General features: G+C 47.3%; 58 protein-coding genes, 2 CRISPR repeat arrays and 2 riboswitches (2 of these 62 cut by a window edge). Of the genes, 47 read left to right on the forward strand and 11 right to left on the reverse strand.

Annotation, left to right across the window (positions count from 1 at the left end):
* A CRISPR array of direct repeats spans nt 1–1,634; the repeat unit is 30 nt; unit sequence GGGCAACGAACACATTAGATGTATTGAAAT (it extends 290 nt beyond the left edge of the window).
* A gap of 256 nt (nt 1,635–1,890) precedes the next feature.
* The 9 genes from GT1_RS03895 (at nt 1,891) to thiC (ending at nt 13,352) form a co-directional block, all read left to right on the forward strand.
* Nucleotides 1,891–2,568, forward strand: a complete 678-nt coding sequence (locus GT1_RS03895) for a CRISPR-associated protein Cas6 (protein ID WP_188397613.1) — start codon at nt 1,891–1,893, stop codon at nt 2,566–2,568.
* 14 nt (nt 2,569–2,582) lie between these two features.
* Entirely contained in the window at nt 2,583–4,319 is a 1,737-nt protein-coding gene (locus tag GT1_RS03900; RefSeq protein WP_188397614.1) for a hypothetical protein, read from the forward strand.
* A 3-nt stretch (nt 4,320–4,322) separates the two neighbouring features.
* Nucleotides 4,323–5,291, forward strand: coding sequence for a type I CRISPR-associated protein Cas7 (locus GT1_RS03905; protein ID WP_188397615.1), 969 nt, complete (start codon nt 4,323–4,325; stop codon nt 5,289–5,291).
* Between the two features lie 17 nt (nt 5,292–5,308).
* On the forward strand, nt 5,309–6,067 hold the full coding sequence (cas5b, locus tag GT1_RS03910; protein ID WP_223226040.1) for a type I-B CRISPR-associated protein Cas5b: 759 nt from the start codon (nt 5,309–5,311) through the stop codon (nt 6,065–6,067).
* A gap of 84 nt (nt 6,068–6,151) precedes the next feature.
* Nucleotides 6,152–8,578, forward strand: coding sequence for a CRISPR-associated helicase Cas3' (cas3, locus tag GT1_RS03915; protein WP_188397616.1), 2,427 nt, complete (start codon nt 6,152–6,154; stop codon nt 8,576–8,578).
* Entirely contained in the window at nt 8,578–9,063 is a 486-nt protein-coding gene (locus tag GT1_RS03920; protein WP_223226070.1) for a CRISPR-associated protein Cas4, read from the forward strand. Before cas3 ends, GT1_RS03920 begins: the two co-directional genes overlap by 1 nt.
* A gap of 19 nt (nt 9,064–9,082) precedes the next feature.
* The gene (gene cas1b, locus GT1_RS03925; protein ID WP_188397618.1) at nt 9,083–10,090 is read left to right on the forward strand and encodes a type I-B CRISPR-associated endonuclease Cas1b; all 1,008 of its coding nucleotides are present in this window, start codon (nt 9,083–9,085) and stop codon (nt 10,088–10,090) included.
* Nucleotides 10,087–10,371 carry a CRISPR-associated endonuclease Cas2 gene (gene cas2, locus GT1_RS03930; protein ID WP_188397619.1) on the forward strand — a complete coding sequence of 95 codons (285 nt, stop codon included), beginning with the start codon at nt 10,087–10,089 and terminating at the stop codon, nt 10,369–10,371. The genes cas1b and cas2 overlap by 4 nt, the downstream gene beginning before the upstream one ends.
* A 178-nt stretch (nt 10,372–10,549) precedes the next feature.
* A CRISPR array of direct repeats spans nt 10,550–11,752; the repeat unit is 30 nt; unit sequence GGGCAACGAACACATTAGATGTATTGAAAT.
* A 137-nt stretch (nt 11,753–11,889) separates the two neighbouring features.
* A riboswitch (TPP riboswitch) is annotated at nt 11,890–11,987 on the forward strand.
* Between the two features lie 66 nt (nt 11,988–12,053).
* Nucleotides 12,054–13,352, forward strand: coding sequence for a phosphomethylpyrimidine synthase ThiC (gene thiC, locus GT1_RS03935; protein WP_188397620.1), 1,299 nt, complete (start codon nt 12,054–12,056; stop codon nt 13,350–13,352).
* A gap of 90 nt (nt 13,353–13,442) precedes the next feature.
* On the opposite strand, the gene pdxT is transcribed toward thiC, so the two are convergent.
* Entirely contained in the window at nt 13,443–14,024 is a 582-nt protein-coding gene (gene pdxT / locus GT1_RS03940) for a pyridoxal 5'-phosphate synthase glutaminase subunit PdxT (RefSeq protein ID WP_188397621.1), read from the reverse strand.
* Between the two features lie 2 nt (nt 14,025–14,026).
* Nucleotides 14,027–14,908 (reverse strand): pyridoxal 5'-phosphate synthase lyase subunit PdxS, encoded by an 882-nt coding sequence (pdxS, locus tag GT1_RS03945; RefSeq protein WP_304626361.1) that lies wholly within the window; start codon nt 14,906–14,908, stop codon nt 14,027–14,029.
* Between the two features lie 117 nt (nt 14,909–15,025).
* Between pdxS and GT1_RS03950 the strand changes: the two genes are divergently transcribed.
* From GT1_RS03950 to GT1_RS03980, 7 genes are all read left to right on the forward strand, one after another.
* The gene (locus tag GT1_RS03950; RefSeq protein WP_188397623.1) at nt 15,026–16,480 is read left to right on the forward strand and encodes a PLP-dependent aminotransferase family protein; all 1,455 of its coding nucleotides are present in this window, start codon (nt 15,026–15,028) and stop codon (nt 16,478–16,480) included.
* A gap of 17 nt (nt 16,481–16,497) precedes the next feature.
* The gene (locus GT1_RS03955) at nt 16,498–17,775 is read left to right on the forward strand and encodes a metallophosphoesterase family protein (protein ID WP_188397624.1); all 1,278 of its coding nucleotides are present in this window, start codon (nt 16,498–16,500) and stop codon (nt 17,773–17,775) included.
* A gap of 44 nt (nt 17,776–17,819) precedes the next feature.
* Entirely contained in the window at nt 17,820–18,725 is a 906-nt protein-coding gene (locus tag GT1_RS03960) for a phosphate ABC transporter substrate-binding protein (RefSeq protein WP_188397625.1), read from the forward strand.
* Nucleotides 18,726–18,952: 227 nt separating this feature from the next.
* A complete protein-coding gene (gene pstC, locus GT1_RS03965) occupies nt 18,953–19,819 on the forward strand; it encodes a phosphate ABC transporter permease subunit PstC (RefSeq protein WP_188397626.1) in 867 nt (288 codons plus the stop codon).
* Complete coding sequence (gene pstA, locus GT1_RS03970; protein ID WP_188397627.1) at nt 19,819–20,643, forward strand: phosphate ABC transporter permease PstA; 825 nt, start codon at nt 19,819–19,821, stop codon at nt 20,641–20,643. The genes pstC and pstA overlap by 1 nt, the downstream gene beginning before the upstream one ends.
* Nucleotides 20,636–21,370 (forward strand): phosphate ABC transporter ATP-binding protein, encoded by a 735-nt coding sequence (locus GT1_RS03975; RefSeq protein ID WP_188397628.1) that lies wholly within the window; start codon nt 20,636–20,638, stop codon nt 21,368–21,370. The genes pstA and GT1_RS03975 overlap by 8 nt, the downstream gene beginning before the upstream one ends.
* Before the next feature lie 20 nt (nt 21,371–21,390).
* The gene (locus GT1_RS03980; RefSeq protein ID WP_188397629.1) at nt 21,391–21,864 is read left to right on the forward strand and encodes an HAD family hydrolase; all 474 of its coding nucleotides are present in this window, start codon (nt 21,391–21,393) and stop codon (nt 21,862–21,864) included.
* Nucleotides 21,865–21,920: 56 nt separating this feature from the next.
* On the opposite strand, the gene GT1_RS03985 is transcribed toward GT1_RS03980, so the two are convergent.
* Nucleotides 21,921–22,406, reverse strand: coding sequence for a CarD family transcriptional regulator (locus GT1_RS03985; RefSeq protein WP_075757904.1), 486 nt, complete (start codon nt 22,404–22,406; stop codon nt 21,921–21,923).
* A gap of 331 nt (nt 22,407–22,737) precedes the next feature.
* Between GT1_RS03985 and GT1_RS03990 the strand changes: the two genes are divergently transcribed.
* On the forward strand, nt 22,738–22,968 hold the full coding sequence (locus GT1_RS03990) for a hypothetical protein (RefSeq protein WP_188397630.1): 231 nt from the start codon (nt 22,738–22,740) through the stop codon (nt 22,966–22,968).
* A gap of 215 nt (nt 22,969–23,183) precedes the next feature.
* Nucleotides 23,184–24,095: a uroporphyrinogen decarboxylase family protein gene (locus GT1_RS03995; protein WP_188397631.1), complete on the forward strand. Its 912-nt coding sequence runs from the start codon at nt 23,184–23,186 to the stop codon at nt 24,093–24,095.
* A gap of 58 nt (nt 24,096–24,153) precedes the next feature.
* Here GT1_RS03995 and GT1_RS04000 read toward each other — a convergent pair whose 3' ends face one another.
* Genes GT1_RS04000 through GT1_RS04010 form a run of 3 tightly spaced genes read right to left on the reverse strand, consistent with a single transcriptional unit; the run spans nt 24,154 to nt 27,685 of the window.
* Complete coding sequence (locus GT1_RS04000) at nt 24,154–25,029, reverse strand: CoB--CoM heterodisulfide reductase iron-sulfur subunit B family protein (protein WP_188397632.1); 876 nt, start codon at nt 25,027–25,029, stop codon at nt 24,154–24,156.
* Nucleotides 25,029–25,976 carry a succinate dehydrogenase/fumarate reductase iron-sulfur subunit gene (locus GT1_RS04005; protein WP_188397633.1) on the reverse strand — a complete coding sequence of 316 codons (948 nt, stop codon included), beginning with the start codon at nt 25,974–25,976 and terminating at the stop codon, nt 25,029–25,031. The genes GT1_RS04000 and GT1_RS04005 overlap by 1 nt, the downstream gene beginning before the upstream one ends.
* Nucleotides 25,976–27,685 carry an FAD-binding protein gene (locus GT1_RS04010; protein WP_188397634.1) on the reverse strand — a complete coding sequence of 570 codons (1,710 nt, stop codon included), beginning with the start codon at nt 27,683–27,685 and terminating at the stop codon, nt 25,976–25,978. Before GT1_RS04010 ends, GT1_RS04005 begins: the two co-directional genes overlap by 1 nt.
* Before the next feature lie 292 nt (nt 27,686–27,977).
* Between GT1_RS04010 and GT1_RS04015 the strand changes: the two genes are divergently transcribed.
* Nucleotides 27,978–28,781: a DUF3794 domain-containing protein gene (locus GT1_RS04015; RefSeq protein WP_188397635.1), complete on the forward strand. Its 804-nt coding sequence runs from the start codon at nt 27,978–27,980 to the stop codon at nt 28,779–28,781.
* A gap of 100 nt (nt 28,782–28,881) precedes the next feature.
* Here the strand turns inward: GT1_RS04015 and GT1_RS04020 are convergent, their stop codons facing one another.
* Nucleotides 28,882–29,169 (reverse strand): hypothetical protein, encoded by a 288-nt coding sequence (locus GT1_RS04020; protein WP_188397636.1) that lies wholly within the window; start codon nt 29,167–29,169, stop codon nt 28,882–28,884.
* A 139-nt stretch (nt 29,170–29,308) separates the two neighbouring features.
* Here GT1_RS04020 and GT1_RS04025 point away from each other — a divergent pair, with 139 nt between their 5' ends.
* The 21 genes from GT1_RS04025 (at nt 29,309) to GT1_RS04125 (ending at nt 48,080) form a co-directional block, all read left to right on the forward strand.
* Nucleotides 29,309–30,385 carry an MBL fold metallo-hydrolase gene (locus GT1_RS04025; RefSeq protein ID WP_188397637.1) on the forward strand — a complete coding sequence of 359 codons (1,077 nt, stop codon included), beginning with the start codon at nt 29,309–29,311 and terminating at the stop codon, nt 30,383–30,385.
* A 459-nt stretch (nt 30,386–30,844) separates the two neighbouring features.
* Complete coding sequence (locus tag GT1_RS04030) at nt 30,845–32,227, forward strand: SLC13 family permease (protein ID WP_188397638.1); 1,383 nt, start codon at nt 30,845–30,847, stop codon at nt 32,225–32,227.
* 182 nt (nt 32,228–32,409) lie between these two features.
* Nucleotides 32,410–32,593, forward strand: a riboswitch (cobalamin riboswitch).
* A 340-nt stretch (nt 32,594–32,933) separates the two neighbouring features.
* Complete coding sequence (locus GT1_RS04035; RefSeq protein WP_188397639.1) at nt 32,934–33,323, forward strand: hypothetical protein; 390 nt, start codon at nt 32,934–32,936, stop codon at nt 33,321–33,323.
* Nucleotide 33,324: 1 nt separating this feature from the next.
* Nucleotides 33,325–33,513 (forward strand): hypothetical protein, encoded by a 189-nt coding sequence (locus tag GT1_RS04040; protein ID WP_188397640.1) that lies wholly within the window; start codon nt 33,325–33,327, stop codon nt 33,511–33,513.
* Between the two features lie 343 nt (nt 33,514–33,856).
* Nucleotides 33,857–34,381: a phage holin family protein gene (locus tag GT1_RS04045; protein ID WP_188397641.1), complete on the forward strand. Its 525-nt coding sequence runs from the start codon at nt 33,857–33,859 to the stop codon at nt 34,379–34,381.
* On the forward strand, nt 34,381–34,821 hold the full coding sequence (locus GT1_RS04050) for a glycoside hydrolase family 73 protein (protein WP_188397642.1): 441 nt from the start codon (nt 34,381–34,383) through the stop codon (nt 34,819–34,821). The genes GT1_RS04045 and GT1_RS04050 overlap by 1 nt, the downstream gene beginning before the upstream one ends.
* Entirely contained in the window at nt 34,811–35,377 is a 567-nt protein-coding gene (locus GT1_RS04055; RefSeq protein WP_188397643.1) for a hypothetical protein, read from the forward strand. Before GT1_RS04050 ends, GT1_RS04055 begins: the two co-directional genes overlap by 11 nt.
* A 64-nt stretch (nt 35,378–35,441) precedes the next feature.
* Nucleotides 35,442–35,603: a hypothetical protein gene (locus GT1_RS04060; protein WP_188397644.1), complete on the forward strand. Its 162-nt coding sequence runs from the start codon at nt 35,442–35,444 to the stop codon at nt 35,601–35,603.
* Between the two features lie 27 nt (nt 35,604–35,630).
* A complete protein-coding gene (locus GT1_RS04065) occupies nt 35,631–36,107 on the forward strand; it encodes a hypothetical protein (RefSeq protein WP_188397645.1) in 477 nt (158 codons plus the stop codon).
* Between the two features lie 14 nt (nt 36,108–36,121).
* On the forward strand, nt 36,122–37,075 hold the full coding sequence (locus GT1_RS04070; RefSeq protein ID WP_188397646.1) for a phage tail tube protein: 954 nt from the start codon (nt 36,122–36,124) through the stop codon (nt 37,073–37,075).
* A 127-nt stretch (nt 37,076–37,202) separates the two neighbouring features.
* Nucleotides 37,203–38,345, forward strand: coding sequence for a hypothetical protein (locus GT1_RS04075; RefSeq protein WP_188397647.1), 1,143 nt, complete (start codon nt 37,203–37,205; stop codon nt 38,343–38,345).
* A gap of 46 nt (nt 38,346–38,391) precedes the next feature.
* Nucleotides 38,392–38,778 carry a hypothetical protein gene (locus GT1_RS04080; RefSeq protein ID WP_188397648.1) on the forward strand — a complete coding sequence of 129 codons (387 nt, stop codon included), beginning with the start codon at nt 38,392–38,394 and terminating at the stop codon, nt 38,776–38,778.
* A 73-nt stretch (nt 38,779–38,851) separates the two neighbouring features.
* Entirely contained in the window at nt 38,852–39,235 is a 384-nt protein-coding gene (locus tag GT1_RS04085) for a hypothetical protein (protein WP_075757884.1), read from the forward strand.
* Between the two features lie 238 nt (nt 39,236–39,473).
* The gene (locus tag GT1_RS04090) at nt 39,474–39,836 is read left to right on the forward strand and encodes a hypothetical protein (RefSeq protein ID WP_188397649.1); all 363 of its coding nucleotides are present in this window, start codon (nt 39,474–39,476) and stop codon (nt 39,834–39,836) included.
* 1 nt (nt 39,837) lies between these two features.
* Complete coding sequence (locus GT1_RS04095; protein WP_075757882.1) at nt 39,838–40,455, forward strand: hypothetical protein; 618 nt, start codon at nt 39,838–39,840, stop codon at nt 40,453–40,455.
* 80 nt (nt 40,456–40,535) lie between these two features.
* On the forward strand, nt 40,536–40,931 hold the full coding sequence (locus tag GT1_RS04100; protein ID WP_188397650.1) for a C40 family peptidase: 396 nt from the start codon (nt 40,536–40,538) through the stop codon (nt 40,929–40,931).
* The gene (locus GT1_RS04105; protein WP_188397651.1) at nt 40,928–44,785 is read left to right on the forward strand and encodes a host specificity factor TipJ family phage tail protein; all 3,858 of its coding nucleotides are present in this window, start codon (nt 40,928–40,930) and stop codon (nt 44,783–44,785) included. Before GT1_RS04100 ends, GT1_RS04105 begins: the two co-directional genes overlap by 4 nt.
* Nucleotides 44,786–44,791: 6 nt before the next feature.
* Complete coding sequence (locus GT1_RS04110) at nt 44,792–45,247, forward strand: hypothetical protein (protein ID WP_188397652.1); 456 nt, start codon at nt 44,792–44,794, stop codon at nt 45,245–45,247.
* Nucleotides 45,248–45,464: 217 nt separating this feature from the next.
* The gene (locus GT1_RS04115) at nt 45,465–46,064 is read left to right on the forward strand and encodes a hypothetical protein (RefSeq protein ID WP_223226042.1); all 600 of its coding nucleotides are present in this window, start codon (nt 45,465–45,467) and stop codon (nt 46,062–46,064) included.
* Between the two features lie 554 nt (nt 46,065–46,618).
* A complete protein-coding gene (locus GT1_RS04120) occupies nt 46,619–47,392 on the forward strand; it encodes a hypothetical protein (protein WP_223226043.1) in 774 nt (257 codons plus the stop codon).
* 70 nt (nt 47,393–47,462) lie between these two features.
* Complete coding sequence (locus GT1_RS04125; RefSeq protein ID WP_223226044.1) at nt 47,463–48,080, forward strand: hypothetical protein; 618 nt, start codon at nt 47,463–47,465, stop codon at nt 48,078–48,080.
* A 512-nt stretch (nt 48,081–48,592) separates the two neighbouring features.
* On the opposite strand, the gene GT1_RS04130 is transcribed toward GT1_RS04125, so the two are convergent.
* Nucleotides 48,593–48,988, reverse strand: coding sequence for a putative toxin-antitoxin system toxin component, PIN family (locus GT1_RS04130; RefSeq protein WP_188397656.1), 396 nt, complete (start codon nt 48,986–48,988; stop codon nt 48,593–48,595).
* On the reverse strand, nt 48,972–49,247 hold the full coding sequence (locus tag GT1_RS04135) for an AbrB/MazE/SpoVT family DNA-binding domain-containing protein (RefSeq protein WP_188397657.1): 276 nt from the start codon (nt 49,245–49,247) through the stop codon (nt 48,972–48,974). The genes GT1_RS04130 and GT1_RS04135 overlap by 17 nt, the downstream gene beginning before the upstream one ends.
* Before the next feature lie 382 nt (nt 49,248–49,629).
* Here GT1_RS04135 and GT1_RS04140 point away from each other — a divergent pair, with 382 nt between their 5' ends.
* Both GT1_RS04140 and GT1_RS04145 read left to right on the forward strand, forming a co-directional pair.
* A complete protein-coding gene (locus tag GT1_RS04140) occupies nt 49,630–50,163 on the forward strand; it encodes a nitroreductase family protein (protein WP_188397658.1) in 534 nt (177 codons plus the stop codon).
* Nucleotides 50,164–50,231: 68 nt separating this feature from the next.
* Nucleotides 50,232–50,999 carry an AAA family ATPase gene (locus GT1_RS04145; RefSeq protein ID WP_223226045.1) on the forward strand — a complete coding sequence of 256 codons (768 nt, stop codon included), beginning with the start codon at nt 50,232–50,234 and terminating at the stop codon, nt 50,997–50,999.
* Between the two features lie 98 nt (nt 51,000–51,097).
* On the opposite strand, the gene GT1_RS04150 is transcribed toward GT1_RS04145, so the two are convergent.
* A complete protein-coding gene (locus GT1_RS04150) occupies nt 51,098–52,318 on the reverse strand; it encodes a DUF401 family protein (RefSeq protein ID WP_188397660.1) in 1,221 nt (406 codons plus the stop codon).
* 269 nt (nt 52,319–52,587) lie between these two features.
* The gene (locus GT1_RS04155) at nt 52,588–52,974 is read right to left on the reverse strand and encodes a helix-turn-helix domain-containing protein (protein WP_188397661.1); all 387 of its coding nucleotides are present in this window, start codon (nt 52,972–52,974) and stop codon (nt 52,588–52,590) included.
* A 159-nt stretch (nt 52,975–53,133) separates the two neighbouring features.
* On the opposite strand from GT1_RS04155, the gene GT1_RS04160 reads away from it, so the two are divergent.
* The 5 genes from GT1_RS04160 to GT1_RS04180 all read left to right on the forward strand — a co-directional run.
* Entirely contained in the window at nt 53,134–53,838 is a 705-nt protein-coding gene (locus tag GT1_RS04160; protein WP_188397662.1) for a nitrogen regulation protein NR(II), read from the forward strand.
* 88 nt (nt 53,839–53,926) lie between these two features.
* Nucleotides 53,927–54,664, forward strand: a complete 738-nt coding sequence (locus tag GT1_RS04165; RefSeq protein WP_188397663.1) for an MBL fold metallo-hydrolase — start codon at nt 53,927–53,929, stop codon at nt 54,662–54,664.
* Nucleotides 54,665–54,678: 14 nt separating this feature from the next.
* A complete protein-coding gene (locus tag GT1_RS04170; protein WP_188397664.1) occupies nt 54,679–55,044 on the forward strand; it encodes a VOC family protein in 366 nt (121 codons plus the stop codon).
* 265 nt (nt 55,045–55,309) lie between these two features.
* Entirely contained in the window at nt 55,310–55,606 is a 297-nt protein-coding gene (locus GT1_RS04175; protein WP_223226071.1) for a metalloregulator ArsR/SmtB family transcription factor, read from the forward strand.
* 4 nt (nt 55,607–55,610) lie between these two features.
* A protein-coding gene (locus GT1_RS04180) for a heavy metal translocating P-type ATPase (RefSeq protein ID WP_223226046.1) crosses the window boundary here: on the forward strand, nt 55,611–57,671 show its 5' portion. 375 nt of this gene lie beyond the right edge of the window; only the first 2,061 of its 2,436 coding nucleotides appear in the window; the start codon lies at nt 55,611–55,613; the stop codon falls past the right edge of the window.

The raw sequence follows: 57,671 nt of genomic DNA on the forward strand, positions 1-57,671 counted from the left end.
AAGACCTCTGAACAATATCTTCTGCCCGGTAGGGGGCAACGAACACATTAGATGTATTGAAATACATTCCGGTAATCTGCACGGTAATCCCGGTAGGCGGGCAACGAACACATTAGATGTATTGAAATAAGAGAGACTGCGCAAGGGACAGTTGACGAATAAAGGGCAACGAACACATTAGATGTATTGAAATCAAAGCCGGAGAATACGTGTATTTGCTGCAATGCTGGGCAACGAACACATTAGATGTATTGAAATTTGAACAACCACTCTGCGATAGCTACCGAATCCAGGGCAACGAACACATTAGATGTATTGAAATTAGCATTTGCGCAAAGGGAAGTTCTAAAACGAGTAGAGGGCAACGAACACATTAGATGTATTGAAATCCGCCAGCAGCACGGAGATAGTCTGCGGTCATTGCAGGGGCAACGAACACATTAGATGTATTGAAATTCAAGATAGACAACACCTTCACCGCTGTCCTTATCGGGGCAACGAACACATTAGATGTATTGAAATTTGTTTACGACTATTGTATATGTGCCTCTATCTTGGGCAACGAACACATTAGATGTATTGAAATTCAGATTCTCCCTTGAATTCGGTTTTTTCCAAGGTGGGCAACGAACACATTAGATGTATTGAAATCCACCTTTATTATATCGTTACCACTTAACGATATGTGGGCAACGAACACATTAGATGTATTGAAATCTGCCTTACTGTACCTTGAACGTTACTGTCATGCCCGGGCAACGAACACATTAGATGTATTGAAATATTTCCTGGAATATACTACCAACAATATTCCCCGCTGGGCAACGAACACATTAGATGTATTGAAATCGCTGACGTTGGGTAATATCCGGCATGGCAGCCAGGGGCAACGAACACATTAGATGTATTGAAATCGAATTATGCGAAATAGATTTACCACATGCCCGTCGGGCAACGAACACATTAGATGTATTGAAATTGAATGGTGGAATGGCAAAGGCTACCCCATGCAGGGGCAACGAACACATTAGATGTATTGAAATCTTCTGCAGTGGTACTGACATCAAATAGTGCCGACGGGCAACGAACACATTAGATGTATTGAAATTCGTCCAACCGCCCCATCTCTTGAATAATGCTGGCGGGCAACGAACACATTAGATGTATTGAAATAAACAAATCAGTTCAACATATGCAGGATTAAGAGGGGCAACGAACACATTAGATGTATTGAAATATGGTCATGTCCTGGTTATCCTGGATGATGATAGGCGGGCAACGAACACATTAGATGTATTGAAATTCCGTCAATTCCAGTACCGGAGTTAGTTTTATAATTAGGGCAACGAACACATGTAGATGTATTGAAATGGCTACAACCAAATTGTATATGACACATTTTCTACTGGGCAACGAACACATTAGATGTATTGAAATAAAACCTATGGCTATGACAATCAATTCTATTTTAAGGGCAACGAACACATTAGATGTATTGAAATAGGCCGAACCAGATTTCCCGCATGGTGGCCGTTTCAGGGCAACGAACACATTAGATGTATTGAAATAAGATTTCCTCAACGGTTTTCCAATCGAATCTACAGGGGCAACGAACACATTAGATGATTGAAATGAAAGTTTTGGGATAATTTCCGTAATTGGACAACCTTATTTGAAGAGTAAGAGTAGAACCGGATAGGGCTTAACTCTGGGGGAGTTAAGTCTCTTTTATTTGCTAAAAATTCCCAACAAGCTCGAAGAATTTCCAAGTAAAAATCCAATATCTATTAGCAATTTGCAGGATTTCCCTAATCCTTCTGGAATATATTGTATATATTGTTGAAATGTAATACTTTTAGCGAGTTTTCGACAAAGAGAAGAGGTGATAAATTGCTTTACCATGAGTTGATCGTCACAATGCTCCTGCAAACCGACTTGCCTGCGACTAAAGGTTATGAATACTTATCTAAGGTAATATCCAGCGCCATGCTGAATGATGCCGAACTTAAGGAACTGCACGGCCAGCGGGTATTAAAAGGTTACTCGTTCTGCAATTTGTATCCCCGTGAGCCCGATAAGGTGTATAAGCAGGGGCGGGTCTATATTTTTCATATTCGCTCCTTTGAGTTGGACTTGCTATTAAAATTAAAATATCTCTTGCCGCAGCTTAAAGCAGGTATTATTGCCACAGAAATCAGGAACTTTGCGTATCGTCCGATTGTGCGGCTGAAAAGTCTTACCCCGGCAGTGGCAACCGTTGATAACCGCTCCTGGACCCGGGATAATGGGCTGAAGCTGTTAATGGAGCGAATCCATGTTAATGCTCTTAAAAAATACCGGGCGTTTATTGCGGAAATGGACGAGCCGCCGGAGAATTTTATTGAGAGTATTCAGCTTATCAATGACAAACCGATCAAAATACCCTATAAAGCCAATTCATTCCTGGGGAATAAGCTCATTATCGGAGTGAAAAGTGACCCGGTGTCGCAGCAATTGGCTTTTGCGGCCATCGGGACCGGGTTGTTGGAGAAGAATGCCATTGGACTAGGATATTGCGTGTATGAATAGAAGGCGGTGAGGGTATGATTCTTGATTTACTGGCGGTTTATCGCAACAATACGGACGGTGACAGGCTGGCTATAGACAATTATCAGCTTAAAGAGGGGTTGTACTTTAAGCTGTATGGCAGCCAGCAGGAGCCTGAAGTATTAAAAATCGAGAAAAAAACGGCTTACAGTGGCGAACTGTGGGAGTTCATCAGATCGGCTGACTTTTACAGTCAACTGGTGGATATGCAGAAGCCGGTTGACCCCAAAAAGCAGATTCACAGCAACAATATGTATGCCGTGGCGTTCAAAGCGGCGGCTTTGACGGGAGGCGCGAACTCCGTCGCAAATTTCCGTGACAGTGTTGTCCGGTATTACCAGACTTTGCGTTCGCCGAAGAAAGCGGATGTTGCGATGCTAAGCGAGTACCATTTGCCGCCGCCGGATGTACAGGTGATTGAGACTAATCAGGACTATGTGCTCAGCCTGATTGAGTATATACAGCAACAGATTGCTGAACATAACATCAAGGACACGATATATGTTAAATTATATTTCGCCGCCCCTTTGCCGGACTATATCCGGGAAAGCAAGCGGTATCTGATTCCGAAGGTTTTTAATAAGAATGATTATAATGTGACGGTGGAAAGAACCACTTACGGCCTGTCCAACAGCAACATGAACATGAATGCCGACAAGCCGTTCCTGGAGCATAGAACAACGGTTTTCAAAGTGCCTTTCCGGATCAGTGTGGATGACGCACTGGCAACTAGGAATATGTTTATCTGGCTGGACGGACAGCAGGATGAGGCCGGCAAACCAATAACTGACGGCTATCTGCCTATTGGCTCGTCCAGGGTATTTGCGCTGGTTAAGACCGGTGAAAAACGGCAGGATGCCCATTACCTACATTTGGAAAAGGGTAAGCAGCCGGTGATTGATGAGTACGATTTTTTGCCAGGTTTGACTAAGGAGATAATGCCGGTATTTAACCTGGAAAATTTTTTGCAACTGGAGAATTTTGAGTCGGCCAATATTCATAATCGGGCGCAGTTGGAAGTCTTGGTAGATGACTTGCTTTTTAACAAAAATTTAATCAGGAATTATTTCAACCCTTCCCCTAAGCCCAGTGACTGGCTGTCGGCTTTTCAGGTAAACCTGCTGCTGCGCTACCGGGAAGCGTTGCGCAACTATTTTCGCAAGGGTGAGCAAAAGGATTTTGCCGATTGCATTGACCCGTTATCGCAAAGCATGCTGAAAGAAATGCTGCACCGGGAGTCCTATTCCCGGCTGAAGGATACCAAGGTTGCCAAAGGTCTGAATTTGCGGTTATCATTATTGAAATATTTTAACATAAAGGAGAAGGCAGATATGGGTGACCGATTGAGGAGTTTAGCGGAGGGTCTCAAAGCAAAACTGATTATCGATAAGACGGATGAGATCGTGACTTGTGAAAACGATCAGGAATTTTATTATTATGCCGGACAATTGGTTCGTTATCTGGTGTCACAAAGTCAAACGCAGAATCCGACCTATGCCATGATTGATCATATCACAGATGCCCGGGATGTTAACAAATTCAAACAGGAGATACTGCGGCTGGAGAAAAAATATACACATGCCTTACAAATGAGAAATACCCGCTACAACAAGCTGCTGGCGGCGGTTATGGGGTATGGCTGCGCAACCGACAAAGTGACAGGGTTTGATCTTTTCCTAGCCGGTGTTGCTTCGAAAAATATAATTTATTTTACGGAAAAAGAGGAGGGGTAAGTAATGAACATGACTAACCGCGTCTATGGTGTTGTAGCCATCCGCAGCATTATGGCTAACTGGAATGCCGACTTCAGCGCCAGGCCGAAAACTATTTCCAATGGCACTATTTTTGGCAGTGACAAGGCCTTTAAATACCCGATTAAAAGAATGTGGCAGGCTGCCGGGGAAAAGGTTCTGGTCATCAAGTCGTACAAAATTGAAGCAAAAAACAATGACGAAGAAGCGGGTAAGCTGCAGCCGCGGGATTTGCAGGAGCGTTATGAGCAAATCTTTAATACGGTTATCAATGAGAAGACCCCTTCCCGCGAGGTATTGAAAAATCTGTTTTCCGCCATTGATGTTATGAATTTCGGCGTTACTTTTGCCGAGAAAAAACAGAATATCAGCATTACCGGAGCGGTACAAATCGGACAGGGTTTTAACAAATATGAAGACACGCAGATCGAAAGCCAGGATATCCTCTCGCCATACCGCAATCCTAGCGAAAAGAAAGAGGCGGCTACGGCTTCAAGCTTAGGCAGCAAAATTGTAACCGATGAGGCCCATTATTTTTATGCATTTGCCGTAAATCCGGGTAACTATCTGGAATATCTGGATTTGGGCATTGAAGGGTTTGCCGGTTATACCAGGGAGGCGTTTGACAAATTTAAAAAAGGCTGCCTGATGGCAGCGACAGCTTTTCATACCAATAGTAAGAGCGGCAGTGAAAATGAGTTTGCCTTGTTTGTGCATTGTACAGAAACCAGCGAATTGTATTTGCCTAATCTGGACAGGTATGTTGATTTCAGCAAGCAAAGTGGCCGCAATACCATTACACTGACAAATCTGGCAGAGCTGCTTAAAGGGCATGAGCAGGCCATTGACAGGGTGGAAGTATATTATAATCCTCTGGACACCGATGTGGAATTAGGCGGCCTGGCTTGTACAACTTATGATTTATGTGGCCGGGTTATCGCCGGTAATCGCTGAATGGCTGCGAGGCGTATATGATGAACATCCAAGCTGTCAAATTTCGTTTGTCAGGAGAGGCTGCCTGTTTTCGCAAACCGGATGTTAATAAACCGGTATATTTTACCTATAATAATATTCACCGGATTGCCCTGTTAGGCTTGCTGGGAGCCATCCTGGGCTTACGCGGATATCGTAATAATCGCTTATTTGATGAGGAGCAGCCAGGTTTTCCGGAATTTTATGAAAAGCTGGCAGGCATTAGGCTGGCGTTAATACCTGAAGCCGAACGGGGTTATTTTACCAAAAAAGTGCAGTATTTTAATAATAGTGTCGGTTATGCCTCCAAAGAGGTCGGCGGAAATTTGCAGGTCTTTGAGCAATGGCTGGAAAAACCAGCCTGGACGGTATTTCTTACCCGAGGGACAGTAGCGCCGGATCTATGGGACAAGCTGGTAGCATATTTGACCGGGCAAAAGTGCGTCTATATCCCTTATCTGGGTAAAAATGATTTTCCGGCTGTTATTGATCAGGTGACGGTTTGTGAGCTGGCTGCGCCGGTCTCGCGCGGACCATTATTCATTAACTCACTGTTTCCTGGTGCGTTGGAGGACATTGACGATACGGAAACCCAGGAAGACCAACCGGCATACATATTTTCTGAGCGGGCTCCGGTAGAACTGCAGTCAAAGCATAATTTTTATATGTTTCAACAGATACTTTTCACCAATTGCCTGGTAAAGCAGGCAAACGGTGATTTATGGCAGGACGGTACCAGGGTACTATGCTTTTTTTAGCAGAGGGCGGATTGATTCCGCCCTGTTTGTTTACGCGGGTTAATTTATGTAAGCCTGAGTCTGTAACCGGGGGAGGACGTTTATATGAGCATTATCGAAACATTTCTGCAGGATCCCCGCTACTGGGCCCATACAGACAAGGACAAAGCGCCGGAATCCCTGGCCGCCCATAGCCAGTTATGCCTGCACTATTATGAACTGTATTGCCGGAAAAAAGGTCTGGACAGTATTGTCAAACGTGTTATTGCCCATTGCGGCTGTGATGAGCGGGAAACAGCCGCCATCTATCAATTTTTTGTTGATGCCGTTTATCAGCACGATATTGGCAAAATCAATCCGTCTTATCAGGGCAACGTCTTAAAAAACCCTGCTTTTCCCGGCACATACGACAGCCGCAACCATGCCGCCTTATCTGCTTATATTTATCTGTGTGAGCACCTGGATGCAATTGATAAACCTGACAGAAAAAAGTTTTCCTACTTTTTGTTTGCTTTTAGCTATTGTATCGCCCGTCATCATAGTGGCCTCAGAGATATTGGGGACTTTAAGGACAAACTGCAGGATTGTCTGGAGAAAGGCAGCTGGTATGAGCGGGAGCTTAACCTGGAGAAGAACAGCATTTTTACGGCTGACCGGGGCTATGACCAGCTAAAGAAGGTGGTTGCCGGCGAAACGGCTTTTTATATCTTGAATAAGCTGTTGTTCAGTGTGATTACCGCGTGTGATTACTGTGCCACGGCGGAGTATATGCATGGGGCGGCCGTGGATATTTGCACTATTGATAATCTGGAGGAGCTTAGGCAGAAATATTACGGTGGCAAGCTTTATGCCGGTATCCGGCAGTATCAGCAGGACCCTGGTGTTTTTGCCGGGTCAATCAACGAGCAGCGCTGCCGGATTTTTTTAGAAGCTGAGGAGAACCTGTGCCGGCAGCCGGAAGCTTGCCTGTATTATCTGGAAGCTCCCACCGGGTCAGGAAAAACCAATATGTCGGTTAATTTGTTTCTAACCCTGCTTGACCAGCAGCGGCAGTTATCCAATGTATTTTATATTTTTCCGTTTAACACCCTGGTTGAGCAGACGGCTGATGTGCTGGAAGAGTATTTTGCCTATGGCAAAGAAATCGCTGTTGTTAATTCGCTTACACCCATTTATGTGGAACAGCCTGCCGGTGGCCGGGGTCGATCTGATGCAGGGGAAGCGGATGAGGACTGTGATTATGAGCGAGCGGCACTCAACAAGATTTTTAATAATTACCCGATTGTTGTCACTTCGCATGTCAACTTCTTCAACGCGTTGTTTAGCACAGGGAAGGAGCCGTGTTTTCCCCTGCTCAAATTATGTAACAGTGTGGTGATTATTGATGAGATTCAGAGCTATCGCAACGCTATCTGGCGGCAGATTATCCTGTTTTTGCTGCAATATGCCAGTTTGCTCAACATCAAAATCATCATAATGTCGGCTACGTTGCCGAAGCTGGATTTATTGCTGGATGAACATTCGTATGTGATTGCCGACCTGATTAAGAACCCGCAGATATACTATCAAAACCGGTTTTTCCGGGACAGGGTGGAATTAGACTTTTCCTTGCTGGCCCATAAGAAGATTGAGTTGGCTGTGCTGGAGGCTAAGGTGTTGGAACATAAGGGACAGAAGGTATTGGTGGAGTTTATTAATAAAAACACGGCCCGGGAATTTTTCAATATGTTGTATCAGGAACCGGATGTGTATTGTGTGGAGCTGACAGGTGACGATAATTCCTGTAACCGTAAAAAGGTAATTAAAGAGATAAAAAGCAGAACAAGCATTATTGTGGTAGCCACCCAGGTGATTGAGGCCGGTGTGGATATTGATATGGATGTTGGCTTCAAGGATATCTCACTGCCTGACGCTGAAGAGCAGTTTCTGGGGCGGATTAACCGTTCCTGCCTGCGGCGGGGTAAAGCCTATTTCTTTAATTATGATGATGCGAAGAAAATCTATGGTAATGATGAACGGCTCAATTATCCGGTCAGCAACCCGCAAATAGCGGAATTATTGCAGCAGAAAGATTTTAAGGCTATTTATGAGCGGATTTTACAGGATGTAAAGAGAGTAAGTGATGCCAGAACTGCCCGGAATATCCATTATACCTACGCCAAGTGTCTGGAACTAAAGTATCAGCAAATCGAGCAGGATATGCGTCTGATTTCCCCGACCTATCAGATTTTCCTGGCCTATGACCTGATAGAAGGGGATTTGGTTATCTCCGGGCGGGCTGTCTGGCAGCGCTACAAAGAGCTTTGCCAGTCTAAGACAATGGGCTATGGGCGCCGGAAGGTGGAATTGTCCCAACTGGTTGAACAGATGTCGTATTTTACCTACAGTGTATATAGTGATAAGCAGCAGGCCCTGGGGTGTGACGAAGAGTTCGGCGGCTATTATTACATAGAAAACGGTGAACAGTTTATTGAGGACGGTAAGTTTAACCGCAAAGCCTTTATGAAGCAGGGGAAAGGATTGTTTTTATGATGCTAACCGGTACGCTTGTTAATTATTATATCCACTGTCCCCGGCAGTGCTGGCTGTTTTATCATAAACTGAATATGGAAGATAACTCGGAGGATGTGCGGATTGGCAGGGTGCTGCATGCGCTTACTGCGGCGAAAGACGGGGAATTGGCGATTGACAATATCAAACTGGACAAGATTACTGATGAGTATGTGGTGGAGCTAAAAAAATCGGATGCCGATCTGCCGGCAGCCATGGCGCAGGTCCAGTTCTACCTGATGCGGTTGGCTGAAAAGGGCATTAGCCGCAAAGGGCGGCTGGAGGTGTGGGAAAAGAATAAGCAAGACAGGAAGGTACATTATACTGAACTTAATGAGGCGTTGATCGAACAGCTCACCAGACAATATGCCGAAATCGAGGAATTCTTGCAGACGCCGGTTCCGCCTGCACCCAAGTCAACAGCCAGGTGTAAGCGGTGTGCGTACTATGAATACTGCTATATCTGACATATGGGGAGAGTGTGAGATGATAGAAGAGACACGCTATATTTTTTCCAAGGGTGATTTAAGTCGCAAAGATTTCTCTATCTGTTTTCGCGGTGAACGCGGTAATGTGTATCTGCCGATTAAAGATACCAAAGAGCTATATTGTTTTAATGATATAACATTAAGTACGAAGTTGCTGGAGATATTGTCAAAGGCAGGCATTGTGGTGCATTTTTTCGGCTACTATGAAAACTATATCGGCACCTTTTACCCGAAAGACTATTTGCTTAGTGGCAGGCTGACTGTTTCCCAGGCGTTAGCTTATGACAACCAGGAAAAACGGATGACAATTGCCAAAGCTGTTGTAACAGGGATTGCTGCCAATATTCATGTTGTCCTTTACCACTACTACCGGCATGGGAAGGAGGAATTGAAGCCGTACCTGGACTGGCTAAAAAAAGATGTGCCTGAGTTGCTGACACGTATCAGCACCATCAAGCACCTGTTGAGTCTGGAAGGTGAGATTTGGGCCCGGTTTTACGAGACTTTTAAGCTGATTTTGCCAGAGGAATTTCACATGAATAAAAGGGTTAAAAGGCCGCCTGATAATCCCATTAATGCCCTGGTGTCTTTCGGCAATACGCTGCTATATACCAAAACGCTGACACAGATTTACCATACCCATCTTAACCAAACGATCTCCTATTTGCATGAACCTATGGAAAGACGTTATTCTTTGAGTCTGGATATATCCGAAACTTTCAAGCCGGTATTGGTGTATAAGACGATTTTTGATTGCATAAATAACAGAAAAATAACAGTAGCGAAGCATTTTGATAAAAAGTTGAATTATGCGCTGCTTAATGAAGTCGGTCGAAAGACCTTTATTACTGAGTTTGAGGAACGGATTAACGGCGTGTTTGACCATAGCAAGCTAAAAAGGAAGGTTTCCTATAAACAGGCTATCAGGCTGGATGGATACAAATTGATTAAGTATATCGTGGAAGAAAAACCGGTAGCTTTTTTCAATATGGAGGCCAAGCAATGAGCAACGTCAACTATAATTATGCATTTATCTTTTACGACATCGGCGAAAAACGGGTTCAGAAAGTCTTCAAGGCTTGCAAGAAATATTTCAAACATCATCAAAAATCAGTATTTCGCGGGCACATAACCCCGGCTAATTTAATTGCATTAAAAGGTGAACTTACCGGAATTATTGACAAAGATGAAGATTTTATCACGATTATCAAGATGAAGAGTAAAGCCGATTTCGGCGAAGAAGTCCTTGGGACCGATCACCAGAAAACGGAATCGCTGATAATTTGATTTTTCCAGGCAGGTCTTTATGGACAAGGCAGAGAAACCCTTATAAATAGTGGCTTGGTGAGGGTTTTATAATAAGATTGAAATTTAGTCTGGTTAGCTTGGAAAAATATCGGGATGATCCGTAATAATGCTGGGTTTTTAGGGGATTGATCTTTGGTGAGAGGCTGATTTTCTCTTGGGGCAACGAACACATTAGATGTATTGAAATACTTTATACAATTCGGCTAATTCTTCCCTGCTGTCTCGGGCAACGAACACATTAGATGTATTGAAATTCGAGTGGCGGGCCAGTGACGGCAAAGGTTCCGGTGGGCAACGAACACATTAGATGTATTGAAATGTACTTTATTTATTTCCTCTGCTATTGTCGGTGTTCGGGCAACGAACACATTAGATGTATTGAAATCCAAGTCGGCTAGTCATCCAACCCTGTGTCGAACTGGGCAACGAACACATTAGATGTATTGAAATAGCGGCCGCTGCTTATGAACTCTGGCAGAAGTCGAGGGCAACGAACACATTAGATGTATTGAAATTGCAGAATGCCGTAAATGTTCACGATTCAGATCCCGGGCAACGAACACATTAGATGTATTGAAATATGTGTTTATGCCGGTTTAAAATTTCAATTGCTTCCTGGGCAACGAACACATTAGATGTATTGAAATTTACGCTGCCGTAGGGTACGGAGATAACTTTGCCTGGGGCAACGAACACATTAGATGTATTGAAATTCCAGTGATCATTGTCTTCCAACTGAGTGATTGCCCGGGCAACGAACACATTAGATGTATTGAAATCAATCTTGGCAAGTATATTGACCGCTGCCAGTATTGGGCAACGAACACATTAGATGTATTGAAATTCATTTTTATAGCGTGTGACTAAGCAGCCGTCAAAGGGCAACGAACACATTAGATGTATTGAAATCGGTCACACAGTTTCTTGCAGAATTCTTCAATGGGGGGCAACGAACACATTAGATGTATTGAAATGCATCCATGTCAATCCTTACTCGGCTAAAACTCAGGGCAACGAACACATTAGATGTATTGAAATCGCATACTGCTCTTTCGCAGGACATGCAAGCGTGGGCAACGAACACATTAGATGTATTGAAATCCGTCAACCAACTTGTATAACACATCTTCCTTGAGGGGCAACGAACACATTAGATGTATTGAAATTTGTTTAACGTGGCGCCGGTGGTGCTGGTCAATGTGGGCAACGAACACATTAGATGTATTGAAATTAGTAATCACAGCAGACTATCAGTGTGTTATCTTGGGCAACGAACACATTAGATGTATTGAATTGATGGTCATACCTATTGTTTTATCTGTGAGACTTAGGGCAACGACTACATCAGATGTACTGAATTTCATCGGCCATCCACGCACCCTGGTAGAATACCAGGCATAACCTCCTGGCTAATATTCCAACCTAAATAAAATTCTTTTTACCCAGTAGAAGGAATTCAGGGAAAAAAGTAGAAATAGTAAAATATTACCATTGATTAGTTATAGCTAGGGGTGCCCGACGGCTGAGAGGATTCAAATCCAACCCTTGAACCTGATGTGGTTAGTACCACCGTAGGAAAGCTTTCTGTTGATAAATCAAGCTTGCCCACGTTCCTCGCCTCTGCTATAGCTAAAATTTATTTATGGAGGAAGAGGAAAAATATGTACACTACTCAAATGGATGCCGCTAAAAAAGGCATCATTACCGAACAAATGCGTATTGTTGCGCAGGAGGAACAGATCGATATTCAGGTGCTGCGCCAGTTGGTGGCCAGCGGCAGGGTAGCCATTCCCGCCAATAAGCACCATACCAGCCTTAGCCCTAAAGGGGTCGGGGAAAAACTTCGTACCAAAATTAATGTCAACCTCGGAGTATCCAAAGACTGTTGTGATATTGAACTGGAACTAGAAAAAGTCAAAAAGGCCATCGACCTAAAAGCCGAGGCCATCATGGACTTGAGCTGCTATGGCAAAACCCAGGAATTCCGGCGCAAACTCATTGAAATGTCCCCCATTATGATTGGCACTGTCCCCATGTATGATGCTGTGGGGATGCTTGATAAGGATTTGAAGGATATCACGGTTGATGAGTTCTTCTCTGTTGTGGAACGTCATGCCGAGGATGGCGTGGATTTTATGACCATTCATTGTGGCATGAACCGCCAAACAGCCGAACGGGTCAAAAGAAACAAGCGTCTTACCAACATTGTTTCCCGGGGTGGCTCGCTCTTGTTTGCCTGGATGGAGCTTAATAATCAGGAAAATCCCTTCTATGAGTATTATGACCGCCTCCTGGATATTTGCGAAAAATATGATGTAACCATAAGCTTAGGAGACGCCTGCCGGCCCGGTTCGATTAACGACGCTACCGATGCCGCTCAAATAGAGGAACTGATTACCCTTGGCGAATTAACCAAACGCGCCTGGGACAGAAATGTGCAAATTATGATTGAAGGTCCCGGCCATATGGCAATTAATGAAATTGCCGCCAACATGCAGTTGGAAAAGCGGTTGTGCCACGGCGCTCCCTTTTATGTACTGGGCCCGCTGGTTACCGATATCGCTCCCGGCTATGACCATATTACCAGTGCGATTGGCGGTGCCATTGCCGCAGCCAACGGTGCAGATTTCCTCTGTTATGTGACTCCGGCCGAACACCTTCGTTTGCCCAATTTGGATGATATGAAAGAAGGCATTATTGCCGCCCGTATTGCCGCCCATGCCGCTGATATTGCCAAAGGCATTCCCGGTGCGCGCGACTGGGATAATCAAATGAGTGCCGCCCGGGCTGAAGTTGATTTTCCGCGGATGATCGAGCTGGCCATTGATCCGGAAAAGGCCAGAAGATACCGGGAGGAATCCATGCCTGAGTGTGAGGATACTTGTACGATGTGCGGTAAAATGTGTCCTATGAAAAATATGAAAAAGGTACTTAACGGCGAAGATTTGAGTATTTTATAAGTGAAATAGACTAAAACAAAGAGGGTACAGCAAATTGCCAGGGAAACAATCCTTAGCGCTGCGGTACCCTCTTTGTCTTTGCTTTCGTTTTTACTTTTGCTTTCGAACCTTGGCAACAAAGTATCGGTGAAATTCTAAATTGCTGGTCAGTTCCGGGTGAAACGCGGTGGCCAGCATATTCGACTGCTCTACAGCGACAATTTTGTCAGCTACTGTTGCCAGTATTTCAACGCCTGGACCGGCTTTTACCACATAAGGCGCCCGGATGAAAACCAGTGGTATCGGCATGTCAGATACTTTGGGGATCAGAACGGTGGTGGTGAAGCTGTCCAACTGGCTGCCGTAAGCATTGCGCTGTACGGTAATATCCATAAGGCCCAGATGGCAGCCGGGTTCGCCCGCAATAGCCTTGGCTAAGAGAATCATACCGGCACAGGTTCCCCACACCGGTATGCCGGACTGGATGCTAGCGGCCAGAACCCGGGTTAGTTTGAATTCCTCCAGCAGTTTGCCCATGGTAGTGGATTCGCCGCCGGGAAGAATCAGCGCATCCACTGCGCTGATGTCGGCAGCTTTTTTTACGGCGATACCTGTTATATCAGGCAGAGCATTAAGGCAGTCAAGATGTTCCCGGACAGCGCCCTGAAGTCCTAAAACGCCGATTGTCAGCAAGTTTACCACCCTCTGGCAGCCAGACGTTCGGCCGGGTCAAGTTTATCAATTTCTATCCCTACCATCGGTTCGCCTAAGTCTTCGGAGATGTTAGCCAGCAGTTCCGGATCATCATAATGAGTAGTGGCCTGGACAATGGCTTTGGCGCGCTTGGCAGGATCACCTGATTTGAAGATGCCTGAGCCCACAAACACGCCGTCGCAGCCAAGCTGCATCATGAGGGCGGCGTCAGCCGGCGTGGCAATGCCGCCGGCGGCAAAATTAACAACCGGCAGTTTTCCCTGCTCCCATATGTATTGTATCCAATCAAAGGGGGCCCCCATTTCCTTGGCAAGACTCATCAACTCTTCTGCCGGAGCCGCTTTAACCCGCCGCATGTCGGCCAGCATTGTCCGCATATGCCGGACGGCCTCAACAACATTGCCTGTGCCGGCTTCACCCTTTGTGCGAATCATAGCAGCGCCTTCACCAATCCGGCGTAAGGCTTCGCCCAGGTTTCTGGCACCGCAGACAAAGGGAATTTTGAAGTCATGTTTATTAATGTGGTATACATCATCAGCCGGGGTTAGGACTTCACTCTCATCCACATAGTCGATGCCGATTGCTTCAAGGATTTGTGCCTCCACAAAATGTCCAATCCGCGCCTTGGCCATAACCGGGATAGAAACGGCAGCTTTGATTTCGCGAATCATTTTAGGATCAGACATCCGGGCTACCCCTCCATCCCTGCGAATGTCGGCAGGCACCCGCTCCAGCGCCATGACGGCGACGGCACCGGCGGCTTCCGCGATTTTAGCCTGCTCGGCATTGGTGACATCCATAATGACACCGCCTTTTAGCATCTGGGCCAGGTTCTTGTTGAGTTCATACCGTTTTTGCATAATTAAGTATCCTCCCTTGGTATAAAAGATAGAGTGTGTTAAAATAATTGTACCGACACAGTTTTGGCGTGTTGGCAACAAATTTTTGTAATTATAGCAAGGCAGAGAGGAAAACTCAATATGAATCAGGATTTTTTCGATTTTGTATCGATACAATTACAAAGAGATGCTAAAGATGCATTATATGTTCAGCTATATTCTGCGCTGCAGGAACTGATTGTTAGCGGTCAGCTGACTTGCGGCTATCTTTTGCCGCCGGTGCGCAAATTAGCCGCTTTTCTCCGAGTCAACCCCGGGACAGTAGCCGGTGCCTACAAACTGTTGGAGCAAAACGGCTATATTTTTTCCCGGGTCGGCAGCGGCAGTTACGTCGCCGAGATTACCGGCAGTACCGGGGAGGAGTACATAGCTGCCGTTCCGGAGCCTGAAGTAGAAACGTTTACCAGGCTGGAGAGGGCTTTACCGGATGATTGTATCGACTTTTCTACCGTAATGCCTCCGCCGGATTTGCTGCCTATTGATGATTTTAAAAATATCATAATTGAGGTATTGGACAGAGACAAGGGCAATGCGTTCAGTTACCAGGACAGCCAGGGGTTTAAACCTTTGCGGGAAGCTATTTCTTCCTACCTGAAAGAACAGGGGGTAAAGGCGCAGGCCGATAATGTCCAGATTATTTCCGGTGCCCAGCAGGGGATTGATATTATTGCCAAAGCCTTATTAAATTTCGGTGATTATGTATTTACTGAAAACCCTACTTATCCCGGTGCCATTGCAGCCTTTCGTTCACGGGGTGCCAAGATTGTGGAAATAAATATGGAAAGCGACGGTATGGATATTCAGGAATTGGAGACGAAAATCAGGTCTTTCCGGCCCAAACTGATTTATGTAATGGCTAACATTCAGAATCCAACCGGATACTCCTATTCCCTGGCTAAAAGAAACCGGTTGATTGGACTGGCCCGGCGCTATCATGCTATGATCTTGGAAGACGATTATATTAGTGAGCTGGATGTTTCTGATATGCCATTGGTGCCGTTAAAGGCATTGGACCGTGATCAACGGGTGATTTACCTGAAAAGCTTTTCCAAGATTTTTATGCCAGGTCTCCGGCTGGCATTTCTGCTTATGCCGCCGCAACTGGTGTCCAAGGTGTTAACCGTCAAGCACCATTCAGATATCTCCACTTCCGGCCTGACTCAGCGGGCATTTGATTTATACCTGCGTAAAGGCATCTGGCAAAAACATATTGCCGCCGTGCGGCGCATTTATTTGGAACGGTATCAGATTATTCTGGCCGCTATCGGGCAATTTTTGCCGCCTGCTGTAATTTGCCACCGCCCTATGGGGGGATTAACCTGCTGGCTTATGCTGCCTGCAGGTGTATCGGCGACAAAGGTTGTGCAAGAAGCTGAAAAAGCGGGAGTTTTATTAACGCCCGGCACAGCCTTTTTTCCGCGTCAGGCACCGGATAAGTATCTTCGCCTGAGTTTTGCGGTGACTTGCTCGGAGGAAATATTACAGGGGGTTAAGGTGCTGGGAAGGGTTATTGCGGCTGAACTGGGTGAGATTTAAAAATCAGGAGGATGAATATGCGTAAGCCAACAAGACTGCTGCCTGTTTTACTTTTAATTGTCATGCTGCTGCTGGGGGCCTCCTCAGCGCTGTTTGCCGCCGCCGCTGCCGGCGCTGCGGCTGTACCGGAACATATTACCCTGACCTGGGAGGGGGATACTGCAACAACCCAGACCATTACCTGGCGCACCGGCGCTGCTGTTATCGGCGGGCAGGTGCAATATGCCGAAGCCGCTCACAGCCGGCTATTCCCTCAGCAGGCCATCACTGTGGCGGCAGGGATAACGGGACTGCATACCAACACCGGTAATCTGGGGATTCACTCAGTCATGCTGACAGGCCTCAAACCGGGTACACGCTATATTTACCGGGTTGGCGGACCGGACGGGTGGAGTCAGAGCGCTTATTTTACTACCGCCCCGGCAACGCCCCGGCCTTTTAAGTTCCTGGTTTTTGGTGATTCACAGAGCATCAATTATAATGTCTGGGGCACTACCGCCCGGAATGCTTATCAGGCCAATCCGGATGCCGTTTTCTTTACCAATGTCGGTGATCTTGTTGATGTCGGGCAGGATTACACCCAATGGGACAAATGGTTTGCCGCCGCTAAAGGGCTTACCGCTGCCATCCCGGCCATGCCGATAGCCGGCAATCATGAATCCTATACACCGGAGCGCGTGTTTTCCATGCCGGTATTATTTACTGCCCAATTCAAGCTGCCGCCGAACGGGCCTGCGGGACTGAAGGGGCAGGTATATTCTTTTGATTACGGTGATGTGCATTTTGTTATGCTGGACAGTCAGGAGGGTGAGCAGCGGCAATATGTACCCGATATGCTGGCGCGCCAGAAAGAATGGCTTGAGCGCGATCTGCAAGCCACCAAGAAAAAATGGAAAATCGTCTTTATCCATCGCCCGTTATACAATAATAAGCCAGGCGAGGGCGACCCTGCCATCCGCAAGGTATTCGGCCCGGTTTTTGACAATTACCAGGTTGATGTTGTTTTTACCGCCCACGACCATGCGTATGCCCGTACCTATCCGCTCTATAACGGCGTAAGGGCTGCCGGCCAGGCTCAAGGCACGGTATATGTGGCCACCGGACGGAGCGGTACCAAAACCTACAAGAACCTCCTGGCCAAGGACTGGCATGAATTTTTTCATGATCCCGCCGCAGAACCCAATTATATTACGGTAGAGGTTAGCGAAAGCCTGCTCAGACTCAGGGCTTTTAAGCAAAGTGGTGCCCTGATTGATGTCTGGGAATTGAAAAAGACATTGACAAATCCTGCATAATCTATAGAATTAATATATAGATTATATGATCCAAGGAGGCACCCATGAAGAGACTGTTAACCTATGTTCTATTACTCGCTTTTGTTGTTGCTGTGGCAGGCTGTGGCAGCTCGGCTCCCACTGCGAATCAGCCGCAACCGGCGAAGGACTTTTCTATTAAAATTGGTGGTTCCAGCACGCTGGCACCGGTAGTGGCCAAAGCTGCCGACGATTTTACGGAAAAATATAAAACCTGGAAAAAGGTAAAAGATGCGTTTGCCGATGATCCTATCGCGATTTTTGTGGCTACCGGCGGTTCGGGCTTTGGGGTAAAAGCCGCTACTAATGGAACGGTGGATATCGGTTTGGTATCGCGGGTAGTAAAAGAGGAAGAAAAACAAAAGCTGCCCAACCATAAGCTGCACACAGTGGGTTATGATGCCCTGACCATTGCTGTGCATCCGCAGAACCCGGTTGTCAAAGTCAAGCCCAATCTGACAAAAGATGAAGTGAAACGGATTTTTTCCGGCGAGATAAAAACCTGGAAGCAGCTTGATGCCAGCTTGCCTGACCGCACCATTGTTGTGGCTATCCGCGACCTGGGCGGCGGCGCCAGCCAGGCTTTTGACGAAGCCGTCATGAAAGGCACGCCGATTGCCAAAGAAGCCATCCAGATGCCTTCAATGGGTGCCCTGGCCGGCAAGGTTCAGGACAACGTGGATGCGGTAGGCTATGTTTCCACAGGGCTTGTTGACCAAAATAAAGGAAAAATTGCTGTATTGTCGGTCGATGGCTTTGAACCTACCAATGAAAATATCGTGAGTGGCAAATACAGCATCTCGCGCCCGTTGATTCTTATTACCAAGGCGCAGGCTGATGAGCGCGAACAGCAGTTCATCAACTATCTTCTGTCAGACACTGGTCTGAAGCTCCTGGAAGAAATGGGCTTTGTACCTGTCAAAGCCAAGTAAATACATGCGATAATGAGAGTACCACTGCTAAAACGATAGTTAGCGGGGGGAGATTGCCACACTGCGCAGGTGAGCCATCTTCCCCCGTTTTCCGTAGCTAGCAAGTGCGCCTGCCGGCGCATGCGGCAGTGCAAGGCTTGTTGCCAAACCGCATAGTACAATGGTCCGGGCCTGTGAAGCTTGTGCACGGGGTGAACCCGGAAGAGAGTTTGTTTACGGAGAGAGTTATGTTAAGTGATAGAAAAGATATAATGCTAAAATGGTGTGGCCTGCTATGTGCCGCAGGCTCGGTGCTGGTTTTGCTGTCGGTATATATGTTTATTGCCGGTGAAAGTCTGCCCCTGTGGCGGGAGTTGGGCCTATCCCTGCTCTTTGGCGGCGAGTGGCAGCCGCTGGATAATCCGCCCCGGTTCGGCTTGCTTATTATGCTTGTCAGTACGCTGTGGTCGGCGTTGGGAGCTATGGTTATCGCTGCGCCGCTGGGTATTTGCTGTGGCATATTTCTTGCCGAATATGCCCCCGGCTGGCTGTCTGCCGTTATTCGTACCGTGCTGTATATTCTTACCGGCATCCCTTCGGTGGTTTATGGGTTCCTGGGAGCCAGCGTAATCGTGCCCTGGTATGAGCGGGTCTTTGGTGTGCCGAGCGGAGAGTCGTTATTTTGTGCCTCACTGGTGCTGGCAGTTATGGTGGTACCCTACATTGTGTCAGGTACCTATGCCGCCTTCCGGTCTATTCCGGCAGCCTACCGGGAAGCCGGGTATGTGCTGGGTGTTTCGCAGTTGTATATAACGGCGAAGGTCTTAGCACCGCTGGCCGGGCGCCATATGGTCAGCGCCGTTACGCTGGCATTTGGCCGGGCGGCAGGGGAAACGATGGCCGTACTTATGCTTGCAGGCAACACTCTTACCTTGCCGCTTTCCTGGTTTAGCAAAGGGGAACCGCTTTCGGCCCTCATTGCGCTGGAAATTGGGACTGCCACCGTTGGCAGCCCTCAATACCAGGCTTTATTTGCCGCAGGGGTTGTCTTGCTGTTCTTTGTTTCCTCCATCAATTTCAGTATGTATTATTTCAACAGCAGGGGGAGGAACTAATGGGACGAATTTGTTTATGGGGTTCCGGACTGGCCGTTATTGCCGTGCTGCTGGCCATCATAGGCCTCTTGCTTGCCCGCGGCGGCGGGGCATTGTCGTGGGAGTTTCTGACTGCTGCTCCCAAGGGACTGATTTTAGGAACCGAAGGCGGCATCTATCCGGCTATCCTCGGGACAGTCAGCCTTGTCGCCGTTGCCAGCCTGGCGGCCGCCATACCGGCGCTGTTAACCGCCATTTATCTGGTTGAGTATGGCAAGGCATCGGCGGTGGCTCATGGCATTAATTTTGTTATCCAGGCCATGATCGGCATTCCGTCAATTTTAACAGGCTTATTTGGTTATGCTTTTTTTGTGGTTACGCTGGGGTTCGGGATTTCCCTGTTGTCAGGCGGACTTACGCTGGCTATTATGATTCTGCCGACGCTGGTTGTGCTGATGCGGGATGCTTTGCAGGCGGTAAACGATGAGTACCGTCTGGTGGGCGCTTCGCTGGGAGTTTCGCGCCGGTATCTGCTGCAGCGGGTCATCCTGCCTATTGCCAGTCCGCATTTGCTGAGTGCCGTTTTGCTGGCTATGGGCTATGCTGCCGGGGCTACCGCCCCCATCATGGTTACTGCCGCGGTGGTTATGTCCCGCGGGTCCATTGACCTGTTCAGTCCGGTGATGGCGCTGCCTTTTCATTTATATATCTTATTCAGCCAGCATATTTCGCTGGATCGGGCTTATGGAACCGCCCTGGTTCTGGTATTGATTTTATTGGCACTAAACCTGCTGAGTTTTTATTTGCGCAGCCGGTACGGAAAGCGAGTGACCTCACATGATTAACATCCGGGAATTTAGCGCCTTTTATGCCGACAAACAAGTGCTGCATAGCGTCACGGCTGCTTTCAGCCGCACCGATATTACCGCTATTATCGGACCGTCGGGCTGCGGCAAGACCACGCTGTTAAAGTCCATCAACAGGACGGCTGAGCTGGTTCCGGGGTTTCGGGCCAGCGGCAGCATCTTGCTGGACAACCAGGACGTATACAGTGTCGGCGAGCCGGCAGCCGTCCGGCGGCAGGCCGGTATGGTTCTGCAAAAGCCGGTGGCACTGCCGCTGAGTATCAGGGAAAATATCCTGTTTGGTCCAAAATATTATGGTGTGAACAATAAGGACGAGCTGGAGCAGGTGGTTACAGCCACACTTACTCAGGTAGGCTTATGGAATGAGGTCAGGGATAAACTTCATTCGCCTGCCAGGGAATTGTCAGGCGGGCAATTGCAGCGGTTATCCATTGGCCGGAGTTTGGCGGTGCATCCCAAAGTCCTGCTGCTTGATGAACCCTGCTCCAGCCTGGATATTAAATCCACCCGGCTGATTGAAGCCTTGCTGCTGGAATTGAGTGCCCGGTTAACCATTATTATTGTCACGCATAATCTTGCCCAGGCCAGGCGGGTGGCTGGACAGACAATTTTTATGTCAGAGGGGCGAATCATTGAAACCGGTGCCACCGCGCAGCTGCTAGAACAGCCGCAGGACCCGCTGACCCAGGAATTTTTGGCATTTTAAGAAACGAGGAGTGAGGGGTAATGATCCATGTTAGCCTGCCGGATGGCCGGGAGTATAGGTTCACCCATGCCGTCTTTGACTATAATGGCACTTTGGCAGAAGATGGCGTTGTTGCTGCGGAAATAAAAGAATTGCTTAAACAGGTTGGGGCAATAGTCCAGGTGACTGTACTGACGGCAGATACCTTTGGCCTGGTCCGGGAGCAGTTAGGTGATGTGGAGGGGATACAGCTTCACATTATTGACAAAGGCCGGGAGGCTGACCAAAAACGGGATTTTATCAGAAGGTGCGGTCCGGACAATACCATTTGTTTCGGCAATGGCGCCAACGATATGGCGATGTTTGCCGAAGCCGCCCTGGCTGTTGGTGTTATCGGGCCTGAAGGGGCTTACCGGCTAACCCTGGAGCAAGCCGATGTTGTGGTAACCCAGCCTAAGGCTGCCCTGCAACTGCTGCTAAAACCCGGGAGACTTGTGGCTACTTTACGCACATAAAACAGAAAGACCTAAAACGGCAGCAGCGCGTTTTAGGTCTTTCTGTTTTTATTTACTTAGTCACCGTCAAACATTTTGTCTAACATATGAGTGGCTTGCTCGAGGGGAATGTCTTTTACCAGCACGACTTCGCTAATAAGAATCTGCCGGGCGTTGTCAAGCATATTCTTGTCAGCCATTCCCAGTTTGCGCTTGTTTCTGATGCGCAGGAGATCCCGTATTACCTCAATTTCCTCGTAGATGTCACCGGTTTTGATTTTGGACATATTCAGCCGCTGTCTTTGCGTATCATTCATTGGCGGAGCAGTCTCGCAGTCGTCATGGATTGTGCTCAGCACGGCATCCAATTGGGCTGAATCTACGATTGGCCGCATCCCCAGTTTCTCTGTCTTATCCAAGGGGAGCATTACCTGCATGTTTCTATGAGGTATATTCACAACATAATAAAGTTGTGTTTGCCCGAAAATCTCTTTCTCTTCAATTTTCTCAATGATACCTCCGCCATGCATCGGATAAAAAATCTTATCACCAATCTGAAACATGAAGTCACCCCCTAGTAACTGTACGATTAAGTATAACACAACTACGGGAAAATATCAAATAAATCAATAATTATATCACCGGGTTCTAAACCAGTCAATAGATTGTTGCAGAAATGCCGGTAATACGCAAGATTGTTAATGCCTGCTGCAACTGGTCATACTATAAGTATTGTAATATTGTGATCAGAGTACTATTATAAAAGTGAAGGGAAGTGAATTTCTTCCAGTGCAGTCCAAGCCAGGCAGATGGGCAGTTGGCCTTAACGGATTACGCCGTCTGCGGCAACGGGAGCTTTGAGCGGATACGTAGAAAAAAATGGAGGGAAATGGTATGCAAAAACCAGGGATATCACGTACGGTAATTAAACCCGAGCATGGCCCAAACGCCAAGCTGCCAACCCAGGGCGGCATTTTGGCCAATAAGCACTTGGCGGCAATGGCAAGAGCGGAAGAGCTGTTACATACTTCCGAGGCCCCTGATCGTACTGTCGCCGATGACTGGAACTGTGGCAAGCTGACACGTTTAATCAGGTATATAAGAACCGGAATCATTGGCCGGTAGAATTTTTGATGCTAAGCTATCGGAGACTAAGGAACTGTAGCCGGAGACAAGCCTGAACCATGGTGGAAGCGCACCGGTTCAGGCTTTGTTTGTGTTTTTTTGCTGTAATGCAATAAGCAGGTAGGCTTGCTCTTTATGGAGAAAGTATTTATAATGAGCAATTTGCCGGGCGCTGGCATTTTCGCGTTTGTGGCAAATGGAGTGGGGGAGGTATTATGGATCATCGGACAAGGGTTGCAGCAGCAATCAAGGGATTACCGGTTGACCGGACACCGTGCGCCGAGCTGGTTATTGGCGATGAGCTGGTACAGGCTATGCACGGCCGGGAGGTGGTGACATTTGACCATCGCCTGGATTTTGTGCAGACAATGGGCTTGGATGCCATATGCCTGCATCCTTGCTTTGCTTTACCGGCAAAACAAGTTCCCGGTGCCCGGGATGCGGTCTTTAACGACTTGAAAAAATGGGTGGATACCGGTCTGTTTACTTTTGCGGTATTGGACGGGCCGGTGGGCTGGGGCTGCAGGCTGCTGGGGTTTGAGGACCTGGTAGTCAAGCTGTTCCGGTGTCATGGTGATTTTCAGGATATCATGGCCGCTGTCGAGCACCTGAATATGGCCATAATTGAGCGGCTGGCCGGTAACGGGATAAACGGCATCCTGCTTGCCGACGACATTGCTTATACCCGGGGACCCATTGTCCGGCCGGATGTTTTGAGCAAAACGGTATTTCCTTCGCTGATCCGCCAGCTTGAATATGCCAAGCGGCAGGGGTTAACGGTGTTCTTTCATTCTGACGGCAACCTGACGGCCCTGCTTGACGACATTGTGGCTGCCGGCTTTGATGGCCTGCAATGCATAGAAGCCCTGGCCGGAATGGATATCGGGGCGGTAAAAGCGCAGTATGGGCATAGCTTATGTTTGTGGGGCAACCTGGACCCGGCACAGTTGCTGGAGGACCGTGACCCGGCCGAGCTTGCGCACAGTGTACAGCAAATTATTCAGGCTGTCGGCCGCGGGTTGATTTTTGGCACCAGCAGCGGTTTATTTGCTGGAATGCGTTTAGATACGATCAGGACAGTATATAAAACAGCCCAAAGCACAGTGCCTCATCCGGAGGGAACATAATGAAACGGTCTGAACCCTTCAAATGGAAAAGGGTTCAGACCGTTTTTATTATTTATGCTTATTTCATAGCCGCTGTTTTCGCCTTAATCAGCTCGCGGCCGGCAACATGCCTGTTCAGCCCCAGCTCTTCCGGCGACAGGCCGAGGGCCAGTCCTACTAACTGGGCCAGGTGGAGTACCGGAATTTGCTGCCCGCACTGTACGGCTGCCTGACCTTCCGGCTGGTTCATGTCCAGGGACATTTGACAGAGCGGGCAAGGGGTTACCAGGCAGTCGGCACCGGCTGTTATTGCCGCTTGGTTGGTTTGGCCGGTGATGCGAATCAGGTCGGCTTCAGCGGTGTAGGTGGCATGGAAACCGCAGCAGCTGAGCCTTGCCGGAAAATCAACAGGCTCAGCGCCCAGTGCCAGGATCAGCTTTTCCAGAGACTGCGGCCGGGCATGGTCCTCAAAATCCATCAGCACCGGCGGGCGCAGAATATGGCAGCCGTAGTAAGCCGCTGCCGTCAAGCCGCGTAAGGGCTTCCTGACAAAGGTCTGCAGCCTGTCAAGACCAAAGTCGCTTACCAGCACCCACAGCAGATGGGTGATATTGCTGGTTCCCTGGTACTCAAGGCCGGTGGGGGAAAGCAGCGAGTTGACTTGCTCTTTGAGGCCGGTATCCAGGGCCGCCTTGGTATCGCGCAGCATTAACGTACAGGTATTGCACACCGTAAGCAGCGGCAGGTTCATTTGTTCGGCCAGCGCAATATTGCGGGCGTTGATAGCTGTGGCCGCCAACCCGTCGACATCCTGGACATGGGAAGCGCCGCAGCAGGTCCAGCCGGGAATTTCCACAAGCTCAATGCCAATCGCTTTAGCAACAGCCATTGTGGCGATGTAATTTTCCTTTGCCGCTCCTTCCAGCACACAGCCGGGGAAAAATGCGTATTTCATTAGCGTTCACTCTCCCTTACTGCTTTAAGGATGGCGGCAATTTGCTCATGGCCTTTGACTTTGCCGGAGCAATGCAGGGGATTGAGCTTGCCGCGGCGGACAAGACGAAGCGCAAAGGGGAATTTGGTCATAGCGCCCAGGAGTCCCATACTTCTTACCGATAGCTTGGTTTCATTCAGACGGCCTGTGGCTTCCACATCCTGAAGGAAGGCCAGGGCATGACGGGCACCGGGATTATCGGTATAGCCCATTTTTATCGACAGCTGACGCAGACGGGAAATATCCATATTAGGCATCAGGCCCTTGGGGCACTTGGTGGCACATTCCACACAATGCATGCATTTCCATAAGCCTTTATCCACAATGGCTTTGACGCGCTCTTTGGCCGACTTGTCACGGGTGTCGGCAATAAACTTCCAGACCTTGGAGTAGGTAAACGGTTCGAGAAAATCGTTGGCATTGGCGCTGAGCTTAGAACATTCCGAGGCGCAGGCGCCGCACAGGATACAGTTAATCTGGCCGGTAATCTTTTTGAAGTCGGCGGCAGCCTGACGGCAGCCCTCTTTGGCGGTAAATTCGTCTTTGGGAGCCAGCCAGGTCTTCGCTTCTGCCAAACGCCGGGCTTTAGGCTCCCAGTCCACAACCAGGTCACGGATGACCTTGAAGTTTTGGATAGGTTCGATGGTAAGCACATTGCCAAAACGGTCTAAGATGCCGTCAAGCGGTGTTTCGCAGGCCAGAAACGCTTGACCGTTAATGCGCACGGCACAGGCGCCGCAGACAGCCGAACGGCAGGCGGCGGTAAAGGCCAGTGTAGGGTCAAGGGTTTCTTTGATGGCAATCAGGCCCCAAAGAATGGTCTTGCCTGCCTGATGTGGAAAACTATATTCCTGCTCAAAGCTTTTGACTCCGTCAAATCGCTGAATTCTATAGGTTATCTGGCGCATCAGTATTTCCTTTCTGCCGGCGGATAGTTGGTGATGACAACAGGCCGGTAAGATATATTGAAGGCTTGCCCTTCCCTGGACACCAGGGTGTGTTTAAGGAAGCCCACATCATCGCGGTTGGGGAAATCGGCCCGGCAATGGCTGCCGCGGCTTTCTTTGCGGCTCAGGGCGCCGAGCACAACGGTTTTGGCCACTGTCAGCATGCTGCCCAGTTCGATGTAGTTGACAAAGGCGGTGTTATAGAGCTTATTCTTATCAGGTACCATGACGGCTTGATATTCCTGAATCAGACTGTCAACCACCGTCAGGGCGGCTTCCATTTCGGCAGCCGTGCGGAATACGCCGACATTGTTCCACATGATTTCGGCCAGACGGTCACGGACACTGTTCACCGTGATGCCTGTGCTTCTGTTGGTAACGGTTTCGAATTTAGCCTCCCAGGTTGCGGCCGCCTGGAGGACCGCTTCTTTATTTACCGCCTGACGCCCGGCAGCGCAATTGGCGGCCCCTTGTCCGGCAAATTTGCCGAAGGCTACAATGTCGGCCAGCGAATTGCCGCCAAGGCGGTTGGCGCCATGGATGGAGATGCAGGCCGCTTCGCCGGCGGCAAACACACCCTCCACGGCGGTAGCGCAGGTACGGTAGTCAATTACATCAATGCCGCCCATGGAATAGTGGCAGCTGGGCCGGATGGGGATCGGCTGATGAATGGGGTCAACCTGCTCAAAGGTGATGGCCAGCTCCCGGATTTGCGGCAGGCGTTCCACAATTTTTTCCTGGCCCAGATGCCGGAGGTCTAACTCTACATAGGCTTGTAAGCCTTCACCAAAGCCGCGGCCTTCTTTAATCTCTGTCTCAATGGCCTGGGAAACAAGGTCACGGGTGGCCAGTTCCATTTTTTCCGGCGCATAGCGGGACATGAAACGCTCGCCTTGATTATTGAGAAGATAGCCGCCCTCACCCCGGGAGGCTTCGGACATAAGAATGCCCGTACCGGCCAGGCCGGTGGGGTGGAATTGGACAAATTCGGGGTCTTTCACCGGAATCCCGGCTTCAAAACAGGCGGCAATACCGTCGCCTGTCGAGGTAAAGGGGTTGGTGGTCCGCAGCCAGTACATGCGCCCGGCCCCGCCTGTGGCCACAACAATGGCTTTGGCGGCAACCGGGACGATGCGGCCGCCTTTCATATCATAGGCGACAACGCCGCACAGCTTGCCCTGGTCGGTAACAATCTGGAGGAGGTACCATTCGGCCAGAACGGTTACCCCATGCTTCAGGCATTGCTCGTATAGCGCGTGCAAAATAACATGGCCGGTTACGTCGGCTGAAAAGCAGGTGCGGGGGGAAGAGGCGCCGCCGAAGTTGCGCTGGGCAATCCGGCCCTCGCCGTCACGGGAAAACGGTACGCCCAGGTAGTCCAGTTCCCGGATGGCGTCAGGCAGGCTGGCAATAAAGTATTCGATGGCATCCTGATCGCCTAAGTAGTCACTGCCTTTCACGGTATCGAAAATGTGTTTTTCTATGGAATCATTGGGGTCGGCATTTTGCAGCGAGCCGTTGATGCCGCCCTGGGCACAGCCGGTGGCTGAACGGGTGGGAAACATCTTGGTCATCAGGCCGACGGAGAGGCCCTGCTGACGCACGGCTTCCAGGGCGGCGCGCATCCCGGCACCGCCGCTGCCGATGACTAGTACGTCAAAAGTAAGCATGGTTCACCTCAGTAATTTATATTAAATTTAGACAGTACCTGGCTGGCAATTTTTTTGTTTTGACCAGATTGGATATTTTTCAACACAGAACTGCTCCACTCCTGCAATATCGCTGGTAAGAAGCAATATTTTAAGAGCGGGAAAACAAATTATTTTTGCCTAGTTTACCCTGATTGCCGCGCAAACTTTCCGGCTTTGGGGTACGGCAGCCGGGAAAGAGTATACCTTTGGTTAGTGTCTTATTCTGTCCGTTTGCATATATATGTTATAAGGACGCGAAAGGAGGGTAACAATGACACATATAGAACCATGGGATCGCCCCAACTACTGCACTGCAGGGTATGGCCCGAAATCTATTGTGGTTCAGCAGGTATTGGGAGAAAGAGATGTCCAAAAATCAATTGATGTTCATGTAGTGGTGCCCCGCCACAAACCTGCCATTGAACAGATTGTTGATGTTTTTGTAAAAAAATTGTGTATTACCAGCGTTGATATTGTACCTAACAAAGTGATTGTCAGAGGCCAGTTTGAGGTCAAGGCTTTGTATGTTGCCTGCAAGCCGCGCCAGCCGGTGCATGCGGTAGAAGTCTGGCCTGTTCGTTTTACCGCTCATGCCGACATCAGAGGGGCCAGGCGGGGAATGGATGCAGATGCCAGTGTTATGGTGGAGTTTGTCGATTATGCCTGCGAGGAGCATACCCGGGCCCAATGGTATAAGAAAAAAGGGCACAAGTATGACGACTGCGATGACGACTATGACTATGACTGTGATGATCATCACCACCATCATCACGATTGTGACGATGACTACGATGATTGTGACTACGACTGCGATTGCGACGATAACTACCATCATAAGCACAAAAAGAAGACACTGAAAAAGCATAAGTTTCCTCACAAATGCAAACCGGACTGCCACTGCGACCATGATCATCATCACCATTGCAAGCCGCATAAACCAATGCACTGCTGCACCCGTCACTTTGATGTGTCGGTGGTACTGAGAATTACCGTCAAGGTTATGGCCGACCGGGAAGTTATGCTGCAACTGCCGGGATATCCTCCGGGAGTACTGCCCCCCAAACCCAAAGGATAGTAGGCAGCCTTTACGGGCCAAAAAAACTCCAGCCTGCCGGTGGCAAGGCTGGAGTTTTTTTCTGCCACATAATTGGCGAAAGGTGCTTGGCAAGCAGTGATTACCGTATCAGGATATCGATTTCGGCAATAATATCTTTGAACTTGCTGCCTGCAAGCTCAAAAGTGGCGGCAAACTCCTCCGGTGATGCAAATGACTGCAGGTTGTCCGGAGCGGCACTTTCTGCGATAGAGAGCTTGTTATCATAGTATGTGACAATATATTTTTGTTCACCATACGCAAAAACAATTTCTCCGTAATCATACATATCGGCAAAAAATTCGTCAATTGTTTTGTATTTGTCAGGCGGGGTTGGCTGAACGGTATTTCTTAACTTGATAACGACCACGGCAATAAACCTCCTAAGTATGTACTGCTCTTATTATACCACAGTAAACCTGTTCCCAAAGACAACCGGATTTTTGCTGGAACTTTTCGCCATAAATGCTATACTATAAGCAACATACTGACAGAGGGAGCGTGAGCTTATGCTATTTAAACAGTTAAATCCACACGCCTGTCGTACTTATCTTCTGGTTAACGAGCAGTCTCGGCAGGCAATTCTCGTTGATCCGGTAATTGATCATTTTACCGAGTATCTTGCTTTGTTAAAGGAGGAAAACTTTACCTTAACCCATGTTATTGACACCCATATTCATGCCGACCATATTTCAGCAGGGTCAGCCCTGCGGGATGCAACCGACTGTGAGTATGTGATGCATGAGAATGCCCCGCCCCGGTGTGTCAGTATGCGGGTCAAAGACGGTGACATTCTGCGGTTTAACGGGCTGGAGATTAAGGTCATCCATACTCCCGGACACACGCAGGATTCCATTAGCCTGATGGTGGAAGACAAACTGCTGACAGGTGATTTCCTGTTCCTGGACGATGCCGGTGCAGGGCGGGACGACCTGCCGGGCGGTAATCCGGCCGACCATTGGGAGAGCCTAAACAAGCTGGACAACCTGCCTGACAGTCTTGTCGTATATCCGGCACATGAATACCGGGACCGCCAGCCGTCGACCCTGGGCAAACAGAGGGTCAGCAATCCGCATCTGCAAAAGCGGAGCAAAGAGGAGTTTATTCAGTACCTTGAAGACCTGCGCCTTGGCCCGGCAGACTGGATGAAGGATGTGCTGCAGGCCAATTACGCCTGTGCCAAGGACCCGAATGCCGCTTGGATTCCGGTCGACACTCCTGCCTGTGAAATCAAGGGAACTATGGAAAAAGGCGTAAACGAGCTGGCAGTCGACTATATCGATGTACCGGAATTAAAGCACCGGCTGCAGACAAATAAGACGGACATACTGCTGCTGGATGTGCGGGAAAAAGAGGAGCTTACCGGCCCGCTTGGGTCTATTGAAGGGATTGTCCATCTGCCGATAGGGCAATTAACCGGAAAGCTTGGTGAACTCCAGGAGTATAAGCACAAAGATATTGCAGTGGTTTGCCGTTCGGGAGCCAGAGCTGTTACCGGTGCACAGATATTAAAAAAGGCAGGCTTTGAAAAAGCCTATGTGCTCACAGGCGGTATGCTTGCCTGGCAAAAGCATAACTCTGTATAGAAAAAACGCGAAAAAAGCTCCTGTTACAGCTTTGGTTTATCCGGCTGTAACAGGGGCTTTTGTTATGCCAAAACCGCGCTCCGGGAACGCTTGTATGCGGATATTGCAATTTTGGAAAAGGCTATTGCAAAAATGCAATAGGGAGTATACATGCTCTGAACAGACGATTGTTTAAAACCTATTTCATAATTGAAATAGGTTTTTTGTGTATCAAGGTAAAGCAATTTTTATAACTGCTGGGGAAGTAAGGCTGAATTCCTTGTTACATGTGGGTTTTCTCAGGCAGTGCCGCCTTTTGTCAATCGGGGGAAAAGAGTGGCATGATACTTGCGATACAACTGTTTACAAAGCCAAAATCAAAAAGTGTGGCGCCAGCCGGTAACCAATTGCGTCTGCCGCTGTCGTTAAAAAGGATGAGACAATTCAATTTTAATTGATATTTACTTGGGAGGTTGTAGAGTGGGGAAAAACAAACCAATTATTGGTCTAATAGTCGGCATATTATTAGCCGTTGGAATTCATTTAATGCCACTTGCCGGACTTAGTGCAGCAGGTAAAATGTGTCTGGCATTAACCTTTATGACAGTTGCCTTTTGGGGCTTTCAAATTGCTCAGCCTGGTTTTACTGCCGGTTTGTATCTGGCATTGTTGGTAGTATTTAATGTTGCCCCGGTTTCGGTTATTTTCGCTCCTTGGAGTGGTCCAATAATGTACCTTGTGATTGGTGCATACCTGATAGCAGGTGCGGTTAAATCCTCTGGCTTAGGTGAACGTATTGCGTATAACTTTATTTTGAAGTTTGTAGATTCTTACAGAAGTATTATAATTTCAACTTTTCTACTTACTTTTATTCTAAGCGTTTTAATTCCTCATCCATGGCCTCGGGCTTTTCTCATCATGTCTGTTATGGCTGTTATAGTTAAAAACGCCGACATTCCGCAGGAAGATGCAGTTAAAATTGGTTTTTCTGTTTTTGCCGCTTCTGTTCCGGTTTCACTGATATTTTTAACTGGTGATAGTGTACTTAACGTTCTTGCAGTTCAGGCAACCGGCAAAGCTATTGGTTGGATCGACTGGTTTATTTATATGGGACCACCGAATATTATTGCGAGCATCTTGACTTGCATCTTAATATTATTCTTGTTTAAACCAAGTAAAGAAGTTTCTCTTAATAAAGAGGAGATTCAAAAAAAGCTTGCCTCAATGGGTAGCATGAAACCGTTAGAAGTTCGCACAGCTATTTGGATTTTTTTGGCAATAATTTTTTGGATGACAGATTCGATTCACGGTATTCATCTGGGTTGGGTAACTCTAATAATTGCAATGGGTATGGCGCTTCCGGCAGTCGGTGGTATTCTTACTCCTAAAGATTGGAGTGAGGTTCCGATTCATATACTATTATTTTTGACTGCCGCCATAACAATTGGTACAGTTGGTGGAGTTACTGGAATGAATGCTTGGATTGCTCAAACGATTCTGCCTTCTACAGTACCTGGAAATATATATATATTAGCTGCATTTATTGCTACAGTATCAATTGCCATCCATATGGCGTTGGGGAGTGTAATCGCGGTTATGGGTATTGCAATTCCGGCATTGTTATTGTTTACACAACCAATAGGTATAAATCCAATAGTTACTGTATTTTTAGTATATACGGCTGTTGGAATCCACTATATTCTTCCTTTCCAACAATTAAGTATGCTAATAGGGCAAGGTGAAGAAAATGGTATGTATACACAAAAAGAAGTCATACGATTGGGAATTCCGCTGACAGTCGTTGTTTATATAATGTGTGTTTGTGTATTAATTCCATATTGGAAGATGATTGGATTACTGTAGCCGCTAACTTCTTTTGATAGGGAGCTATCCCTTGACTGGCATGCTGAGAAATAATTTAAAATCCTGTCGCGCAAGGAGATAAACCAAACATGGGGAACGACGGTTTTTCATATATAACAATTTGTTAGAATAATAGAATGGCGATGGCAAATTTTTACATATTGTGATAAAATATAATAAACTTCATATATACTGCTGCAGGTGCCCTACGGGGCTTAATAGGGAAGACCGGTGTAAAACCGGCGCGGTCCCGCCACTGTAACGGGGAGCAAACCCAAGATTATACCACTGGAATATATATTCTGGGAAGGTTTGGGCGAGTAAGGATCCGGAGCCAGGAGAACTGCCTGTTTGACAATCACCGCTTTAACCTACGAGCGATAGGGAGGGGATTATTAAGTGTTTATATTTCTTTCCCGGCTATTATAATAGCCGGGATTTTTTATTCCACAGATTATTAGGTTGTTTTTAATGGTGATCGATCCATTAGCGGAAGGCAGAGCATTATGAGGATGGCCTGGCAATTAGTATGAGAGCAGGGCAGAGGCCGGTGGCCTACTCCCTGCTTTTTTTCATGGTATATAACGGGACAAACTAGCCTGATGTTATCCGGGATATGGAATTTTTAAAAAATATTAACTTATTTTGAAGATATTGTAGCTTTTAGTATCCCAACTTGTACGGATAAAGAATAGGGGGGGATAGTATGAATCATGACTGTGATGATAGACGGACAAGAACCAATGAATACACTGTTGAGCAAATCACGAGCATCATCAAGCATTATGAAGAGTTATACAGCATTGTGCAAGTAACTGCTGTCAATTTTGATAAAATTCGCTCGGCTTCTGCTATCAATACCAAAGAAGACATATTATGCACATTAGTTGATGTAGATCAGAGTATCGCAATATTATCACCGCTGCAACAAAAAATTCTCAATATGCTAAAGTCAGGTCACAATTCCTCAGAAATTTGTCTTGACCTTCAGTTGAATACAGCCAGACTAAAATACAACATGAAGCGGGCATTTGTGTTTATAACAGATTATTTAAATGCCAATAAGACAGCAAAGATAAAAAATACCGGGAGGTAGTATGATGAGATATTACACACTATCTGTAATTGAAGAAGCCTACCGCCGCCAAAATCCGGAATTAACAGAAGCAGAGATCAAAGAAAAAGCCAAAAAGATTCACTCTCAGCTAAATACCCTTGATATTAGCTGGCGACGGAGCAATAAGAAATTTTATCGAATGAACGAATTCGGGCATATGAGTTTCTGAATTTGCCTATAGCACAATGTTGGGTGACAGTTAATTGAAATGAGTGTTAAGCGGATTGATTGTCAATGCAGACTGCAGTATATGAGGTTTGAAAAATTCAGTATCAAATATAAAAAATATGTGCAATGGAGGAAATGGTTTATCCCAAAGGTTCCTATTCTGTACGGATAAAGAATAGGGGGAGATGTTATGAAATAATTATAATACCGTCTATTCCAGCACCAACTTTTAGTCCGGCGATGTTGAGTGTTGGGCATATGGATAGCCCGGAAAATTTGTAACAATGGGAATAAATTTAAAAAGAGCCTGCAGGGCTCTTTTTTCATGGAGGTGGGTTTATGTGTTGGGAGATATAGCAGAAGGAGTGTGCAAAGCGGTAAAAGGAGCCGCCCATTCATTACTGGATGTAGCACCGGTCAAGATTTCTTTGGCCGGTACCCTGTCTTTTTTCTTTGGCAGCCACGGGACGGCCCTGGCGGCCTTTATCGTGCTGATCCTGCTTGATTTGATGACAAAATGGTTGTCTTTATCCCACAAATACTTGCTTGATCAGGGAATATGCCGGACGCAGGCTGGCCTTTGGCAATGCATTCAGAGTATGAAAAAGGCTTTTGCCAACAGATATATCACATCGGAAATGATGAAAACAAAGTTTGCCGGTAAAATCATCCTGTATATGGTCTTAGTGGCAGCCGTTGTACAAGTCGACAGTATGACCGGGGGCGACGGCGTGTTTTTAAGAACAGCATGGTTTTATTTAGCAGCGACCGAAGCGGTCAGCATTGTGGAAAACCTTCGGGATGCCGGGGTACAGAGACTTACCCCGCTGCTGGCCTTTATCCGTTCAAAACTGGGAGGGTTAAAGTAATGACACCTGATGAATTTATTGACCGGCTTGCCCCTGCTGCCCAACGCATTTGCAGAAGCTACCGTCTCTATGCTAGTGTGTGTATTGCCCAGGCGGCTATTGAAAGCGGCTGGGGCCGGTATACTATCGGCGACTACAATATATTTGGCAGAAAAGCTGTAGCCGGTGATTTATTTACCGAAGTGAGGACCCGGGAGTATTATAACGGTGAATTGGTCAGCATTGTGGATAAATTCAAGTTGTATAGCTCCTTAGAGGACGCAATTGAAGACTGGTGCCTATTGTTGACCCAGGAGCCGGTGTATGTCAAGCATATTGACAATACCTCCCTGGAAACTTTCGTGCAAACGCTGGCTCCGATCTATGCAACCAATCCGAATTATGCCCGTGATATTTTATTGACAATTGCCGCCAATCAATTAACCCAATATGATGATTAACTGGCGGGGTATCATTGGTTTTATTCTGGGCTGCCTGGTGGGAGGCAGTATTGTCTACTATTTTTTCCCCCGAACCGAGACACAGGTGAGTTATCAAGAACTGCCACCTGTCAGCATCAAGAGTGAAACCCAGAAGCAAACAGAATATGTGCTCGTTAAACCAGACCAGCCAGGCGAAGTCACCCGACTAATTAATCGGGATAACAAGGTCTATGTCATTGTAAACGGTCAGGAGTATGAACTCAAAAATGCCAGGGAAGCCGAGACCGTCACCCTGGGAGAGAACGGTACGGTACAGATAACCCAGCAGCTACAGGCCCAGGTTGATCTTACCGAGCTTTTCAATCAGCGGCTAAAAGCGGAGCTGGACAAAGAGCGCTTTGCCTGGATGGCGGAAAAGGACAGCCTTAATCGGCCGAACGAACTGGAGCTTGGCTGGTCTAATCATGGGAGCGAATGGCGATTGAAGCGGAATATTACCGGTAAAATGACCGGCTATATTGGCGGCACGACCAATGGTAAGCACTATGGAGCCGGTCTAGGGATACGGTTTTGAGGCCAGGAAAAAAGTCACCGGTTGTTGCCATTTATGTACGGATAAAGAATAGGAGGTGAGAAACATGTATTGCCCGTTACTTTGTATTAAACCTGAAAATAGTTCGGCCTTCTTTTGCCAATGTATGAAGGAGGCATGCGCCTGGTGGATTGCCACCGGTACCACCGGCAAATGTGCCATTTGCCAAATGGGAGTATATGCAGCCAATCAGGACAAGACACCCTAAGCGCTAGTAAAGAAAGGAGACAATCTCATGATTCCAACATTGAAATTAAGCGACATCATTACTGTCTGGCGGGACGCCCTGCAGGCCAGCCAGCCGATACGGGATTTTTGCACAGCCCATTATAACAAACCGCCCAACATCTTCGTCGGCATCAATGGCAAAACACCGCCGGCAGTAACTGATGGCCCGGTGATTATTCTTTATCCGGGAACTAAATCAGAAGGACTGGAATTGCAGGAGTACACGTATAAACTCACGATTAGCTGGATGGTATCGCAACCTGCAGTGGTGGTAACCGGTAATCTGACAGAATATAGTGGCATAGCGGAATGTGACAGCCTTGGACAATTGATCTATCTCGAACTTGCGCAGATAAGGCCCGACAATCCGATTAGTGTGTTACATTACAACATTGAGCCTGTTGCCTATTTCCCGCAATTTTGCGGACGAATGGATATTACCGTAACAATTACACCTGTGAATGGTTATAGCATCAATTTCTAAGGAGGGTTTTATTTATGCCAAGAGCAAAAGGGGTTAATTCTCAATTGGCACTGAGTTATGAGTCTGCCTATGGACTCACACCGGCCTCTCCCCTAGGCTATAACATGCCTTTTAACCAATCAAGACTGGCAATTAATCAAAACCTGATACATTCTGCTACCATCTGCAGCCGGCGTGACCAGCTCCGGCCGGCAATCGGCAATACCGATATATTCGGCAGTATTGTTGTACCTATCGATCAAGTCGGTATCGGCTTTTGGCTGCAGGCCATGTTTGGCACCCCGACGACTACCGGCTCCGGTGGTCTTTACACCCATATATTCAAAGGGACTAAGCGTCAGCCCTCACTGGTGCTGGAACAGCAGTATCCGGATATTCCAGCCTATGAAATGTTTAACGGCTGCAAAGTAAGCAATTTTGCTTTTGCCTACGGCGGTGAGGATGAATTAACGGCTAATATTTATCTTATCGGTGCGAAACGTACCGTTAGCGCTGCGCCCTTTGCATCCTCACTAACTACACTTGAACTTCTAAAATTCAGCAAATTTCAAGGGTCGATTGAAGAAAGCGGGACGCAACTGGCCATTGTAACTGAAGCCAGCCTGAACGCAGACTTTGGCCTGAATGGCAATACCTACACCATTGGCGGCAACGGCTGCCGCACCGACCTGCCTGAAGGTATTCTCCAGGTGTCCGGCAGTATCACGGCGTTTTTTGCTGATACGGTGCTGCTCTATAAGGCGGTTAATAATACAAAATCTTCGCTAACCTTCAAGTTCACCAGTGGCGCTCACAGCCTGCAATTTTTCCTGGAAGAAGTCATTTTTCAGCAAACATCACCCGGCATTGAAAGCGACAAAGGTATCTATATTCATTTGCCGTTTAAGGCATTTTATGGAACCGGCAGCGGCGGCAGTACCATAGTAACCACTTTGGTCAATGGTTATGCTTCCTATGCTGTAGTATAGGAAGTCTCCCATTAGGTTTTATAAATATCAATCCCCTTAAAAAGTCCTGTAAATTGGTTTTAGCTAAACCATCATATTTACAGGACTTTGGTGTAATAAAGGGCTTGTGCTGGAAGGAGTTGGATATATGAGTGATGAATTTAATACAAATCAGCAGTTTAACGATCAAACAGTACCCGAGTTTACTTTGCCTGAGGTGATAGTCACTGCGCCCAGAGCAACATCGTATGATTGGTATAGTATATGGAACAACATATTTGCTAGAATAGCTCCGCAGAATCCGGTGTTTATTAACCCAATAATGACTCAGCAAAACCGTATAGATGGTTATATGTTAAGAAGAAATCGACTTGGAACTGGATTCTGGAGGGTAACCGCCTCCGGAAGGGTGCATCCTGATGACATAAAGCAATGTGATCGACAGGAAGAAATCTTTCAGGATTCTTTTATTGAATATGCCAAACTTGTTACGATTCCGGGCAGTTCTGAAAAGGAACTTTGGTTCAATGAAGTCGTAGTGGAAGCAGATAGAGATGACAATACCGTATATTTCAAAAAAGTGCCGGATTATACAACTGTCAATTATAAAGGAAAAACGTATAATATATATGTGCCATGGAGTGGAACTGATATGAATTCAGGCGGATGGCGGAATGTTGACACATACAACACCACTTTTGGAGATTTTAGTTTTTCAAAGTTTGTTTCCGGCTTTGCTGTGGAAGATTCTGAAGTTAAGCCAATTATAGAGGCAGGAGATAAAATTGTTTACAGGCACAGACCTAATGCAGAAGGTGTGGGGATGGTGAGTAAGTGGGCACTGGGACTAGCTACGGGTGAATCACTTGCAAAAGCATTGCAGATTATTCCTATTCAAGTAATTAAGCAGGAAAAAGACAATGAAAGCAGGATTATTATACAGGTTGGTCTAAATAGTAATTATTTCCAGAAAAATGCCGGTAAAACAGTGATGCCGTCAGCGACTGGTTATGAGGGAGCATTGAATGTACTGACAGGTAATCGGACGTTTCGTTTAACTCTCGACTCTCCCCATGCAAATGATCCCTTCACGGCGTTTATATCCATAAATAAATATGGAGAGTTTGTCGTACATCCCAAAGTATATAGTGGCGACAGATTGGAAGTAGGACATTCTGGATTTTGGGGTGCATCAGATTTTCAAGAAATACCGATGTCGCCCACTATAATAAGCAAAGATGGTTCATACAAGTCTCTGGCCGAAAAATTAGAAGAGATTTTTTCCCGGTAGAACTCAGAAGTGATTACTAAAATTCTGTCGGACTGGAGGGAGAAAGTTGGGTAAAAAACATAAAAAGTATAAAGAGCACGAAGATCCAATTGATAAACTGAAAGAATGGCAGGATAATCAATATAACCCTGGGTATTATACCGGCGGAAAAATTCCGCCATATGTTGATATCCCGCCCAAAACAAGTTTGTTTGGAAGAGTATATCAAATAGGGGCAAGAATAGTTGGACCGCTTGAAATACTAGCCGGAGCAGCTCTAATTTTTATTGCGGTAAAAGTAAGTTGGATAATTGGGGAAGAACACCATTGGAGAGGAAATTTTTTTGAAGCATTGGCTGCTGGTATTATTGTGAGCGGTTTGGGGATTTTATTTATATTATCGGGCCTGAAGTATATAAAAACCGTAAAGTCAAAAGCAAAATGCAAAAGTTGAGATGTTGAAATATGATTTCAGTTAATTTGCTGCAGAACTTCGCCTAAAATTCTGCCAGACTGGAGGGGGAAAGTTGGGTGAAAAACATAAAAAGTATAAAGAGCACGAAAATCCAATTGATAAACTGAAAGAATGGCAGGATAACCAATATAACCCTGGGTATTATACCGGCGGAAAAATTCCGCCGTATGTTGAGATTCCATCGAAAACAGGTTTGTTTGGAAAGCTATATGCAGTAGGGGCGAAAATAGTTGGCATAATCTATATTCTCGCAGGAGTGGGATTGATTTTTATTGGTATAACGATCTTTATAGGGCAGGAATACCGCAGCATAGCAGGTTTGATGGGCAACTTACTTGGTGTGATCGCTATTTTTGGCAGTTTGGGAGTTTTATTTATACTATACGGTCTAAAGTATAATAGCAAAACGAAGTCCAGAGAAAAATCGAAAAGTTGAAATTTTGTAGCATATGCCTTTATGTAACTCCCCAAACTAACAGTAAAATAGCTAAAAACGTGGGAGGTTGGTGCTGTGATCTTGAATTGAAAAGACACTTCTACCATCCTCTGTTTTTATTCCACAATACAGCAGGCCAACAGCAGTGGCAGCATCTTTCGCAGATGCTGCCACTGCTGTTCAATAGCCTTACTTCTGGGCAAAATTCCAATAAAATAATTAGAGGAGGTAAAAAGTAATGGCACAGTTTCCTACTATTCAACAACCGGTATACCCCTTTACAACCAAAATCAAAGACCCTTCCTTACAGTCCGAAATGGAAAATGGACTGGTGGTTTCCCGGGTCAAATTTACCCGCATGCCGCTGAAATTCATTCTGAAATGGACGGCGCTGCCTGCCGCCGATTATGCGGCTTTGCGCGATTTTTACTGTAAGACAGTTTATGGCGGCAGCTTAGTCTTTGACTGGCATTATCCAACCGTCCCTGATGACCGCTATTCCGGACAGCGGTTTTCCGTCCGGTTCACCGGCGGGGACATTAGTTTCGACTTATCGGCGCCGGGATACTATTCCGGCACCTTGACAATCCAGGAGGTGTAACATGCTTAACCTTTCAGTTGCCGGTATGCTGGAAAAAAGCCTGCTTGCCAGTGACGGTGTTTGGCTGTTGCTGGCGGAAGTCGCTATTCCCAATTCCGGGGAACCTTTGCGGCTGGTACGCAATAATGAAGACATCGTATGGAATGGCTATAACTGGACCGCCTTTAACTTTCAACTTGGCGAAATCATTGAAGATATTGAAGGCAAACCGGAGGCTGTACCGCTGCAGGTTTCCAACATTACGCAAATTGTGCAGGCCTATGTGGAAAAACACGACGGTCTGACGGGTACTACCGTAACGCTCAGAGTGGTGCATTCCCAGCATCTTGACAATACGTTGCCTGAGGTGGAAGAAATCTTTACCGTGGAGTCAACCACCTGTGACAGCAAATGGGTAAATTTTTACCTTGGTTCCGACATATCCACCCAGCTCCGGTTTCCTTTTCGGCGGGTGCTGAAAAATTTCTGCGCCTGGCGCGATCAATATAAGGGGCTGGAGTGCGGGTATGCCGGGGCATTGCCCGCGTGTGACGGTACCTTGCAGTCTTGTCGCGCCCGGGGCAATGCGGTGCGATACGGCGGTGAGCCAAGCATCCCGGAAGGCGGACTATATGCGTAACTGCCGAACGATATGGACAATAGAGAATGAAAGTCTCATAAGCGAAATCGCCGTTGGGCGATTTTTTATTTGGGGGTAGTATGAGTAAACACGTTGAGGACCTAATTGGCCTGCCTTTTATCGACGGCGGACGCAATCCAACAGTAGGACTTGACTGTTGGGGGTTGTCCACAGAAGTATTCAGGCGATATGGGATTACCCTGCCTGATTACAAAATATCTTGTGAAGACGCCAGCCGCATTCACAGTGAAGTGAATGAGCAGCGGCCCTGGTGGCGCAGGTGTGAAGGAGACATCCCCGTTCCGGCGCTTGTTGTTATCCGGTTTACCGTTTACTGTGACCATACGGGGGTATATATCGGTCAGGGCCGGTTTATACATACCCGCAAGCGAATCGGTGTCAACATCGACCGCATCGACAATCCCGCCTGGGCGAATCGTATCGAAGGATTTTATGTACCGGAGGTGAAAAAATGATTACATTAACTGTACTGAAAAACCCGTTTAATCATACTGACAAGGAAATTCATACCTGCCGGCATATTCCCGGGAAAACGGCCTATGAATATATTCAGCCCTACATTATGGGCTTGGATGAATTTGTTGTCAGTATTGGCGGGAATGTTGTCGAGAATGCAAAAGAACAGCTTGTCAATCAAGATGACTGGATCGCCGTCTGTCCGGTTGTCGGCAAAAGCGGCAGAGATTGGTTCAGGGCGATTGCCTCGATTGCCTTAGGTGCTGCTATTGGCGGTTTGGTAAAATCATGGGGAGGATTCTGGGGACGAATGGCTGCCGGTGCTGTCGGTATGATCGGCGGCACCCTTATCAATCACTGGTTTCCGGCGGCTAAGGCTGACCAGAAAACCTATGAAACCAATCCAACCTACAATTGGAGCAATTCGCAACCACTGACCGACCAGGGCAACGCCCTGGCGGTAACGTATGGCACCATGCGGACGGCCGGACAGGTACTTGCCCAGCATGTATCAAGCGATGGCGACAAGCAGTATCTGAATATCTTGCTGTGTGGCGGTGAAGGGCCGATTGACAGTATTAGCGACATACGGATAAATGACAATCCAATAGCCTATTACAAAGGTGTTGGTGTCGAAACCCGGTTAGGAGCGAATGACCAACCGGTAATTTTCAATTTTAACGACAGCTATGTCGATCAGGCGTTAGCTTATGAATTAAATGTGGACAATACCTGGACCACGCAGCAAACCGAAGGAAGTGCAGTGGCTGGCCTGGAAATAACCCTGGAGCTTCCCTACGGGTTATATTATGCCCAGGATAACGGCGGTCTGGGCAGTGCTTCGGTCACGCTGCAAGCCCAGTTCCGTAAGGTCGGGGACTCCGCCTGGAGTAACTTTATCTACGGAACAAATAGCAATGTAGTTATTTCGGCAGCCAAAAATACTACCTTTTTTCGTACCTATCGCGTAGACCATCTTCCTGCCGCAAAATATGAGGTGCGCGTTCAATGCGTAGCCAAAAGCGGTACGAGCAACCGTTATGCCACCCGTGTGTTTTGGACGCAATTGTCAAGCATTATGTATGACGATTTTGCCCGTCCCGGCAAAGTGCTTGTCGGCATCAAGGCGCTGGCGACAAATCAGTTAAGCGGAGGAATGCCAAGCATAACCTGGCTGCAAACCAAAAATAAGGTTTGGATATGGAATGCCGATAGTGGTAACTATGAACAAAAACCGGCTACCAATCCGGCATGGGCGGCCTATGATATGATTCATCGCTGCCGGCAAATTAAAAACGTCAATACCGGCGAGTTGGAGTTTGTTATTCAGGGTACTCCGGCAGCGCGGGCAGTGTACCGGGATTTCGCCGGTTGGGCGGAATTTTGCGATAGCCGCAGCCTGACCTTTAATTATATCTTTAACACGGCGACCGATCTTTGGACTTCGCTGCAGAAGCCGGAAGGTGTTGGCCGCGGCAAGGTTATTATGCGGGGCACCCGGTACGGGTGTGTTTGTGATGCTCCCGGAGAGCCGGTACAGCTATTTACGGTCGGCAATATTCTTACCGACAAATTCAAAGAAACCTTTGCCGGCCTGAAGGACCGGGCCAATGCAATAGAGATCACCTTTGCCAACAAGGACAAAGCCTATCAGAAGGAAATTATTACGGTCTACGCTGATAACTATGACCGGACGACCGAGCCCAACATCACTCAGATTATGCTGGATGGTGTTACCACTGTAGACCAGGCTTACCGGGAAGGAAAATACCGGCTGCGGCTCAATCAATATCTGCAGCGGACAGTAGAGCACAGCGCAGACATTGACGCCATTGCCTGCCAGATTAATGATGTGGTTTTGCTGGCGCATGATGTGCCGCAGTGGGGATATTCCGGCCGGCTGCTGGCTGCAACGGCTACCACGCTCCAGCTTGATCGTGAGATAACCTTAGAACCGGGCAAATCCTATGCGGTCGCCGTGCAGATTACCAACCCGGCGGCCACGGCTGCCCAGGATGTCCAAAGTATTGTTACCGTCGGCGTGCAGGCCGTGCCGGAGGAAATCAGCACCGATACAGTGACGCTTACCGCCCCGCTTTCTCTTGTACCACAGCAATGGGACCTATACAGCTTTGGTGAAACCAACAAAGTGGTCAAGCCTTTCAGAGTACTTAGCATCAGCCGGGATCAGGATTTGCGGCGCAAAATCTCCTGCATTGAATATATTGAAGAAGTCTATATGGAAGCGACGAATATACCGAAAATCAACTACAGCGAACTGGAGCCAACAACCGAAGTCAACAAGGTGAGCGTGGCCGAAGAAACCTACCGGCAAAAAGACGGTACGATGGTTTCTAATTTGAATGTATCCTGGAGTATTGCGCGTGACAAGCTGGTTAGCGGCTATAAAGTTTTGTACAGCAGCGACAATGGTCAGACCTGGACTGAATGGGAGACCGGCATAACTGCTCTTAGTACTACCATTATCGGCGTCAAAACCCAGACGACTTATTTAGTAAAGGTTTGCACTATTAATTATGCCGGTGTGACCTCAACCGGGGTTGTGTCCTTGGCGGTAGAAGTTACCGGCAAAGACGTTGCGCCCTCAGATGTTGCCAGTCTGGCAGCCACACTTGATGGCACAGATTTAACAAAAGTCAAACTGTCGTGGCCGCCGGTAAGTGATATTGATTTGGCCGGGTATCGAATCCGGGAAGGCTCGACAGTTATTGAAAATCTGGCTCAGATTACCAGCTATACTTATAATGCAACCGCAAGCCGGAGCCACTCCTTCCGGGTTACGGCTGTCGATAATTCCGGCAACGAATCAATAAACCCGGCAACGGTGAATATCACTCCAATCGTGTATCCGGCTGCCCCAACCGGATTTGCAGCGGTACAAAACGGTGATTATGTTTATCTTTACTGGAACAAGAATAACGCGACAGATGTAACGGGATATGAAATCCGTCAGGGAACAAATTTCAATAATGGTGCGCTTATCCAAACAGGCATAACCGGCACCGAGCTATCTATTCCGGTTAGTACGGAAATGACGTACCGTTACCATATTAAAGCGATAAACAACGCCGGCAATTACAGTGAGGATGCGGCGACCGCGGAGGTAGCCATTTACGGCTTAACACCGAAAAACGTGATTTTACGTTTCGACGAATTGACACTGAAAAGCGGGACCCACACCAATACAGAGTTTGGATCATCGCATTATACCTGCCTTACGTTTCCGGGACGGTGCAACGATTATCCGTCGACACAATGCAATCAGGTTGGCGGTTCTACAGTTTTAAAACTACAGGACGGTAAAACCTCAGGCGAATATTTGGCAGCAAGAAAAGATCTTGGGGGATTAAGCAAGATTAATCTGGCTGCCGATTTTATTTCAACAGCTTTACTCAGTGCCGGAAATTCGGCGGCGCTGTGGTTCCGCCACAGCCGGGATGGAATCAGCTTTGATGATTGGAAGATTTTCGCGCCGATTACGTTAACGACACAATATATCGATTTTAAGGCGGTTCTGACTTCGGCTGACCAGATGAATTATCCCATAGAGGTCGGCACATTTACTGTAGCCGCCGATGTGGATGATGTGGAAAAGACCGGGAGCGCAGCTATTGCAGTCGGAGGGACAACGGTAAACTACGGCTGCACCTTCTTAGGCGGATCGGGTCCGGGTAATACGCCGGTATTTACACCAACAGTAATTGGCGCAGGCTTACGGGCCGAGGTAATCTCTGTCGGCTTGGCGAGTGCTGTTGTTAAAGTGGTCAACGCGGTTAACGGCACGGATGTAGGCGGGACAATAACTTATCGAGTAAAAGGATATGGAGGTTGATAAATTATGGCATATACAACGACACCGGCAGACAATGAGGTAATTGCAAATCTACCAGGCGATATTCGGGCGGTAACGGCAACCATAACATCCCATACCGGGGCAACCAGTGCGGCCCATGCAGCCAGCGCGGTTAGTTATGGCACCGGAACTGTAAAGACAGCCCTGGATACAGCAGCAGGGCATCAGGCAAATCAAAATAATCCCCATGGCGTAACGGCGGCACAAGCCGGAGCGGTGGCACTTGCCGATGCGGTAACAACGGCAACAGCTAATAAAGTTGTCAAACGTGATGCCAACGGAAAAATCGCCGGCGACATAACCGGCAATGCGGCAACCGCGACCCGTGCAACTGCCGCTGACTCAGCAACGGCAGCAACTACGGCTACCTTAGCGACTACAGCCACAACCGCCAATAACATCCCAATAGGTGATGTTGGCGGGAATATTTGGATAGCGTAAGAATGTAAAAAACTTTGCAGGACAGGTATTGTGTCAAACAAGAAGCCACAGTACCTGTCCTTTGCTTTATCATTTACAATAAAACACATGGAGTGATGGGAAAATGGCTCTATATAGCAAGAAGTTACACGTACGGAAAGCGGGAGTGGTATCGGACATTGAATTGTATACCACTGTCGGAGAAGTTACTTCTGGTGGTAGTCAAGGGTACATTGCATTGAAAGATAGTGCTGTTCCTCTATACGCAAAACTAGGGTTAATTTCAGACCAAAACGCTTCGCCGCTCCGCATTAAGAAAAGCGGCAATACTTTTGCCGTTTTGACAAAGGCTAGTTTGTCTGGTCAGTTGATAGACCAATACAACTACGCAGGCGGTAATTTAGCCGCTCTTAATGCTTTAGGTTGGTCTTTTCATTATCCTTGGTCTAATGCAGGAATTAATTTTTATTCAGAAGGTGCCATACTTGACGGTTGGTTGGATAAAGCAGTTCCTCAACCTGGAACCCCTGTATCAATTATGATTTCTGGAGAAACAAGTGGCTATGCATGGTCTATTGATGAAATGACGATGTCTATTGTTCGAATTGAATCAGTTAATATAGCAGGTACCTCTAGAACTATATACGACACAAGCTATGACACCTCTCTTCCTGAAATTGGTAATGGAGAAAGGGCAGGCAAATTTACAAACAAAGTCATAAATTTGCCTGCTGATTGTGTTAAAGTAAGGATATCTGGTAGTAATGGTCAATGGTCATTTGAACCTATGGAGAATCTATGTCCGTGGATATACTACCACCGTTTCTTTTATACTTAAAAGTATGACATGGGGACGGTCCTATTTGTCAACTTGCCCGAGAGCCAGTCTATGTGAATCCCTATGAAAGGACAGGACACAACAGGATGGTTCTTTTGTGTTCGGACAAAGAAGCGCAGGATATCTTGACGGAAGTATGCGAGGTTCAAAAGCGCGGGAGAACCGTCCCGTTGTGCTGTTAACAGCTATACTTCTGTTTACCATACGGCTATTGACAGTATTATTTAGCCTGCTTTGTGGTCAAAGGTATTTGAGACTATTGTAAACGTAGAGGCTGCTAGGTTCTGGGGAATTTATAACGATTCAGGTAAGCTATATGTTGTAGGAAGTAATAGAATACATATATTTGACTCTTTGCCAATAGGGTTTGTAAGTCCGGTTAAAACTCTGAGTACTGGAATTATTGATACCTTTACTCAAATCGTCTAAACCTTGGAGTATAGGAGGTATACTACGACAAATCACGGAAAAACATAAACAGCAACAACCGCCAATAACATCCCAATAGGTGATGTTGGTGGGAATATTTGGATAGCATAAGAATGTAAAAAACTTTGCAGGACAGGTATTGTGTCAGACAAGCGGCTACAGTACCTGTCCTTTGCTTTGGCGTTTACAATAACACACATGAAGTGGGGGAAGAAATGGCTCCATATAGCAAGAAGTTACACGTACAAAAAGCGGGAGCGGTAACCGATATTAATCTATATACTACTCTAAATGAAACAGGCAACTCGGCATTGGCAATTAAAGACGGAGAGACAACTGTATATGCAAAGTTAGGGGCAGCTACCGATGCGCTGGCATCGCCGCTTAGAGTGCGTAAAAACGGAGGGACACACGCAGTGTTGAAAACTGCCGTTAAACCAGGAATTACACCATTATTTGCTTTTACAATGGGTGAGTATATTGACTATAATCTGACAGTTGCCGCACTGCACGGAGACAGAACTTTGTCATCAGACACTTATAGTTACAAAACTAATGTTGTTACTCCAGCAACATCAGGTTACAGGTATGTAGTTAGTTTCTTACACGCAGATGGGGAGGGTCGTATAGTACTGTCAACAGTTAATTTTAATACGTCTCAAATTATTAAACCTCATTCTTCATGGAGTTTAGACTCAGAGGTATACTGCGATGCTAGAGTTAGTACAGCGGCAATTACGAATCCACAAGGAAGTGATTTTAGCGGAACTTACTATATTGTATCGAGTGATACTATTAAGTTAATGGATTATGATGCAAGTAGGCAATATAATAAATATTTCGTTAAAATGACATATAAAAACATCAAGTATGTCACAGATATCTTCGATAGTACCTAGTGGTAAATATGGAGTTTGGGCTGATGTATCGCCGCTTATAAACTCTAGTCTACATGAAACGATAAAAGATATGTATGCTATTGTTACTATTAAGGATAGTTTCTATTATGTTTCTAGTAGCGATAGTTACGTTGTTAAGTTTATGGTAAACTCTCCAAAGGACTTCCTCATGACAAGGGGATATATAAAATTGTCAGCATATGGCGCTCTTTCTATGAAATTTTTTGATAATAAACTATATGTATGCTGTGATGGGGGATGGCAAGGTAACAGTACTACTTGCTTACAAATTATTGATTTAGCCGTAGATTTCCTTACTGTTGTTCCAATAGTTATAAATAAAACAGCATATATGCCTGACTATGCGTTCTTTCAAGATATTCTTATAGTAGATAGTAACCATGTTTATATTCTTTTAGGCGGAAGCTTCGGTGGGACTAAAAAAGGAACTATTGTCTACTATACTAATATTGACAATGTTGCTAATCCTACCTTTTGGATAAAAGTAATAGAGTATGATAGGGCAAGTGTTTCATACTTATGGAAAATCTACCATGAAGCAGGAAAATTATATGTTGTAGGAAGTGACAGGATGATTATATTTGATTCATTACCAACGAGCCTTACAAACCCTAATCGGACAATTGACTTTAGTAGTACTCTTAGGTCTGTTGCCCAAATTATATAAAGGGGATTAGCACAAAACTATTTACAGACCCTTCAGAATGACGGGAGAACCGTCACGTTGTGCTGCCCTGAAAAATTTTGCAGGACAGGTATGATTTGAACATGGGGACGGTCCTATTTTATCAACTTGCCTGAGAGTCAGTCTATATGAATCCTATGAAAGAGGACATAAAGCATAGCCCCTCTATCTAACGATTTCGTAAATAGAACTTAGCCTAATCTTACATTGGAGTGACATGGGGACGGTCCTATTTTGGAGTGACATGGGGACTGGAGTGACATGGGGACGGTCCTATTTTGTCAACTTGCCTGAGAGTAAGTCTATATGAATCCTATGAAAGGACATAAAGCATAGTCTCTAACGATTTCGTAAATAGAATTTAGCCTAATCTTAATACCTCTAGTGTAAGCAAGAATCGTGCTTAAAAGGGTGTACTAGTATGTGAACACGAAAAAGGAAGCCAAAGCTGGCTTCCTGCAGTCTTTATTCGCTTGTCTTTTTTAGAAAGTACCCTAATATAATTCGAGGAATTCGGCAGGACTGATAATCTCCGGCTTTTCCAAATCCAGTCCGTCAAAATCCCGGTCGCCCGTGATAAATACGTCTATGTCTTCTACAATTGCCGAATACAAAACCGGATAATCCTTTTCATCGCGTATTTCAAAAAGTCCCGGCTTCGGCTGCACGGGTGTGTAAACAAGCTCATAGGGAAGCTGGCTCAACAATAAATCAACTGCTTCCAGCTTATCTTTGAATTTGCGGCGCACCACGTTCAGCAATTCATCTACAACATAGGATGAAAGGACAAGTTCGTGCTCCATCATGATTTTGTAAATTAGTGTATTCATCGGCTGACTTGGAAACAGCAACGCCGATATGAGGACATTGGTGTCAATCATCACGCGCATGGCGTTTCTCCCAAACCTCGCGGCGCACCCCTTTTACCATGTCCACAACATCCTGTTCTGTTTTTAGGCCCAGCCGCTCCGCTTCCCCCGCAAAAGCGTTCTGTGCAGTTTTAAGGGCAATCATAGCGGCATTGCCCATAATGATGCGTCCGTTTTCCTCAATAAAAACAACTTTATCGCCGTCTTTTACGCCAAGCTTTTTACGTATTGCAGCGGGAATCGTGATTTGACCGCGCATTGTGATTTTGGCAAGCTCCATAGTCATGCTCCTTTCAGGAATGCATTGGAATCAATGCATTCCTTGAAGATAGTATATGCTATCTTTACGAAAAATTCAACCGATTTATCCCTAATAACTACCTTTTGTAAATAGAACTTAGCCTAATCTTAGCACCTCTAATGTAAACATAACTTTATTTGCTCCGGATTGCCGGTAAGTTAAGCTTGTGGTACTCGAAGAAAAGCGTAAAAAATAATGCTCACAGAACAATGCGTAACAGGAAAAACGGTTTTAAAGTGGAAGTAGGAATATATAATAGCCAACTCCAGGTTTCAAGCATGTCTGATATGCTATCCTAATCAAAAGGTTTTGAGCATATACTAAGAGTAATATAGGGCTTTGAAAGAAGGGAGCGATTAAAATGAGTGACTTTATGGATTTATGTCTTAAGAGACAAAGCTGCAGGAATTTTGCGGATCAACCGGTAGAACGCGAAAAGCTGGTCAAATGTGTTGAGGCGGCCCGCCTGGCCCCCTCTGGTTGTAATGGGCAACCCTGGAGTTTTGTTATTGTGGAAAACCCGGAAATTGTGGGTAAGATAGCAGAATGCACTCAGCAGCTTGGAGTAAATGACTATATTTCCAAAGCAAAAGCTTTTTTTGTTGTGGTTGAAGAACACGCAAATTTAATGCCCCAGCTAAAGAACCTTGTGGACAGCCAATATTTTGCTCCCGGCGATATTGGAGCGGTGGTTGCCTATCTTTGTCTGGAAGCCGAATCACAAGGAATCGGTACTTGCATCTTAGGCGTATATAACAGAGAGATAATCAAATCATTGCTGAACATCCCGCAGGAAAAACATATAGGCGGGTTAATTGCAGTCGGATATCCGGCAGATCTTACGGTGCGAAAGAAGTCCCGTAAACCATTGGAAGAAATTCTTCGGTTCGTTTAAACATCCGGTCAGTTTACCGGGAAAGTTTCATTGTTTTGTAGATAGCAGGATGGTACAGTGCAGCTTAAGTGGGTGGTAAAGTGTTGCATAACAGCCAGCAATATATTCGCAGCGTCCAATTGCTGCGGGATAAGGTCAGGCGGTTTGATGCCTATCCGTTTTGTTTGCCTGCAATTTCCGGCCTGCATGAGTTGCTGTTTCATCCCCGGGTCACGTTTATTGTGGGGGAGAACGGGACAGGCAAGTCGACTCTGCTGGAGGCGGTGGCAATTGCCTGGGGCTTCAATGCAGAAGGGGGAACAGCCAACTTTACTTTCACCACGCAGGCATCTCATTCTGACCTCAATGAATACATCCGGCTGGTCAAAGGGATAAAACGTCCGCGCGACGGCTTCTTTTTGCGGGCGGAGAGTTTCTATAATCTGGCGACAACCATTGAGCAACTGGATTCGGCAGGCGGTCTGGGCAGGCGGATTGTTGAATCCTATGGCGGGAAATCTTTGCATCAGCTGTCCCATGGCGAATCTTTTTTCGCTGTGTTCCAAAACAGATTTGGCGGTAATGGACTATATATCCTCGATGAGCCGGAAGCGGCTTTATCGCCTATCAGGCAGATGGCTTTGCTGACGCGCTTACATGAACTGGTTAAGCAAGACTCACAATTTATTATTGCGACGCATTCCCCCATTGTTATGGCCTATCCGGACAGTATGATCATTCAACTGACGCCGCAGGGCCTGTGTCAGATTGATTACCGACAGACAGAGCATTATCTGGTCATGAAAGAATTTGCCAATAATCCTGAAAAAATGTTGAAAATCCTATTGGAAGAATGAGTAGAGTTGAAGAAAGCCCCTGTTAAAGCCTTGGTTTATAACCGGCTGTAACAGGGGCTTTTTATTTACTTATATACTGTCAGGCAGCTCTCACAGGCTTACGTTAATGACACCACAACATAAGCGGCGGCAACCAGAATCACTTCCAGGAAGGCAATGGGCCGCAGGGTTTTGAGAAAATCGGCCTTGAAGTAATCCAGGGTCACCAATAAGCAGAGGTGGGCCGGGGAGAGCATTTGCCCGGCAGAGCCGGCGACAAAGCAAAACATAACCAGGTTAATATCACCGGGGGCCAGTGCCAGCAGGAAAGGGAAAGTAATTACGACAAAGCCCTGGGCGGTGCCTGTCAGGATACCGCCGGCAAAAGCAATTGCGCCAATAATGACGGCGTTGGAGACGGCTAAGCTGTTAAGCAATGCGGCGATCTCCTGAACGGCGCCGCTTTGCTGTAAAATGTGCTGGAAAAAGAGAATACCGGCAATACCCCACAACAATTTGCGGTCAAGGGCGTGGCGCAGCATTGCGCTGACCTCCTGTAATGGCTGGCGCAGAATCAGTGCCATGGCGGCAACCACCAGCCCCATGGATAGGGCTGCCGATAATTTTAGGAACACAATCAGCACAAAGTTAACCAGAATAGGTCCTGTCGCCAGCGCGATATAGCGGTAGCCGGTATCGTCGATGCTGCCGGACTCAGTGGCAGCCGCCGTCTGGGGTGTGATCTGCCGGCTTTTGAGCGGCGTAATAAAAAAAAGCCAGCCAATGACTAAGGAGAGGGCGGTGACCCACACCATATTGGCGATCAGTGCGCTGAGCGGTATGCCGGAAAGCTGGCTGGCCAGGAGCATACTGGTGAAAATAGGATTGCTAAACTCCCAGACATGGCGGAACCAGTAATTAATGGCTGTCTTGGTTTCGGCTTTCAGATTAAAAGGCTTACTGGCGCTTTCTACCAGCGGCGCGGAAAAGATGGCGCCGCCCAAGGAGGGTAAAAATCCGAGAAAAGCAGGCATCAACGGCAGCAAAATCCGGTCACTTCGCAGCAGCCTGCGGGAGGTTACCATCAGGCCGTCGATAATGCCGCTGGTTCGCAGCTGGTGTTCAAGGCACATGACAAAATACAGGGCAAAGAGTATTTCCCAGGTGCTATAACTGCTGACCAGATTCTTTAGGGCAGTGCCTAAATGCTGCAAGGTAAGGCCGGATAAAACGAACAGCAGGCCGGAACCGGCCAGCATGGCATTGCCCATTTTTACTTTACGGTTAAGCAGAAATACGATAAGTCCCAGGGTGAGGAAAATTTTTAGTACGGCAAACATGATAAAACAACAACTCCTACATCTCAATAAGTGTAAACACTGCACTGTTCACCGGCGCTGCCGGAGGGAAGTATTGCGGTTTATGTACTTATATTAGTCCTAATCTGCTGGCATTTCAAGGATTAATTACTATTTGTCCGGTTATCCTGTCAGGCCTGATGCCAGGGCTGTGCCTGATTGGTGCCGGGCAGGGGAAACTGCGCTCAAAGGAAAAAAAGGGATATTCGCGCCCGGGCGGGCAGCGAGTATCCCTTTGGTATTACCAAGCACTATTTCAATTTGTTGGCCTGCAAAGCAGCGGCTATTTTGGCATTTAATCTAAGCAGCTGTTGAACCGAGTCGGGGTCAAATCCATAGGCTTGGGCGGTTGCTATTACTTCGTGCCAGGCTTTGTCCACAGCCGGAGCATGGTAGTCGCCGGTGGTTTCGCAAAACCGGCTGCCTGAAGCTGTCTCCTGTTCCAGGGTACGCCCGACAAGCCAGTCGATACTTACCTGGAAATAATCGGCTATGCGGCATAGTGTGGCAATATCCGGTTCCCGGCGGTTAACTTCCCAGGAAGCTAATGTGGAACGTTCGACCTTAAGAATGGCTGCCAATTCTTCTTGGGTTAATTTACTTCTCAATTGTTTGATTTTTTCTCCGAGAGTTCTCATAAGCCACGCTCCTTACCTACTGCTTACAATAACGCGCTTACGCCCCGGATTCAATTATTGTGTCCATAAGACAATAATTGGAAGGGATTTTGGGAACCATTGGCGAAAATTAGTGTCATAAGGACACTAATAAGGCTTGGATGCAAGGGGGCGTTTGTGGTGGAGATAATTTGGCCAAAGGCGAGTGAGGATGAGTCAGCTAAGAGTTCCCGCCAGGAGCTGATTGGTCGCATGGCTATTGGAGTAGCGCATGAAATTAGAAATCCACTGACTGTTATTAAAGGCTATTTACAGCTGCAAGAGAAAAAATCAACATACTGTACCGGTGACTCACTATGTATTATATATCAGGAAATACACCGGATTGAAACAGTAATAACCAGTATATTATCCTTAGCTCAGAATAAAGCCATTAAAAGGATACCGGAAAATCTTAACCACATACTTGAACACCTGTATCCGGCTGTTAAGCAGGCTGCTGCCAGGAACGGCATTGTAACCGAATTGTTGTTACCCGAACATTTGCCATTGCTGGCCTTGGATGCTGCCGAGATAGGAGAACTGGTGCTGCAGCTGGCTTATAACGGTATCGAAGCCATGCAGCCTGCCGGCAGATTAACCATCGGTGCTGTGCAAACAGCCGGCACAGTTACTTTATATGTGAAGGATGAGGGCAACGGCATTCCGCCGGAGCAAAGGGAACGGATTTTTGATCCGTTTTATACCACAAAATCAGGCAATACCGGTCTGGGACTTGCCATTAGCCTTAGTATTGTCGAAAGGCATCAGGGGAAAATTGAAATAATCTCCGGTGTGGGAGCAGGCAGCGTATTCAAAGTCATGTTTCCGGTCCTGGAACAGTAATCGGGAGCTGCGGTACAGGGATTCCCATTGCTCCCTTTGGTATAACATGGTAATATATAACACAACTAATACATGGACGGTGAGAAAAATGGATTATATAATGTCCCGGTTAACCGACGGTGCTTATGTAATTGCTGTTGAGGATACCACTACCTGGGATAGTATGACCTATAGCAACATGTATGTATTACAGCAGGACAGCCGGGTTATCCTGGTGGATGCCGGACTGAAGGCTTACCAGAGCGCTGTGGTTGCGGCGCTGGCCGAAATTGGGATACAGCCGGAGCAGGTTACCCATGTGCTCTTGACCCATGGACACCGTGATCATGTCGAGGGAGCCGCCCTGTTTACCAATGCCCAAAAGTTTATCCATAGCGCTGATTGGCCCATGCTGGCATCGCCGCTGGCCGCGCAGGTTGCCAAATTCACCCCGCAGGCTGAAGCAGGCATGTTTGCCGCCGCCGGCCTGAAGGGGCTGGACGTGGTGCTGGTCAATACTCATTCGCCGGGTTCGGTGGCTATCTACGACCACTGCTCGCAGGCGCTGTTTGTGGGCGACTTTTTCTGTTACTTTGGCGAAGCTTTGCCTGAGGGGCGGCTGGTTACGAATAGTGAGGCTATTAAGCGGGGATCTTGTCAGTATGTGGCCGGGCAGGCAGCTGCCGGCGGGCAGGAGTTTGCTGCTTTTATGCAGGGACTTAGCCGGCTGCTTGCTTACCGGCCTGAATTTTTCTGCACCGGGCATGGTGTCGTTCTGTGCAAGGATATTCACAGCTTCTTAAACAATATGTGGCAGAGTGGCACCCAAACCCGTAACGCTAAATAAAGGAGAGATATTTTATGGATTTTACCTTTGCTCACAACAATATCAATGTACTTAATCTGGAAAAAAGCATGGCTTTTTACCAGGAGGCGCTGCAGCTTACCGAAACCCGGCGCATTGAAAAACCGGGTTTTACCATCGTGTATCTTGGCGACGGCCAAACACCGCATAAGCTGGAGCTTACCTGGATTAAAGACCGCAAAGAACCGTATAAGCTGGGGGAAAACGAGTTTCATCTGGCCTTTACCACCAATGATTTTGACAAAGCTTACGCCCACCACAAGGCCATGGGCTGTATTTGTTACGAAAACAAGGAGATGGGCATTTATTTTATCTCCGATCCTGACGGATATTGGCTGGAAGTTCTGCCTGCCGGGTTTTAGCATCGCGCAGGGCCGACAGGCCGGTTAATTGAAAAGCAAATTTGAGCTTATCCATAAAGGCAGGGACAGTTATGTTCCAGCCTTTATGGATTTTTTTTATGAATTTCTAATTGACATTTTGTGAAACCTATCATAGAATAACATATGAACATATAATCACATGATGTGAGGTGGAATTACCATGAAGGTATTAGAGAAAGACATTAAAGATATTTGTGAAGACTGCTGTGTTCATCCGCAGACTGTGTGTCTGGCCAAAGCCGCCATGTTGAAGGACGACAAGGTGCAGGAACTGGCCGAGATGTTTAAAATACTGGGTGACCCTACGAGGATTAGAATCCTGCACCTGTTGTCCAGAGGCGAAATGTGTGTATGTGATATTGCTGAAACACTGGGGATGAACCAGTCGGCAGTATCCCATCAACTGCGCACACTGCGCGGCGCCAGACTGGTGAAGTTCCGTAAAGTGGGCAAAGAAGCCCTGTATTCCCTGGATGATGATCATGTAATCTCCCTGATGTGTCAGGGATTAGAGCATATTTCTCATGAAGATAGGAGGTAGGAAAATGGAGAAACAAGATGACATTCATTGCGGCTGCGGCTGTTGTGGGGGAGAGGCAGCCGCGGCCGTCAGTGAAGGCGGTGTTGCCGCCCTTGATAGTGATCAGTTGATTCAGGCTACTTTTTTGGTTGACGGGTTGGATTGTGCCGATTGCGCGGCAAAGGTGGAAAAAGCCGTTCGCCGCCTTACCGGGGTAGTGGACGCTCAGATGAATTTTGCCGCCGCGAAACTGAAGGTGAATTATGATGCCGCCAGGCTGGCGGATGTTGATATTGTAAACGTGATTACCGGCTTTGGCTATCGCGTGGGCGTGAGTCCGGCGGCACAGGCTGCGCCGGGTTATCAAAAAACGGTCTTCCGTATCTCCGGCTTAGACTGTGCCGATTGTGCCGCTAAACTGGAGAAACGCGTTGCTGCTCTGGCCGGAGTGCGTGCGGTGCAGCTGAATTTTGGCACCGGCAACATGGCGGTAGAGCATAGCTGCCAGGTGAGGGAGATTATCCAGGCCGTGGAGCAAGCCGGTTATGAGGCGGTTGAGGGCAGTAAACCGGCAGCGGCGGCTGTTGATAAACAGGCATGGTGGCAAAAGCCGCGGATGCTGGCCACCCTGGTGTCAGGTGTCCTGGTGGCTGCCGGTATGGTTATGGATTGGATGGCAGTAAATGAACAGGCGGTAATCACCGCCTATGTCCTGGCCATGCTGATCGGCGGTTATCATGTGGCCAAAAGCGGTTTTTACGGACTCAAGAGCATGACCATGGACACCAACTTTCTTATGGTAATTGCCGTTATTGGTGCGGCAGCCATTGGTGAATGGAGCGAGGGGGCGACAGTGGTCTTTCTCTTTTCCCTGGGAAATGCCCTGCAAGCCTACACTCTGGATAAGACCCGGGACTCCATTCGGGCGCTCATGGAACTTGCGCCGCGCGAGGCCTTGGTAAAACGCGATGGTGAGGAACTGCGGCTGCCGGTAGAAGCAATTGTCGTTGGTGATGTCATTATTGTTAAGCCGGGTGAACGGATTGCGATGGATGGAACGGTAATGAGCGGGATTTCCGCTGTCAATCAGGCTGCGATAACCGGTGAATCCATGCCTGTGGAAAAACAGGCCGGCAGCAATGTATATGCCGGTACAGTCAATGAGCAAGGGGCTCTGGAAATTGTAGTAGACAAATTGGCGGAAGACTCTACCCTGGCCAAAATTATGCATATGGTGGAGGAAGCCCAGGCCAAGAAAGCTCCCTTGCAGCAAATGGTGGATGTTTTTGCGAAATACTATACCCCGGCAGTCATCCTGACCGCCGTAGCCCTAACCCTGGTGCCGACGTTTGTATTTCATGAACCTTTTGATGTATGGTTTTACCGGGCGCTGGTCCTGCTGGTTATTTCCTGCCCGTGCGCGCTGGTTATTTCCACACCGGTATCCATTGTATCAGCCATTGGTAACGCTTCGCGCAATGGGGTGCTGATAAAAGGCGGCGCATATCTGGAACAAATGGGGAAAATCCGGGCGGTAGCCTTTGATAAGACCGGTACGTTAACGGTTGGCAAGCCCAAAGTGACTGATGTGCTGCCGTTGTCAGGCCTGGCGGCGGAGGAACTGCTGCGTACGGCGGCAGCGGTGGAAAAGTGGTCGGAGCACCCGCTGGCGCAGGCCATTGTTGCTCACGCAGGCAATCATAGCCTGCCGCAGGTTGCTAACTTCCAGGCGCTTGTTGGCCGGGGCGCCCAGGCTGAGCTTGAGGGGCAAACCGTATATGTGGGGAATGCGAGACTCTTTGAGGAATTGGGTCATGAACTTACTGCCCACGAGCAGGGCTGGTCACTGCTGGAGGCCCAGGGCAAAACCGTGATGCTGGTGGGAACTGACAAGGAAGTTTACGGCATGATTGCGGTAGCCGACGTTTTGCGGGATAACAGCGCTGAGGCCGTAGCCGCCATCAAGGCCACCGGGGTGGAGCAGGTGGTTATGCTGACAGGCGATAATAACCGGGTGGCAGGTGCCATCGCCGGGAGACTGGGGCTGGACGCTTTCTACGGCGAGCTGTTACCGGCTGATAAAGCG

It is taken from the genome of Sporomusa sp. GT1 (assembly GCF_014634905.1).
In the GTDB taxonomy this organism is placed as follows: domain Bacteria; phylum Bacillota; class Negativicutes; order Sporomusales; family Sporomusaceae; genus Sporomusa; species Sporomusa sphaeroides.

What these genes read in the sequence shown, in the direction of transcription:
- GT1_RS03920 (WP_223226070.1), top strand. Translation starts at nt 8,578, where the DNA reads ATGCTAACCGGTACGCTTGTTAATTATTATATCCACTGTCCCCGGCAG.
- GT1_RS03975 (WP_188397628.1), top strand. Translation starts at nt 20,636, where the DNA reads ATGATTAACATCCGGGAATTTAGCGCCTTTTATGCCGACAAACAAGTG.
- GT1_RS04055 (WP_188397643.1), top strand. Translation starts at nt 34,811, where the DNA reads ATGATGATTAACTGGCGGGGTATCATTGGTTTTATTCTGGGCTGCCTG.
- GT1_RS04135 (WP_188397657.1), bottom strand. Translation starts at nt 49,247, where the DNA reads ATGGAGCTTGCCAAAATCACAATGCGCGGTCAAATCACGATTCCCGCT.
- GT1_RS03900 (WP_188397614.1), top strand. Translation starts at nt 2,583, where the DNA reads ATGATTCTTGATTTACTGGCGGTTTATCGCAACAATACGGACGGTGAC.
- GT1_RS04065 (WP_188397645.1), top strand. Translation starts at nt 35,631, where the DNA reads ATGATTCCAACATTGAAATTAAGCGACATCATTACTGTCTGGCGGGAC.
- GT1_RS04070 (WP_188397646.1), top strand. Translation starts at nt 36,122, where the DNA reads ATGCCAAGAGCAAAAGGGGTTAATTCTCAATTGGCACTGAGTTATGAG.
- pstA (WP_188397627.1), top strand. Translation starts at nt 19,819, where the DNA reads ATGGGACGAATTTGTTTATGGGGTTCCGGACTGGCCGTTATTGCCGTG.
- GT1_RS04050 (WP_188397642.1), top strand. Translation starts at nt 34,381, where the DNA reads ATGACACCTGATGAATTTATTGACCGGCTTGCCCCTGCTGCCCAACGC.
- GT1_RS04170 (WP_188397664.1), top strand. Translation starts at nt 54,679, where the DNA reads ATGGATTTTACCTTTGCTCACAACAATATCAATGTACTTAATCTGGAA.
- GT1_RS04000 (WP_188397632.1), bottom strand. Translation starts at nt 25,029, where the DNA reads ATGAAATACGCATTTTTCCCCGGCTGTGTGCTGGAAGGAGCGGCAAAG.
- GT1_RS04025 (WP_188397637.1), top strand. Translation starts at nt 29,309, where the DNA reads ATGCTATTTAAACAGTTAAATCCACACGCCTGTCGTACTTATCTTCTG.
- GT1_RS04165 (WP_188397663.1), top strand. Translation starts at nt 53,927, where the DNA reads ATGGATTATATAATGTCCCGGTTAACCGACGGTGCTTATGTAATTGCT.
- GT1_RS04060 (WP_188397644.1), top strand. Translation starts at nt 35,442, where the DNA reads ATGTATTGCCCGTTACTTTGTATTAAACCTGAAAATAGTTCGGCCTTC.
- GT1_RS03990 (WP_188397630.1), top strand. Translation starts at nt 22,738, where the DNA reads ATGCAAAAACCAGGGATATCACGTACGGTAATTAAACCCGAGCATGGC.
- GT1_RS03980 (WP_188397629.1), top strand. Translation starts at nt 21,391, where the DNA reads ATGATCCATGTTAGCCTGCCGGATGGCCGGGAGTATAGGTTCACCCAT.
- pstC (WP_188397626.1), top strand. Translation starts at nt 18,953, where the DNA reads ATGTTAAGTGATAGAAAAGATATAATGCTAAAATGGTGTGGCCTGCTA.
- GT1_RS04105 (WP_188397651.1), top strand. Translation starts at nt 40,928, where the DNA reads ATGATTACATTAACTGTACTGAAAAACCCGTTTAATCATACTGACAAG.
- cas2 (WP_188397619.1), top strand. Translation starts at nt 10,087, where the DNA reads ATGAGCAACGTCAACTATAATTATGCATTTATCTTTTACGACATCGGC.
- GT1_RS04150 (WP_188397660.1), bottom strand. Translation starts at nt 52,318, where the DNA reads ATGTTTGCCGTACTAAAAATTTTCCTCACCCTGGGACTTATCGTATTT.
- cas5b (WP_223226040.1), top strand. Translation starts at nt 5,309, where the DNA reads ATGATGAACATCCAAGCTGTCAAATTTCGTTTGTCAGGAGAGGCTGCC.
- GT1_RS03905 (WP_188397615.1), top strand. Translation starts at nt 4,323, where the DNA reads ATGAACATGACTAACCGCGTCTATGGTGTTGTAGCCATCCGCAGCATT.
- GT1_RS04090 (WP_188397649.1), top strand. Translation starts at nt 39,474, where the DNA reads ATGGCACAGTTTCCTACTATTCAACAACCGGTATACCCCTTTACAACC.
- GT1_RS03950 (WP_188397623.1), top strand. Translation starts at nt 15,026, where the DNA reads ATGAATCAGGATTTTTTCGATTTTGTATCGATACAATTACAAAGAGAT.
- GT1_RS03985 (WP_075757904.1), bottom strand. Translation starts at nt 22,406, where the DNA reads ATGTTTCAGATTGGTGATAAGATTTTTTATCCGATGCATGGCGGAGGT.
- GT1_RS04100 (WP_188397650.1), top strand. Translation starts at nt 40,536, where the DNA reads ATGAGTAAACACGTTGAGGACCTAATTGGCCTGCCTTTTATCGACGGC.
- GT1_RS04095 (WP_075757882.1), top strand. Translation starts at nt 39,838, where the DNA reads ATGCTTAACCTTTCAGTTGCCGGTATGCTGGAAAAAAGCCTGCTTGCC.
- GT1_RS03960 (WP_188397625.1), top strand. Translation starts at nt 17,820, where the DNA reads ATGAAGAGACTGTTAACCTATGTTCTATTACTCGCTTTTGTTGTTGCT.
- GT1_RS04040 (WP_188397640.1), top strand. Translation starts at nt 33,325, where the DNA reads ATGATGAGATATTACACACTATCTGTAATTGAAGAAGCCTACCGCCGC.
- GT1_RS04125 (WP_223226044.1), top strand. Translation starts at nt 47,463, where the DNA reads ATGTATGCTATTGTTACTATTAAGGATAGTTTCTATTATGTTTCTAGT.
- GT1_RS04130 (WP_188397656.1), bottom strand. Translation starts at nt 48,988, where the DNA reads ATGCGCGTGATGATTGACACCAATGTCCTCATATCGGCGTTGCTGTTT.
- GT1_RS04155 (WP_188397661.1), bottom strand. Translation starts at nt 52,974, where the DNA reads ATGAGAACTCTCGGAGAAAAAATCAAACAATTGAGAAGTAAATTAACC.
- GT1_RS04140 (WP_188397658.1), top strand. Translation starts at nt 49,630, where the DNA reads ATGAGTGACTTTATGGATTTATGTCTTAAGAGACAAAGCTGCAGGAAT.
- GT1_RS04035 (WP_188397639.1), top strand. Translation starts at nt 32,934, where the DNA reads ATGAATCATGACTGTGATGATAGACGGACAAGAACCAATGAATACACT.
- thiC (WP_188397620.1), top strand. Translation starts at nt 12,054, where the DNA reads ATGTACACTACTCAAATGGATGCCGCTAAAAAAGGCATCATTACCGAA.
- cas3 (WP_188397616.1), top strand. Translation starts at nt 6,152, where the DNA reads ATGAGCATTATCGAAACATTTCTGCAGGATCCCCGCTACTGGGCCCAT.
- cas1b (WP_188397618.1), top strand. Translation starts at nt 9,083, where the DNA reads ATGATAGAAGAGACACGCTATATTTTTTCCAAGGGTGATTTAAGTCGC.
- GT1_RS04075 (WP_188397647.1), top strand. Translation starts at nt 37,203, where the DNA reads ATGAGTGATGAATTTAATACAAATCAGCAGTTTAACGATCAAACAGTA.
- GT1_RS04175 (WP_223226071.1), top strand. Translation starts at nt 55,310, where the DNA reads ATGTTGAAGGACGACAAGGTGCAGGAACTGGCCGAGATGTTTAAAATA.
- GT1_RS04015 (WP_188397635.1), top strand. Translation starts at nt 27,978, where the DNA reads ATGACACATATAGAACCATGGGATCGCCCCAACTACTGCACTGCAGGG.
- GT1_RS03995 (WP_188397631.1), top strand. Translation starts at nt 23,184, where the DNA reads ATGGATCATCGGACAAGGGTTGCAGCAGCAATCAAGGGATTACCGGTT.
- GT1_RS04010 (WP_188397634.1), bottom strand. Translation starts at nt 27,685, where the DNA reads ATGCTTACTTTTGACGTACTAGTCATCGGCAGCGGCGGTGCCGGGATG.
- GT1_RS04110 (WP_188397652.1), top strand. Translation starts at nt 44,792, where the DNA reads ATGGCATATACAACGACACCGGCAGACAATGAGGTAATTGCAAATCTA.
- GT1_RS03955 (WP_188397624.1), top strand. Translation starts at nt 16,498, where the DNA reads ATGCGTAAGCCAACAAGACTGCTGCCTGTTTTACTTTTAATTGTCATG.
- GT1_RS04005 (WP_188397633.1), bottom strand. Translation starts at nt 25,976, where the DNA reads ATGCGCCAGATAACCTATAGAATTCAGCGATTTGACGGAGTCAAAAGC.